This window comes from Nostoc sp., assembly GCF_036917615.1.
Lineage (GTDB): Bacteria > Cyanobacteriota > Cyanobacteriia > Cyanobacteriales > Nostocaceae > Nostoc.
In genome coordinates this window covers 173,015-230,685 of record NZ_JBALCZ010000068.1, presented here as the reverse complement: position 1 = coordinate 230,685, position 57,671 = coordinate 173,015, and the positions used below count along the sequence as shown (strand labels likewise).

Annotated in this window: 53 protein-coding genes and 1 pseudogene (2 of these 54 running past the window's edge); 28 read left to right on the top strand and 26 right to left on the bottom strand. The window is 41.6% G+C overall.

What is annotated here, in order from left to right; genetic code table 11:
* Positions 1-38: pseudogene (locus V7K85_RS24460) on the bottom strand (DUF711 family protein); its annotated part reaches 263 nt to the left of the window's first position; the annotation flags it as partial.
* A gap of 482 nt (positions 39-520) precedes the next feature.
* On the opposite strand from V7K85_RS24460, the gene V7K85_RS24455 reads away from it, so the two are divergent.
* Both V7K85_RS24455 and V7K85_RS24450 read left to right on the top strand, forming a co-directional pair.
* A complete protein-coding gene (locus tag V7K85_RS24455; RefSeq protein WP_334817367.1) occupies positions 521-1,789 on the top strand; it encodes a tetratricopeptide repeat protein in 1,269 nt (422 codons plus the stop codon).
* 39 nt (positions 1,790-1,828) lie between these two features.
* Entirely contained in the window at positions 1,829-1,954 is a 126-nt protein-coding gene (locus V7K85_RS24450; RefSeq protein ID WP_334817365.1) for a hypothetical protein, read from the top strand.
* A 12-nt stretch (positions 1,955-1,966) separates the two neighbouring features.
* Here the strand turns inward: V7K85_RS24450 and V7K85_RS24445 are convergent, their stop codons facing one another.
* From V7K85_RS24445 to hemE, 4 genes are all read right to left on the bottom strand, one after another.
* A complete protein-coding gene (locus V7K85_RS24445; protein WP_334817363.1) occupies positions 1,967-2,317 on the bottom strand; it encodes a 4a-hydroxytetrahydrobiopterin dehydratase in 351 nt (116 codons plus the stop codon).
* A 346-nt stretch (positions 2,318-2,663) separates the two neighbouring features.
* Positions 2,664-4,262, bottom strand: a complete 1,599-nt coding sequence (locus V7K85_RS24440) for a B12-binding domain-containing radical SAM protein (RefSeq protein ID WP_334817362.1) — start codon at positions 4,260-4,262, stop codon at positions 2,664-2,666.
* 219 nt (positions 4,263-4,481) lie between these two features.
* Positions 4,482-5,438, bottom strand: a complete 957-nt coding sequence (locus tag V7K85_RS24435) for an NAD-dependent epimerase/dehydratase family protein (RefSeq protein WP_334817361.1) — start codon at positions 5,436-5,438, stop codon at positions 4,482-4,484.
* A gap of 209 nt (positions 5,439-5,647) precedes the next feature.
* Positions 5,648-6,709, bottom strand: coding sequence for a uroporphyrinogen decarboxylase (gene hemE / locus V7K85_RS24430; RefSeq protein WP_334817359.1), 1,062 nt, complete (start codon positions 6,707-6,709; stop codon positions 5,648-5,650).
* Positions 6,710-6,931: 222 nt separating this feature from the next.
* Between hemE and V7K85_RS24425 the strand changes: the two genes are divergently transcribed.
* Positions 6,932-7,669 carry a hypothetical protein gene (locus V7K85_RS24425; RefSeq protein WP_334817357.1) on the top strand — a complete coding sequence of 246 codons (738 nt, stop codon included), beginning with the start codon at positions 6,932-6,934 and terminating at the stop codon, positions 7,667-7,669.
* Between the two features lie 109 nt (positions 7,670-7,778).
* Here V7K85_RS24425 and V7K85_RS24420 read toward each other — a convergent pair whose 3' ends face one another.
* Complete coding sequence (locus tag V7K85_RS24420) at positions 7,779-9,098, bottom strand: ABC transporter substrate-binding protein (protein ID WP_334817355.1); 1,320 nt, start codon at positions 9,096-9,098, stop codon at positions 7,779-7,781.
* Positions 9,099-9,202: 104 nt separating this feature from the next.
* On the opposite strand from V7K85_RS24420, the gene V7K85_RS24415 reads away from it, so the two are divergent.
* Together V7K85_RS24415 and V7K85_RS24410 are read left to right on the top strand one after the other, a co-directional pair.
* The gene (locus V7K85_RS24415; protein WP_334817353.1) at positions 9,203-9,946 is read left to right on the top strand and encodes a class I SAM-dependent methyltransferase; all 744 of its coding nucleotides are present in this window, start codon (positions 9,203-9,205) and stop codon (positions 9,944-9,946) included.
* A gap of 120 nt (positions 9,947-10,066) precedes the next feature.
* Positions 10,067-11,113: a glycosyltransferase family 4 protein gene (locus tag V7K85_RS24410; protein ID WP_334817351.1), complete on the top strand. Its 1,047-nt coding sequence runs from the start codon at positions 10,067-10,069 to the stop codon at positions 11,111-11,113.
* Between the two features lie 83 nt (positions 11,114-11,196).
* Here the strand turns inward: V7K85_RS24410 and V7K85_RS24405 are convergent, their stop codons facing one another.
* Together V7K85_RS24405 and pgsA are read right to left on the bottom strand one after the other, a co-directional pair.
* On the bottom strand, positions 11,197-12,129 hold the full coding sequence (locus V7K85_RS24405; protein WP_334817349.1) for a S66 peptidase family protein: 933 nt from the start codon (positions 12,127-12,129) through the stop codon (positions 11,197-11,199).
* A 111-nt stretch (positions 12,130-12,240) separates the two neighbouring features.
* Positions 12,241-12,783: a CDP-diacylglycerol--glycerol-3-phosphate 3-phosphatidyltransferase gene (gene pgsA, locus V7K85_RS24400; RefSeq protein ID WP_334817347.1), complete on the bottom strand. Its 543-nt coding sequence runs from the start codon at positions 12,781-12,783 to the stop codon at positions 12,241-12,243.
* Positions 12,784-12,920: 137 nt separating this feature from the next.
* Here pgsA and V7K85_RS24395 point away from each other — a divergent pair, with 137 nt between their 5' ends.
* The 6 genes from V7K85_RS24395 (at position 12,921) to V7K85_RS24370 (ending at position 19,035) form a co-directional block, all read left to right on the top strand.
* Complete coding sequence (locus V7K85_RS24395; RefSeq protein ID WP_334817345.1) at positions 12,921-14,342, top strand: aspartate ammonia-lyase; 1,422 nt, start codon at positions 12,921-12,923, stop codon at positions 14,340-14,342.
* Positions 14,343-14,447: 105 nt separating this feature from the next.
* On the top strand, positions 14,448-15,419 hold the full coding sequence (locus V7K85_RS24390) for a DUF362 domain-containing protein (RefSeq protein ID WP_334817342.1): 972 nt from the start codon (positions 14,448-14,450) through the stop codon (positions 15,417-15,419).
* Positions 15,420-16,506: 1,087 nt separating this feature from the next.
* Complete coding sequence (locus V7K85_RS24385; RefSeq protein ID WP_334817340.1) at positions 16,507-16,692, top strand: hypothetical protein; 186 nt, start codon at positions 16,507-16,509, stop codon at positions 16,690-16,692.
* Between the two features lie 411 nt (positions 16,693-17,103).
* Positions 17,104-17,616 carry an inorganic diphosphatase gene (locus V7K85_RS24380; RefSeq protein WP_334817338.1) on the top strand — a complete coding sequence of 171 codons (513 nt, stop codon included), beginning with the start codon at positions 17,104-17,106 and terminating at the stop codon, positions 17,614-17,616.
* 121 nt (positions 17,617-17,737) lie between these two features.
* Complete coding sequence (panD, locus tag V7K85_RS24375; protein WP_322720563.1) at positions 17,738-18,121, top strand: aspartate 1-decarboxylase; 384 nt, start codon at positions 17,738-17,740, stop codon at positions 18,119-18,121.
* Between the two features lie 11 nt (positions 18,122-18,132).
* Positions 18,133-19,035, top strand: coding sequence for an MBL fold metallo-hydrolase (locus V7K85_RS24370; RefSeq protein WP_334817336.1), 903 nt, complete (start codon positions 18,133-18,135; stop codon positions 19,033-19,035).
* A gap of 487 nt (positions 19,036-19,522) precedes the next feature.
* On the opposite strand, the gene V7K85_RS24365 is transcribed toward V7K85_RS24370, so the two are convergent.
* From V7K85_RS24365 to V7K85_RS24335, 7 genes are all read right to left on the bottom strand, one after another.
* Positions 19,523-20,737 carry an HhoA/HhoB/HtrA family serine endopeptidase gene (locus V7K85_RS24365; protein ID WP_334817334.1) on the bottom strand — a complete coding sequence of 405 codons (1,215 nt, stop codon included), beginning with the start codon at positions 20,735-20,737 and terminating at the stop codon, positions 19,523-19,525.
* Between the two features lie 359 nt (positions 20,738-21,096).
* The gene (locus V7K85_RS24360; protein WP_334817332.1) at positions 21,097-22,419 is read right to left on the bottom strand and encodes a D-alanyl-D-alanine carboxypeptidase; all 1,323 of its coding nucleotides are present in this window, start codon (positions 22,417-22,419) and stop codon (positions 21,097-21,099) included.
* Between the two features lie 360 nt (positions 22,420-22,779).
* A complete protein-coding gene (locus tag V7K85_RS24355; RefSeq protein ID WP_334817330.1) occupies positions 22,780-23,850 on the bottom strand; it encodes an LOG family protein in 1,071 nt (356 codons plus the stop codon).
* 42 nt (positions 23,851-23,892) lie between these two features.
* Positions 23,893-24,108 carry a hypothetical protein gene (locus tag V7K85_RS24350; protein ID WP_334817328.1) on the bottom strand — a complete coding sequence of 72 codons (216 nt, stop codon included), beginning with the start codon at positions 24,106-24,108 and terminating at the stop codon, positions 23,893-23,895.
* A gap of 74 nt (positions 24,109-24,182) precedes the next feature.
* Entirely contained in the window at positions 24,183-25,664 is a 1,482-nt protein-coding gene (locus tag V7K85_RS24345; RefSeq protein WP_334817326.1) for a pentapeptide repeat-containing protein, read from the bottom strand.
* Positions 25,665-25,837: 173 nt separating this feature from the next.
* The gene (locus tag V7K85_RS24340) at positions 25,838-26,089 is read right to left on the bottom strand and encodes a hypothetical protein (RefSeq protein ID WP_334817324.1); all 252 of its coding nucleotides are present in this window, start codon (positions 26,087-26,089) and stop codon (positions 25,838-25,840) included.
* Between the two features lie 176 nt (positions 26,090-26,265).
* Positions 26,266-28,032 (bottom strand): pentapeptide repeat-containing protein, encoded by a 1,767-nt coding sequence (locus V7K85_RS24335; protein WP_334817322.1) that lies wholly within the window; start codon positions 28,030-28,032, stop codon positions 26,266-26,268.
* 151 nt (positions 28,033-28,183) lie between these two features.
* Between V7K85_RS24335 and V7K85_RS24330 the strand changes: the two genes are divergently transcribed.
* From V7K85_RS24330 to V7K85_RS36635, 4 genes are all read left to right on the top strand, one after another.
* A complete protein-coding gene (locus V7K85_RS24330) occupies positions 28,184-28,384 on the top strand; it encodes a hypothetical protein (RefSeq protein WP_334817320.1) in 201 nt (66 codons plus the stop codon).
* Between the two features lie 352 nt (positions 28,385-28,736).
* On the top strand, positions 28,737-31,772 hold the full coding sequence (locus V7K85_RS24325; RefSeq protein WP_334817318.1) for a zinc-dependent metalloprotease: 3,036 nt from the start codon (positions 28,737-28,739) through the stop codon (positions 31,770-31,772).
* 142 nt (positions 31,773-31,914) lie between these two features.
* Positions 31,915-32,325: a XisH family protein gene (locus tag V7K85_RS24320; protein ID WP_334817316.1), complete on the top strand. Its 411-nt coding sequence runs from the start codon at positions 31,915-31,917 to the stop codon at positions 32,323-32,325.
* A 77-nt stretch (positions 32,326-32,402) separates the two neighbouring features.
* Positions 32,403-32,537: an element excision factor XisI family protein gene (locus V7K85_RS36635; protein WP_442940617.1), complete on the top strand. Its 135-nt coding sequence runs from the start codon at positions 32,403-32,405 to the stop codon at positions 32,535-32,537.
* A 110-nt stretch (positions 32,538-32,647) separates the two neighbouring features.
* Here the strand turns inward: V7K85_RS36635 and V7K85_RS24315 are convergent, their stop codons facing one another.
* Positions 32,648-33,259, bottom strand: a complete 612-nt coding sequence (locus V7K85_RS24315) for a PEP-CTERM sorting domain-containing protein (RefSeq protein WP_334817314.1) — start codon at positions 33,257-33,259, stop codon at positions 32,648-32,650.
* A gap of 540 nt (positions 33,260-33,799) precedes the next feature.
* Positions 33,800-34,534, bottom strand: coding sequence for a DUF1995 family protein (locus V7K85_RS24310; RefSeq protein WP_334817312.1), 735 nt, complete (start codon positions 34,532-34,534; stop codon positions 33,800-33,802).
* A gap of 135 nt (positions 34,535-34,669) precedes the next feature.
* On the opposite strand from V7K85_RS24310, the gene V7K85_RS24305 reads away from it, so the two are divergent.
* Positions 34,670-35,008, top strand: a complete 339-nt coding sequence (locus V7K85_RS24305; protein ID WP_334817310.1) for a cold shock domain-containing protein — start codon at positions 34,670-34,672, stop codon at positions 35,006-35,008.
* A gap of 3 nt (positions 35,009-35,011) precedes the next feature.
* Complete coding sequence (locus tag V7K85_RS24300; RefSeq protein WP_334817307.1) at positions 35,012-35,344, top strand: DUF1294 domain-containing protein; 333 nt, start codon at positions 35,012-35,014, stop codon at positions 35,342-35,344.
* Between the two features lie 26 nt (positions 35,345-35,370).
* On the opposite strand, the gene V7K85_RS24295 is transcribed toward V7K85_RS24300, so the two are convergent.
* The 3 genes from V7K85_RS24295 to V7K85_RS24285 form a co-directional block, all read right to left on the bottom strand.
* A complete protein-coding gene (locus tag V7K85_RS24295; RefSeq protein ID WP_334817305.1) occupies positions 35,371-35,505 on the bottom strand; it encodes a hypothetical protein in 135 nt (44 codons plus the stop codon).
* A 526-nt stretch (positions 35,506-36,031) separates the two neighbouring features.
* Complete coding sequence (vapC, locus tag V7K85_RS24290; protein WP_334817302.1) at positions 36,032-36,433, bottom strand: type II toxin-antitoxin system tRNA(fMet)-specific endonuclease VapC; 402 nt, start codon at positions 36,431-36,433, stop codon at positions 36,032-36,034.
* A complete protein-coding gene (locus V7K85_RS24285; RefSeq protein ID WP_334817300.1) occupies positions 36,434-36,661 on the bottom strand; it encodes an antitoxin in 228 nt (75 codons plus the stop codon).
* Between the two features lie 90 nt (positions 36,662-36,751).
* Between V7K85_RS24285 and V7K85_RS24280 the strand changes: the two genes are divergently transcribed.
* A complete protein-coding gene (locus V7K85_RS24280) occupies positions 36,752-36,952 on the top strand; it encodes a hypothetical protein (RefSeq protein ID WP_334817298.1) in 201 nt (66 codons plus the stop codon).
* On the opposite strand, the gene V7K85_RS24275 is transcribed toward V7K85_RS24280, so the two are convergent.
* A complete protein-coding gene (locus V7K85_RS24275) occupies positions 36,949-37,176 on the bottom strand; it encodes a hypothetical protein (RefSeq protein WP_334817296.1) in 228 nt (75 codons plus the stop codon). The genes V7K85_RS24280 and V7K85_RS24275 overlap by 4 nt on opposite strands.
* Positions 37,177-37,372: 196 nt before the next feature.
* Between V7K85_RS24275 and V7K85_RS24270 the strand changes: the two genes are divergently transcribed.
* A complete protein-coding gene (locus V7K85_RS24270; protein WP_334817294.1) occupies positions 37,373-37,636 on the top strand; it encodes a helix-turn-helix domain-containing protein in 264 nt (87 codons plus the stop codon).
* On the top strand, positions 37,633-38,550 hold the full coding sequence (locus V7K85_RS24265; RefSeq protein ID WP_334817292.1) for a hypothetical protein: 918 nt from the start codon (positions 37,633-37,635) through the stop codon (positions 38,548-38,550). The genes V7K85_RS24270 and V7K85_RS24265 overlap by 4 nt, the downstream gene beginning before the upstream one ends.
* Here V7K85_RS24265 and V7K85_RS24260 read toward each other — a convergent pair.
* The gene (locus tag V7K85_RS24260; RefSeq protein WP_334817290.1) at positions 38,516-39,604 is read right to left on the bottom strand and encodes a DNA methyltransferase; all 1,089 of its coding nucleotides are present in this window, start codon (positions 39,602-39,604) and stop codon (positions 38,516-38,518) included. The genes V7K85_RS24265 and V7K85_RS24260 overlap by 35 nt on opposite strands.
* 150 nt (positions 39,605-39,754) lie before the next feature.
* Positions 39,755-40,924: a cysteine desulfurase family protein gene (locus tag V7K85_RS24255; protein WP_334817288.1), complete on the bottom strand. Its 1,170-nt coding sequence runs from the start codon at positions 40,922-40,924 to the stop codon at positions 39,755-39,757.
* A 224-nt stretch (positions 40,925-41,148) separates the two neighbouring features.
* Between V7K85_RS24255 and V7K85_RS24250 the strand changes: the two genes are divergently transcribed.
* Positions 41,149-42,771, top strand: coding sequence for a DUF655 domain-containing protein (locus V7K85_RS24250; protein WP_442940616.1), 1,623 nt, complete (start codon positions 41,149-41,151; stop codon positions 42,769-42,771).
* Positions 42,772-42,857: 86 nt separating this feature from the next.
* On the opposite strand, the gene V7K85_RS24245 is transcribed toward V7K85_RS24250, so the two are convergent.
* The 3 genes from V7K85_RS24245 to V7K85_RS24235 form a co-directional block, all read right to left on the bottom strand.
* On the bottom strand, positions 42,858-43,943 hold the full coding sequence (locus V7K85_RS24245; protein ID WP_334817286.1) for a glycosyltransferase family 4 protein: 1,086 nt from the start codon (positions 43,941-43,943) through the stop codon (positions 42,858-42,860).
* Positions 43,944-44,705: 762 nt separating this feature from the next.
* Positions 44,706-47,396: a TonB-dependent siderophore receptor gene (locus V7K85_RS24240; protein WP_334817285.1), complete on the bottom strand. Its 2,691-nt coding sequence runs from the start codon at positions 47,394-47,396 to the stop codon at positions 44,706-44,708.
* Between the two features lie 273 nt (positions 47,397-47,669).
* The gene (locus V7K85_RS24235) at positions 47,670-48,665 is read right to left on the bottom strand and encodes a helix-turn-helix transcriptional regulator (RefSeq protein ID WP_334817283.1); all 996 of its coding nucleotides are present in this window, start codon (positions 48,663-48,665) and stop codon (positions 47,670-47,672) included.
* A gap of 419 nt (positions 48,666-49,084) precedes the next feature.
* On the opposite strand from V7K85_RS24235, the gene V7K85_RS24230 reads away from it, so the two are divergent.
* The 7 genes from V7K85_RS24230 to V7K85_RS24200 all read left to right on the top strand — a co-directional run.
* A complete protein-coding gene (locus V7K85_RS24230) occupies positions 49,085-49,894 on the top strand; it encodes an ABC transporter permease (protein WP_334817281.1) in 810 nt (269 codons plus the stop codon).
* 1,530 nt (positions 49,895-51,424) lie between these two features.
* Positions 51,425-52,840 carry a DUF7925 domain-containing protein gene (locus tag V7K85_RS24225; protein WP_334817279.1) on the top strand — a complete coding sequence of 472 codons (1,416 nt, stop codon included), beginning with the start codon at positions 51,425-51,427 and terminating at the stop codon, positions 52,838-52,840.
* Positions 52,782-53,222, top strand: coding sequence for a hypothetical protein (locus tag V7K85_RS24220; RefSeq protein ID WP_334817278.1), 441 nt, complete (start codon positions 52,782-52,784; stop codon positions 53,220-53,222). The genes V7K85_RS24225 and V7K85_RS24220 overlap by 59 nt, the downstream gene beginning before the upstream one ends.
* A 67-nt stretch (positions 53,223-53,289) precedes the next feature.
* A complete protein-coding gene (locus V7K85_RS24215) occupies positions 53,290-53,823 on the top strand; it encodes a hypothetical protein (protein ID WP_334817277.1) in 534 nt (177 codons plus the stop codon).
* Positions 53,824-54,504: 681 nt separating this feature from the next.
* On the top strand, positions 54,505-56,343 hold the full coding sequence (locus tag V7K85_RS24210) for a bifunctional serine/threonine-protein kinase/formylglycine-generating enzyme family protein (RefSeq protein WP_334817276.1): 1,839 nt from the start codon (positions 54,505-54,507) through the stop codon (positions 56,341-56,343).
* Between the two features lie 27 nt (positions 56,344-56,370).
* Positions 56,371-56,832: a hypothetical protein gene (locus V7K85_RS24205; RefSeq protein ID WP_334817274.1), complete on the top strand. Its 462-nt coding sequence runs from the start codon at positions 56,371-56,373 to the stop codon at positions 56,830-56,832.
* Positions 56,833-57,508: 676 nt separating this feature from the next.
* Positions 57,509-57,671: the start of a hypothetical protein gene (locus V7K85_RS24200; protein ID WP_334817272.1), read on the top strand. The gene runs 512 nt beyond the window's last position; the window shows 163 of its 675 coding nt (coding positions 1-163); it begins with the start codon at positions 57,509-57,511; its stop codon lies off the right edge, out of view.

Sequence of the window (57,671 nt, the reverse complement as noted above, 5' to 3'; positions counted from 1 at the left end):
CTGGTAGCTAGTCCAATATCTTCATAAACCTGAAGCATATTGGTACAACTTATTATTGATTAGGAGGAATCAAATTTTTAGCCTGGATTTGCAGTAAATTTAACTCCAAAATCTGGACGTGTACAATATTCCATTGGGTGAATTATATTCATAACAACTTAGAGTATGTTTGAAAAGTATTTTGCTGTGATTTTAGGCACTTATTGATCCCCCCTAACCCACGCCAGTCGCTCCACTTGGGGAGACCCCTGTTCCCGCGCTGGCTCCCCTTAAAAAGGGGGGAACCGGAATCAAAGTCCCCCAATTTATCGGGGGATTTAGGAGGATCTAAAACGTTTTGCTACCGACAAAAGGACTTTTCAAACATCCTCTTAGGGCAGTGTGTTCATTTTAATTCACTGAAAATATGAAATGAAGCAAAGCCACGCTGAATACTTAGAATATTAAGAGTGAGTGTATAGGTTAGGCTACGAAGCAAGCCTGCTGGAATTCAACTAACTCAATCAACCAAACAAATGCCATGAATGACGAATTCTACAATAGAGGATTGGAAAAGGCTAGGCGAAAAGACTATGCTGGAGCAATTGAGGAATTTAACCATGCTTTACAACTGACACCTTACTTTCTTGAAGCTTACTTGCAACGGGGTTTGGCACATTATGACTCAGGAGCAATCCATAATGCTGTTTCAGATTATACCGAAGCCCTGAAGCTTAATCCTGAGAGTGTAAAGGGATATTATTGTCGTGGATTAGCAAGGGTGGCACTGAAAAATCTACCGGGGGCGCTGGAGGATGTTGAACGCGCTATTCGTCTGAATCTAAATTATGCTGCTGCTTATAATCTGCGGGGGATGGTGCGGCGCAAACAGGGTTATATTCAAGATGCGATCGCTAACTTTAAAAAAGCTGCACAATTATATTTAGAACAACAGGATAAAGAGAATTGTCGCCTGTGTCTGGAACAAATTAAACAGCTACAACCCAAAGAATTACCTGTTGTACAGCAATCGCGTTCCACCAATGCGCCAATTTTATCCACGAATGATTATTTTACGCAATTATTAGAAAAGGCTGAAAAGGGAGATACGCAAGAGGCACTCGCCGATTTAAATTGGGTATTAAAAGCCGATCCGCAAGATGCCCAAGCTTACTGCTGTCGTGGGGTTGTGCGTTGTAAAATGGGGAATTATCGAGAAGCGATCGCAGATTTTAATCAAGCATTGCGATTAAATTTTCAAGATGCGATTGTCTATCGCAACCGTGGCAAAGCCCGTTCTGTATTGGGAGATCATCAAGGTGCGATCGCGGATCTTAACCAAGCACTCCAGATGCAACCCGAAGATCCCTTAGTCTATATTGCCAGAGGTAATGCCTATCGGACAACGGGTAACTATCTCGGTGCAATTCAAGATTACACCCAAGCGCTGCAAATAAATCCTGATGATGCTCAAGCTTACTACAATCGCGGCATTACCTATACTTGTTTAGAAGAAATGCAAAACGCCGTGGAAGATTATCAACGGGCGGCGAGTATCTTTTGTGAACAAGAAGACTGGGGAAATTATCAACAAGTCTTAAGTAGCCTAGAAAAAATCCATAAATTTAGTCCAGAGTCAAAAAAGCAAAAATATAATTTGCTACGTCAGCGACTTTTACGAATGGTTGGGGGATATTGGGAAATTGCCGAACGATTAATTCAGCAGAAGCAGGATTACTATCCTGGGATGTCAGACGAATGGTATTTGCAAAAAGTAATTGATGATTTAGAACGCGATCGCGGTAGATAAAATATAAATGCCACTACACACGTAAATTCACTCGTACACTTGTCAAGTGCTGATGTCGGCGCTGCCCATCTAGTGGATACGGAACCAAGTGAAACTTTAGAAGAGGCAATTTCAGCACTCAAGGCGAAAATAGTAGAACTGTTGGGAGCTTTTTCGGCAGTTTGAAGCCCCACCGCTCTAGGCAGCAAACCCAGTAGCGATTTCATCGGTCTTAGCTGCCATAATGAAATCATTGCGATGCAGTCCTTGAATCGCGTGTGTCCACCAAGTAACTGTTACCTTGCCCCATTCAGTAAGCAAAGCAGGGTGATGTCCTTGTTTGTCAGCCTCTTCACCCACTCGTTGAGTGAAGGCTAGTGCTGTTTGAAAATCGGGAAACTTGTAGACGCACTGTAAATGTGACTCACCATTCTCCTCAATTATCTTCCAATTGGGTATCTGAGGCTGAAGTTCAGCAATTTCCGTCTCAGTTACTGGCGGCGAATCACCACTACAGGGAACGCAAGTTTTTTGTAGTAAAGCTTCCAAAGTCCAATACTCCTTCACGAGCAACAATTGAAATTTCGCGTGCTGAATCAGTGATGGTTAGAGATAATCCCTAATTCAGTAGTCTGACTCTAATTTCAGCTTACTACTGCTAACTTGAATCGACTAACATTTTGTGTGTAATGTAAATTAAAACCTAAAAAGCTTTATAAGCAATCTAAGGGTTGAGTGACAGGGATAGCCTGTTGGTTAATTGACAAATGCCAATTGACACCTGTCAGCGAATGGTTGTAAAGTAATTTAAACTCATCTATTGCATTCATTTACTTTTAATTAAGAACAGATAATAAGTAATTTATTTACTATTACCTATTACCCGTTACTACGCTTAACTAACTACCGCTTCAGCTTTTTCCTCTACTTTTTCCTTAACTAGCACATATGGCTTTTCTGTACCTTGTGCCAAATATTCAGCTAGCTGACTTTCGATTTGATCGCGCACAATTTGGCGATATTCTAGAAAATGCTCATTGTGGGCGCAGGCAGCAATGTAATGTTCAACAACTCCTGGGTTACGCTTGATGATGCTGAACAAATGATGCCAGAATTTCCAGCGAGTTTCCCGTTTGATTCCTTGTCGCCAAATTACAGTCAGCAGCGCTCTAATAACTATCCACTCAGGCATTTTGGCTGGTGCTTTCCAACTCGGCAAACCCATCATCAAGAAACAGCGATAGGTACGATCCAAGTATTGCACTGGGTCGTATAAAGTACAAAATGCCTCAATATATTCTCGTGCAAGTTCTTCCAGGGGACGGGTGGGGAGGAAGTTCATCAATGTTGTCTGGTTGATGTTGCCATCTTGATTTTCCCGTAGTCGTCCTTCTTTTTTCAGGCGATGCCAAAGCGCGGTGTTTGGTAACGCTTGCAACATGGCAAAGGTTGTAGAGGGAATAGCTGCTTGTTCAGCAAAGCGGACAATGCGATCGCCTGCGCCTGCTTTTTCGCCATCAAAGCCGATAATAAACCCAGCCATTGGGCGCAATCCCGCTTTGGTGATGGTTTGCACTGCCTCAGTTAGGGAACTGCGAGTATTTTGAAACTTTTTGGTCATTTGCAAACTATCCTCATCCGGCGTTTCGATTCCCAAAAACACCGCCGAGAAACCACACTCAACCATCAACTCCAACATTTCTGAGTCTTGTGCTAAGTCAACTGAAGCTTCAGTGTCAAATCGGAAGGGATACTTGTGTTCTGCCATCCAGACTTTTAACTCTTTGAGCAACAATTTCACATTTCGCTTGTTACCAATAAAGTTATCATCCACCATGAACACACCCCGCCGCCAACCCAATTTGTAGAGGTAATCTAACTCTGCCAACAGTTGTGCTGGGGCTTTGGTGCGCGGTTTGCGCCCGTAAAGAACAATAATGTCGCAAAATTCACACTGGAAGGGACACCCACGCGAAAATTGCACCGACATCATGTCATAGGCATCAAATTCTAATAAATCAAAGCGGGGTATTGGTGTGCTTGTCACATCAGGTTTTTCTGTGGCGCGGAAAGTGCCAGATGTGTCTCCCCTTTTTATTGCCTCAATAAACATGGGCAGCGTGATTTCCCCTTCATCCAGAATCAGAAAATCTGCGCCAACATTTTCAACTTCGTGAGGTACAGAGGTGGGGTAGGGGCCGCCGACTGCAACTAGCTTGCCACGTTTTTTTGCTTCCTGGATTTGGTCAAGTAAATCTTGTTTCTGGACAATCATCGCCGAGAGGATTACTACATCTGCCCATGCCCATTCTGCTTCTGTTGCTGGGCGGATGTTGCGATCAACCAGCTTGAATTCCCATTCTTGGGGCAGAATCGCGGCTACTGTTACTAAACCCAAAGGTGGTAATAAAACTTTGCGATCAACTAACTCCAAGATTTTTTCATATGACCAAAAGGTTTTGGGAAATATCGGATACACTAACAAGATTCGCATGTAGTATCAATCCTCACACTTTGATTATTATCTAACTTTAACGAAAATTAAGAGTTATTGACTTTTTATTAAAGTTGTTCTAGTTTATCACTAATATTTTTCTCTGAAATTGGAACAAATTAAGAGAATACAGCCGTCAAAAGTAAGTGTTTTGCTATGATAACTACACTCAGTAATCACAAGGCTTATTTCAATAATTAGTGTAATTTATTGCATAAACTACTTAGCAGCTTCAACACCGCTAATTTTCAAAACATCACTCATGGTTGCACAATAATTTGGCAAGTCAAAACTATGGGGATTAATTGCTTTTTCATAAGTGAAGTGCCGATAGTTCATGCAAAACCTATCCCAAGCGGCCATCTGAATGTGGAACAGAACAATAATTAAATTAGCTAATGCTATAGATATGGGAATGCGAAAGTAAATCTTTTTGCCTAGATAAGCACAAAGTTCTTTCACTGCTTGATTAGCAGTTAACGGTGCTTGACCTAAAACAAGCCGACGTGGTTGATCGCTTTCGGGAGGATGATCAATTAAATATCGCACGACAGTGGCAATGTCTCGTCCGTGGATAAAGTGAAAACTGCCATCGGCTTCCAAAAAGCGAATCAAATTAATATATTTCGTAACTTCTGGAATGCCAGAGGTTGCATGAGAATAAGGTTTATTGGCATCACCGCCTAATACTAAAGTGGGAAATACTGTGGTAATTTTGGGTGCGATCGCTAATTTTGATATCTTATGTAAGCAGTCATATTTGGAACGAATGTAATCTGTCCCAATTTCCCCAGCTTCTTTTAATGGTTGATTGTAGCGATCCAAAACGCTAGCTGTTGAAAAATAAATCACCTGCTGGCAACGTTCTGGATCTAGCAGTTCGAGCAACTCTATAGTCTTGACGACATTAATATCAAATGTCTGATCACCACCCCAAGCTGTGGCTGTGAGTACTGCTGTATCAATTGTGGATAGCAAATCGGCAAACTGGCGAATATTTTGCATATCACCTTGCAAAACGTTGATGCCTGAACGGGCCTTGGTATCAACTTGCAGTTTCCTTGGGTTCCTAACTAGCAGATACAGTTCGTGATCTGTTTCCTTAATTAAGGCTTCTGTTAAATAATGACCTATACAACCACTTGCACCAGTCACTAAAATCCGTTTCTGGCTCATACTAAGATTTTAATAAGTTAGGAGTTAGGAGTTAGGAGTTAAGAATTAAGTTAAAAGTTCCCAATCAGGAGTTATTAATCAAGTTAGGAGTTAAGAATCAAGTTAGGAGTTAGAAGTGAGGAGTTAAGAATAAAAAAATAACTTTGCACCTCGCAACTGATAACTTTATAGTTTATAACTCCTAACTCATAACTCATAACTCCTCACTCTCAAGCCTTAACTCCTGCAAGATTCAGTTCCTTTGCGGTTTCAAAGAAGAAAGCGACATTTTCTTCTGGTGTTTCTGGTAAAACACCATGACCGAGATTGAGAATGTGACCCCAATTGCCAGCTTTGCGAACGGTATCGAGGATGCGATCGCGGATAAACTGTTTAGAGCCGAATAGCACGCCTGGGTCAAGATTTCCTTGAACTTTGACTTGTTTACCCAATCTGGCTCGTGCGTCTGCCATATCCACTGCCCAGTCTACACTGACAATATCAGCGCCAGATTGTCCCATTCTTTCCAACACACCCGCACTACCGCTAACTAGCAAAATCAAAGGTGTATCGGGATGGGTTTGCTTGACTTGCTGGAAAACCCTCTGCTGATAAGGGAGAGCAAAGGTATCATAATCTTGAGGACTCAACTGACCCGCCCAAGAATCGAACATTTGTACAACTTGGGCACCAGAGTCAATTTGATAGCGGGCATAGATGGCGATCGCATCTGCTAATTTAGCTAACAATTGATGCAGTATCATCGGCTCGGAAAATGCCATGTTTTTGATGATCGAGTAGGTTTTAGAACCTTTTCCCTCTACTGCATAAGCTGCTAATGTCCACGGCGCACCCACAAAGCCCAACACCGTTGATTTATCGCCTACTTCAGAGCGCAGCGTCTGCAAAATTGTTTTGATAAATGGTAGAGCTGCTTCTGGCTCTAAGGGACGCAGACGATCAATTTGTTCTTGAGTGCGAAGGGGCGAAGAGATGATTGGCCCTTTACCTTCGGCAATATCCATCTCAATGCCCAAACCAGGTAATGGGGTGACAATATCAGAAAATAAAATTACTCCATCTGGTTGGAAGGCTCTCCACGGTTGCAACGAAACTTCAATTGCTACATCTGGAATTTCCGAGCGATCGCGAAACGAAGGATATTTTTCTCTTAAGTCTCGATATGCTTTCATATATCGTCCCGCTTGTCGCATCATCCATACAGGGGGACGATCTACTACTTCACCACGAGCAGCCCGTAAGAGATGAGGAGTCGTTGAAGAAACACCCATTTATTACTTCATCCTAAAAGTCACTTTTATATGCCACTGTTTAGCTTATCATTCTGGATTACACTTTATTAGCAAGTTGTCAGCAAAAGCACTAGTCGCTTCAAAGCATTGGGGAGTCGGAAGTAAAAATGGGATAGAACAAGAATCAACAAAGAAATTGGAATATAAAAGAATTTCGTTACTCTTGTCTGTTTTCTATACTCCCCACTCCCCTAACTTTATATGCAAACTGACTCTAACAGTCCCGATCGTGTTGCATCTGCTAATAACGAGCCTAACCCAGGAAAGCTTTTGATTCCGCGATCGCAGCGACAGAGGTTTTTTATTCAGTTTACCTTAATGACCCTGATCGGATGGGTTGTGGGTGGCGTTGCCAGTATCGCCTTAGAGAAAATTATTCTCCAAAGTCTTTCACCTAGCGTTCCTATCGAACCACAAACATGGAGCATTTTGGTCAGAAGTCTCAGTAACGTTGTATTTGCCGTGATTTTTGCTGCTGACCAGAGCCTTGTTCTTTACCGATATTTATCAGGTTGGCAGTGGCTATTTGCTACCAGTGTAGGTTGGTTGATTGCCAACGGTGTTTCTACAGCCTGGATTAACAATATTTCAACCATTGCCTCATCATTTCCTGAAGATACTTTGATTTTGGGATTTCTATCTGCGATCGCATATATAATTTCTGGAATTTGGCTAGGGATTTGCCAATGGCTGGTATTGAGGCGATATACAGCTAGCATTTGGTGGTGGAATTTTTTACCCTCAATCTCTTTTTTATTGATTACTATTTTGGTTTGGTTGCTTTTTATTGTGCAAAATTTGATTCCAGAAACCTACCGTATTCCCATATTATATTGGAGTGGACAAGGATTTACAGCAGTGATTCTAGGAGCCATACCAGCAATTGGCTTGTGTACATTGAAAAGAAATTTACATCGCAAAACTGGAGTTTCTCCCTGACTTTTATCGATATATTCCATAGCCTTAATGCTAATAGTTAATTATCTGCTTAAGCCACTGCACCTCAGAGGATATCACGAGTTCCTCAATTCCTAGTACCCAGTCCCATTTATTTATCATCCCAAATAAGTTCTAAACGCTCTTGTGCTATTTTGAGAGCTTTTTCGGGAGACTCACCCAGCAATGTAGCCTCTATAGCTCGACCAAGACTGTCAGAAAGACGGCTATATCCAGCAATAATCGGTCGAGTGCCAGCCAGAGGAATTTGTGACAAAAACACTTTTAACCAAGGTTTTTGGTTGCTGAATTGCTGATAAGCTTCACTTTGAGCAGCTTTCAGGTTAACTGGTAAAAAACCGGTTCCGATACTCCATTCTTTTTGGAATTCTTCACTCAAAACATACTCTAAAAACTTGAGTGCAGCTTGTTCTCTTGTCGGTGTGGTCTTCATCACATACATATTTCCAGTGCTGGTCACGGTAGCAGGCTTCACATTAGCAGGTATGGGGAATACCTTATAATCGACGTTGGACTTAATTATATAAGTCCAAGGGCCTGTGATCTGCATAGCAACACGACCCGCAATAAAAGCGTCTTCTTCATAACCTCGCTCTGGGGAAGAAAGTGTTGCCGAACCATCTGTTAACAAATCGTGCCAAAATTTTAAGGCTGCGATCGCTCCGGGATTCGTCAGATTCGGGTGGTTATTCGTCACAATCTCTCCCCCAGCGCTCAATAAAAAGGGGAACCAACTAAAGACAGTCCATTCTTCCTTTCCTAAAGGCAGTAATATTCCGTACTGTTCAGGTTGATTATCCCCATTCCGATCTATGGTTAATTTTTTGGCGACTTCCCTCAACTCTTCCCATGTCTTGGGAATTTGCGTAATTCCCGCAGCTTGGAAAAGTTTAGGTCGGTAAAAAATGCCTAAATTGCTGGTGTAGAGTGGGATTGACCAAAGATGACCGTCTAATTTTAATTCTTCCCATAGGTTGGGGCTAATTTCCGACTTCAATGGCAATTTGTCCAGCCATTTTTCTAAAGGTCGAATTGCCCCTAGTTCTATAAACTGACCTGTCAATTGAGGATCGAATGATAGAATATCTGGAGGCGCATTGCCCACAACTGCTGTTAATATTTTTGGCAATTGGGGTTGACCTATGAAGATAGATTCCACCTGAACATCAGTATGACTCTGATTAAATTTATCTACTAGTTTGTTAAACACATCCCGATTAATAGGAGGATTGATTGATTGCCATAGACTCAGATGAATTATACCGTCATTCTTCTGAACTTTCCCTTGACAACCAGATAAAAATATTATAAATATACTGAAAAAAATTAATAGAAGTGAAAGTCGCCAAGCCGAATTGATCAACTTGCGAGAAAAATGCTGAATTTGAGATTGCAAAAGGGTAAGGTTCATGCCAATTATTAAATGTGTTGGGTGTCTATCACGTTACTATTCTTAGAGGTTGTTTGAAATTATTCTATTATAGAATACGTTGATTTAATTGTGACACAACTTTTATGATGAACTCTACCACCCCTTCTTTCTTAAATAGCTTTTTAGAAAATTCCTTTCACTTCAAGAATCATCTACAAGATTTTTTACATTTAGAGCCAGAAACCATAGAGACAAAGTTAGCAGCAGCACAAGAAGAAATAAAAAACTTAGGACACAAAGATTTTAATTGGCAAGAAGCAAGTGCTTTCTATAGTGAGAAAATAGGAGAACTTTACTTATTTGAATTGGGGGCTTGGCATCTGTCAAGTCATGAGTATATTGGAGATATGTTGCGGTTGATTGCAGATTATGCCCAAGGTCGAGTGTTAGATTTTGGTGGTGGAATAGGAACTCATGCCCTTGGCGCTGCTCTTTGCCCACAAGTTGACCAAGTAATCTATTATGATATTAATCCGATCAATCGTGATTTTGTTCAGTATCGCTCTGAGAAAATGGGACTGGATAAAAAAATAGTTTTTGCTCTTGAAATGCCTGCAAAAGATAAATTTGATACGATTTTGTGCTTTGATGTTTTAGAACATGTGTTAGATCCTAGCCAGCAGTTATTACAATTTTATCAAGCTTTGAACTCTGAAGGTAAGATGATAGTGAATTGGTATTTCTTTAAAGGTTTTAATCAAGAATACCCTTTTCATTTAGATGATCCTAAAGTAGTAAAAATATTTTTCCATACACTTCAGAGTCACTTCTTAGAGGTTTTTCACCCTTACCTGATTACAACCCGCTGCTACCGTAAGCAGAGTTGAATTTAATTTCATGTCTTTTGGGTGGAGCCACCGCGAAACCCAATAAGTACGTTGTTTAGGTGAAAAAATAATCTTTCTGAAAATACATTAACGACGAAAATGTACCAGAAATTCTTATTTATGTCTACACCAATGGGTGCGTTAGGTTCAGGATTGGGAGGCGGAGTAGAGTTGACCCTATCTAATCTTGCTACAGAGATGCTGCGGCGAGGACATCAATTAGAAATTGTTGCACCACAGGGTTCTGTCAGTAATTCATTACCTATTAGAGAAATCTCCGGAGAACTAATACAGATACCAGCCCAAAATCAGAGTCGTAGTGATCCGATTTTGCTGCATAAAAATTCTGTTTTAGCGAATATGTGGGATTATGCTCGCCAAGTGCAAACAGATTACGATTTGATTGTTAATTTTGCTTATGATTGGCTGCCATTGTATTTAACACCATTTTTTAACCGTCCGATCGCCCATCTAATCAGTATGGGTTCTTTGACAGATGCAATGGATCAGATTATTGAACAAGTAGCAATCAATTTTCCGGGTACTATTGGTGTTCACAGTCAAACACAGGCAGCAACTTTTACATTTGCAGAACGGTGTATATGTCTGCTAAATGGTTTGGATTTATCTATTTATCAATTTTGTCCCGAACCAACTCAGAGCTTGGCGTGGGTAGGTAGGATAGCTCCTGAGAAAGGACTAGAAGATGCGGTAGTAGCAGCAGAAATAATCGGAATTACACTGAAAATATTCGGGTTAAAACAGGATGTATCTTACTGGGAGAAGATTTGTCAACAATACCCTGATGCTCCCATAGAATATGTAGGATTTTTACCAACGGTTGAGTTACAAAAAGAGTTAGGTCAATGTCGAGCACTTTTAGTAACTCCTCGTTGGATAGAAGCATTTGGAAATGTAGCAATAGAGGCGCTTGCTTGTGGAGTACCTTTAATTGCCTATCGTCGCGGTGGTTTAACAGAAATTGTCCAAGAGGGCAAAACTGGTTTTTTGGTGGAACCGGATAGTGTCCAAGGTTTAGTAGAAGCGATTAAGCATTTGGATGAAATTGACCGCCAAGCTTGTCGCCAAAAAGCAGAAACTGAGTACTCTTTAGAGGCGATGGGCGATCGCACAGAAGAATGGTTTCAAAAAATCCTGGAAAAATGAATAGTAATAATGTCCTTTAACTTGGATATTATTTGATTTTATGTACCAGCAAAACTTTTTGTGATAAAAATATTTGCGGGAAACTATGGTGCAATCGCTAATATCCCCGCATCCCCATCTAAAATTGCTTCTACACCCACTGGCAATGCTGCATTGGGACTATCATGACCAAAAGGTAGATTAGAGACAATCGGAATATTTAAATCGCCCAAGCGATCGCGCAATACTTCTTCTACACTAAAGCTAGGCACAGTTGGCGGCGCTTCACAGCGAGTAAAACCGCCCAAAGCAATACCACAAACTTTAGACAAAGCACCGCTCAAACGCCACTGTGTCAGCATCCTGTCGATGCTATAGGGTGCTTCGGTAACATCCTCCAACGCCAGAATTACACCATCCAGATGCGGCAGGATTGGTGTACCTAAAAGGTGAGTAGCCACCGTTAAATTACCAGGTAGCAAAGTACCACTAACCACACCACCACCCCAACCACAACCTTTGAGAGGAGCGATCGCCCGACCTTCTACCCAATCGAATAATCGCTCAATTGACCAATCTGGCTCATCTGCCAAAGTCGTCAGCACGGGAGCATGAACGCCGGAAAAGCCTGCTGTATAAAGGCTCCACAATAAGGCTGTGATATCAGAAAAGCCAACTAACCACTTGGGATTTTGGATTTTGGATTTTGGATTTTGGATTGGGGGTGATTTGCTAAGTTGCCAATTCCAATCTTCTAAAATGCGGGTGCTGCCAAAACCGCCTCTAGCACAGAGAATACCGCGACAATCAGGATCTTGCCATGCTGCTGCTAATTGTTGACGGCGGGTTTCATCTTTTCCAGCAAGATAACCCCATCTGTCATCTATCTGGGGACTGATTTCTACTAGATAACCACGCGATCGCCAAATTTCTACACTCCGTTCAAATGCCTCAAATTCTCGCAAAGCACCACTAGGGCCAATTACTCGTAGTAAGTCTCCAGATTTTAGGGGCGGTGGTAAGATTTTGGATGGCATGAAAAAAGTTAGGAGTTAGGAGTTAGGAGTTAAGAATAAAGACTATAACTCATAACTTTTATAAAATTTTGTTGAATAATTTTTCAAAGCGATCGCCACAGTGGTTTGATTTTAGGTTCGCTTTGTATCTAACTGTGTATTTTCCTGAGTTGGATTTTGCGGCAAAAGATAAATACCTCCAGATATTAAAGTCAAGGCGACAGAAATCCAAAAAGCAATCAGACAGGGAATTCGCCACACTTCAGGTAGGGGTGCAATCAGAAGTGCGATCGCGACTATTTGACTAACAGTTTTGAGTTTACCCCAAATATTTGCCCCGGTAATCGTTGTTTGATTTACCCGCCAACCAGCGATCGCTAATTCTCGCGCTAAAATCAAAAACACTCCCCAAGCCGGCACTTTTCCTAGTTCAATAAAAACCAGCAACGGCGCAAGTACCAGAAGTTTATCCACTAAGGGATCAAGAAATTTACCCAATTCACTAATTTGATTAAGTTTCCGCGCCAAATAGCCGTCTAACCAATCAGTCAATGCAGCAATCAGAAAAATCGCCAAACATATCCACTTAGCTTGAGGTGTGGGATTATATAAACCGTAAAGCAGAAATGGTATCCCCAATAGGCGAGAGAAGGTAATCCAGTTGGGTATAGTCATAGGGAATTCAAAATTCAAAATTAACAAGTGTAAAGCAACAAGCAGCCAAGCAAATATGCAAAATCTATGCAGATTAGTGTATCTGAGTGTGCCTGCGTGGGAAAATCTGTTTTCTGTAGCTCTCTTAAAACAATACTATGACTGAACACACAGACTCCCAATTCCGCATCGAACGCGATTCGATGGGCGATCGCCAAATTGATAGTAGCGTTTATTACGGCATTCAAACGCTGCGGGCAATCGAAAACTTCCCAATTAGCGGCATCAAGCCTCTACCTACTTACGTAGATGCAGGATTAATAATTAAAAAAGCTACAGCAATTGTGAATGGTGAACTGAATTGCATTCCCCAAGATATTAGTCAGGCGATTGTGCAAGCAACTGATGAAATCTTAGCTGGAAAGTTCCGCGATCAATTTGTTGTGGATGTTTATCAGGCGGGTGCTGGAACATCCCACCACATGAATCTCAACGAAGTTCTAGCAAATCGCGCCTTAGAAATTCTTGGTGAAGAAAAGGGCAATTACAAACGTGTTAGTCCCAATGACCACGTTAATTATGGGCAGTCTACCAATGATGTGATTCCCACGGCAATTCGCATTGGTGGTTTATTGGCATTATCCAAGACATTACACCCAGCAATAGATGGGGCGATCGCGTCTTTAGAAAACAAAGCTGTAGAATTTCAAGATATCGTCAAATCTGGCAGAACTCACTTACAAGACGCTGTACCTGTGCGCTTGGGTGAAAATTTTCGGGCTTGGGCGCAAATCCTCACAGAACATCAAAACCGGATTTACACCGCCTCTGGTGATTTGATGGTGCTGGGTTTGGGAGGTAGTGCAGCCGGAACGGGGTTAAATACTCATCCTCTGTATCGCGCCCGTGTGGTAGAAGTTCTCTCAGAATTGATTGATACTCCCCTAGAAGCTGCGCCCCATCTCATGGCAGCCATGCAAAGTATGGCACCATTTGTAAATGTTTCCGGTGCTTTACGCAACTTAGCGCAGGATTTAGTCAAAATATCTCACGATTTGCGGCTGATGGATTCGGGGCCAAAAACTGGCTTGAAAGAAATTCAACTGCCTCCAGTGCAACCCGGTTCCTCAATTATGCCAGGGAAATATAACCCAGTGATGGCAGAGATGACATCAATGGTGTGTTTTCAGGTGATGGGTTACGACAGTGCGATCGCTTTAGCCGCCCAAGCCGGACAATTAGAATTAAATGTGATGATGCCGCTGATTGCCTATAACTTGATTCACAGTATCGAAATTCTGGGTAATACCATCGCTGCACTCACCGAACGCTGCATCCAAGGAATTACAGCCAACCAGGAACGTTGTTTAGCATACGCCGAAGGCAGTTTAGCTTTAGTAACCGCACTCAATACCCACATCGGTTATTTAAATGCCGCAGCTGTCGCCAAAGAATCTTTAGAAACTGGTAAATCCCTGCGGCAGATTGTCCTAGAACGAGGATTGATGAGTGAAACAGACTTAGCCACAGTCTTAAATCTAGAACAAATGAGTGTTATCTTATCGCTCAGGACAGAATAATAGGTTACAGGGTGTTGGGCATTGGGCATTGGGCAATAACTAATAGTTTTCTTCCCCTGCCTACCCTGCTCCCTACTCTCCACTCCCTCTATCCCCTATCTATCCATGCAGACTCAAAAACCATCTGTTAGTCTCATTCGGGCTACATCTTACCAACCAGAGTCCTTACGAGAATCCTTAGTCATTCTCCTGGAACCTTTTGGAGGAATGGCAGCGTTTGTGAAAAAAGGCGATCGCGTTTTACTCAAACCGAATCTACTTACAGGGACGCGTCCAGGTAAAGAGTGTATCACCCGTGCCGAACTAGTTTACGAAGTTGCCCAGATGGTAATTGAGGTTGGTGGTAAGCCATTTTTGGGCGATAGTCCTGCTTTTGGCAGTGCCAAGGGCGTAGCAGTGGCAAATGGCTATCTGCCTATTTTAGAAGAACTCAATCTTCCGATCATCGATTTTCACGGTCAGCGTTACCAAACCGTTAGTGACAATTTTAACCATCTGCGGCTGTCTAAAGAAGCAATGGAAGCAGACGTAGTGATTAACCTACCGAAAGTGAAATCACATATGCAGTTGACATTAACACTGGGCGTAAAAAACTTGTTTGGTTGCGTTCCCGGCAAAATGAAAGCTTGGTGGCACATGGAAGCTGGAAAAGACGCGAATAGATTTGGTGAAATGTTAGTAGAAACTGCCAGGGCAATTAACCCTAACTTAACCATATTAGATGGGATCATCGGTCATGAAGGTAATGGCCCTAGTAATGGTGAACCTCGCCAACTGGGCATTTTAGCAGCTGCATCAGATATATTTGCTCTAGATCGGGCAATGGTAGAAATCCTCAATGTCCCTCCTGAACAAGTGCCCACAGTTGCAGCTTCCCAAAGGCTAGGAGTTTGTCCAGAACTTGCTGCCATAGAGTTTCCGCATTTAAATCCTGACTTATTAAAAATAGAAGATTGGCGGCTACCAGACAAGTTAATGCCCATTGATTTTGGTATGCCCCGCGTAATTAAGTCTACGTTTAAGCATCTTTACACCCGATTTATCAAGGAACCAATGAGTGTTTATGGAAGGAACTAGTACCGCAAGGCGGAAGTCAAATGCCAAAAGTTACTCATTCAAAAGTATTATGGAATCGGATTTTTAGAGTTTTTAAATGGTTACTCTATTTACGCCGTGACGTACTAGGGACTGGGCACTGGGAATAAGGGGGATAAGCAAATGCCCAATCCCGAATTTACAAGTGCAAACTTCGTTACAGCAATTTTATTTATTAGCAGAGTAATCTATAATGACCCTCCGATTGCTTAACCAGACCGCCCTATTATAGTTAGTGGCGGTTTTTTTAGCTGATTAATTTGTTATACAATTTCTCAAATTAGATTTTGATTTATCCAAAAAGTTATCTAGTTTTAAGAGCTGGAAATTGGGATTGGGTATTTCGTTCAGATATAAGCCAAGTCTGGCGATAACCCGCTAGATGTCTACACCACTTTCTAAAACATTTTTCACTTTACCTGTATATAGATTGACAAAATTGCTGTGCTATTACATAGCTCTGAAAATTTGAATTCGGAAATATTTGTTTAGTGATACCACTGAATTCATGCTGCATAACATAGTTGATGTATCTGTATTTATTCGGTAGTTAGAGTGGTTGCAAGAATCATTCCTACCAGTTTATTCTTTGTATCAAATATTTTTCTGTATAACTACTGTAGAACAATCGAAAACACTGAATATATATCAGTGCTTTTGCAGTTTTGTGTCCTATATTACAAATTAGCAATTTAAGTAAAATGACCTTATCAAAGGCGTTGCAGGATGTTATAATCATGAAGTATAGGAAAAATACATTTTGCTAATTAATCTTTAATCAGCGAAAAAAAGTAATTTATGATGCTGTTAAAGTTGGCTTTGCGTATGCGATCCGTTACATCATACAGGGAAACATCTGAAAATATTAATCACCAAATAAAACATGATTTGTTTGCTTGTAACTTTGTATTAAGAATTCCATGTATAAAAAGGCTATTATGACAGTTGTAAAACTGGTTTAGCTTGTAGAATGCTACACATTTTACAGATTTAAGAATAGCTAAAATAGCATCAAGACTCTCGCTCAGAGAGTAGACATACACAGTGTTACGAAGAACTTCAATTTTGTATGAATTCAAATAGCCAGTCTGCCAATGCCGACATATATTCCCAACGTTTGGCAGACATTGTGGGAACTGCGATCGCTCTGTTAACTCTCACCCTACCCGTATTTGTCATCGCCCACTATTCTTCAACTAATGTTCAAAATAACCAGCAACCCCTGGTTCAAAACCTCAAAGCAAGTAAAGATTGATAAAGTTTTCCAGTAGCATTTCCCCAGCAGGAGAGCTACAAAAAAAGAGAAAACTGATTTTGAGACAATCTCTGTAGATTTGGATGTAGTTCATCAGTAATAGGCTGAATCTGTATTATCTGACTCCAGATTTCAGTTGTATTGACACAATAGGCGCAGAAATCCCGCCAACAGCAATCAAGGGCGGAGGATATTCATAATACCCTCTTGGAATAAGCGTTGCGAAGTTTCCTTGCAACGCTTATTCCATTTTTTGGCTAGAGCAGAGGATTTTCTTTACTTCAGCATACTTAATGCCCAATACGCTGGAATGAATACCTTGGGAAGAGATCCATATTGCCCTAAAATTCTACACGGGGAGCGAAGCTGACTGAGTGCCCCCATGATTCACTGTTATCAGAGGAGTTTTTTGTGGACTTATCTCGTATTCCTGCTCAACCGAAACCTGGTCTAATCAACGTTCTGATTGAAATTACTGGCGGAAGTAAAAATAAATACGAATACGACAAGGAACTAGAAGCTTTTGCTCTAGACCGAGTACTTTATTCCTCGGTACAATATCCATATGACTACGGCTTTGTACCCAATACTTTGGCTGAAGATGGCGATCCCCTAGATGGTATGGTCATAATTGACGAGCCAACCTTTCCAGGCTGTATTATTGCTGCACGACCGATTGGCTTCTTGGAGATGATTGACGGTGGCGATCGCGATGAGAAAATCCTTTGTGTTCCTGACAAAGATCCGCGCTACGCTCAAGTAAGATCCCTGGTAGATATAGAGCCACACCGCTTAGATGAAATTGCCGAATTTTTCCGTAGTTATAAAAATTTGGAAAAAAAGGTGACTGAAATTCTCGGTTGGCAAAGTGTGGGAAAGGTTGCAGCTTTAGTAGAAAAATCCGTCAAAGCTTATAGAGGATAATAGAAGAGTTACGAGTTATGAGTTAAGAGTTATGAATTTTTATTCCTAACTCCTAACTCCTAACTTTTAATAACTTCCGCTTGTTACGGATTGTAAAAACTGCCACCAACCCCAAACTTAAATGCAGCGCACTCTCCTTTTGGCAAAAATTCATAACTGCACCCTCACGGGGGCGAATATCAACTACGTGGGTAGTATCAGCATTGATGAAATCCTTTTGGAAAAAGCTGGTATCTTACCTTATGAGCAGGTGCAAGTAGTTAATAATGCCAACGGTCAGCGCTTTATTACTTATGCGATCCCGGCTCCAGCCCATTCAGGAGTAATTGAGCTAAATGGGGGTGCGGCACGTCTAGGCATTATTGGCGATCGCTTGATTATAATGACTTACGGGCAGTTCACTCCTGAAGAGTTAAAAAGTTACTCTCCTACGGTAGTCATTGTGGACGAAAAAAACAGGCTGTTGGAAGTCCGGCGCTACGATGACCTGCTCAGTAAGGTCTAATTTCAAGGAAAATGTCAAATTTTGAGTTGTCGGGTTCCCAGAGTTACATATCTGAAAAGTCAGCTACCCTGCCAAATAGCCCAACAGGTGAATTTATAGTGCAATTCTGGGGTGTACGGGGTTTGATTTCCACCCCAAGTAGCAACACCAATCGTTATGGTGGTAATACCGCTTGTGTAGAAATGCATGTAGCTGGAAAACGCTTGATTTTTGATGGCGGTACTGGCTTACGCATACTAGGTAAAACTTGGCAAGAAGTACAACAGCCACTAGAAGCCCATTTATTTTTTACTAACTGCCAATCAAATCGCATTCAAGGGTTTCCCTTTTTTGCTCCAGCATTTATTGGGGAAAATTGTTTTCACATTTACGGCACAGCTGCCTCAAATGGAGCCTCAATCAAACAATGTCTGTGTGACCAGATGCTCCAGCCACACTTTCCTTATCCTTTACAGGTAATGCAGTCGGAATTGCAGTTTTACAATCTGACTCCAGACAGTGACGTAAAGCTAGATGATGTCACCATAACAACCGCATTAATTAATCACACTCAGCGGTCAGTTGGCTACCGAGTTACTTGGCAAGAGTATAGTGTTGCCTACGTCACGGATTTGCACCAAAATGCTGATCAAGTGGAGCGAGAGCGGATTTTACAGTTCATTAAAGGCGTTGACTTGCTGATTGCCAATGCCACTTACACTCCCCCTACCTCTCACAACCATGATTCTGCTGATTTGCTCTGGCAAGCTGCGGTGAATGCAGCTCTGAATGCTGGCGTTCAACGGCTAGCCATTTCTCATCATCACCCAGATGACCATGATGATTTTCTCGACCAGGTTCAAGTCGATATTAAATCTGCTTTTCCTCAAGCAATACTAGCCCATGAAGGTCTAGTATTAGCTGTTGGTAAGTGATTTAGACTCGTTGGTATGAGCGCATTGACTTAAGCCTATGTAATGTGTTTGTTACCGCAGAGTAGAGCATACACTTTATGATTGATTAAGATAAAAATTGCGCTCAACTTATAAAAGTGGCCTTTTAGATAATAATTTGACCATAAACAAACGCTGAAGTCAGAAAATCCAACACCAAAGACAATTTTAGGAGAGTGGCCAGTTCACGAGTGCAGAGTAGCCAACTATTTTTATAAAGTAGAAGCTAGGTAATACAACTCATTAGGCTACTGCTGCTAATAAACGAGGCTCCGCCTCGTGGTGGGCATTCCCAGCCAGAGGCTGGGAATGAGATGAAAGGTTATTCTAGACTCACTTTGAGCTTACCAGCTATTTTCAGGTAAATAGACCACACGGTAGGGGCACAGCATTGCTGTGCCCTTACGACAGATGTGGTTCAAATACATGAAAACTGCTGTAAGTTGACACCAGTAAAAGATATCCGGCTCTAGGAAGCATTTTGCAACTCGGCTGTGCGTACTGAAAGCTGCTCTGTCTGATTACCTCGTTGCACTTTCAGCTGTAATACTTGACCAAGACGACTGTCTTCCACAAGGTTCTGCAATTGTTCAGCACTGGTAATAGCTTTACCATCAACTTGCAGAATTACATCCCCACGCCGGATACCCGCAGATGCAGCTGGAGAATTGGGAACAACTCGCATCACCAAAACACCATTAACTTCTGGTATCTGAATAGGAGAGTTGGGATCAGTGTTATTTTGCTTGGCAAGTTCGGGTGTCAAAGTCAGCATTTGCACACCTAGATAGGGGTGAGCAACTTTGCCATCACGTTGCAGTTGGAGGGCGATCGCTTTGGCTTTATCGATGGGAATCGCAAACCCAATACCCATCGCATCAGGACGAATGGCTGTGTTAATACCAATCACTTCACCTTGACCATTTAATAGTGGCCCGCCAGAGTTACCAGGGTTAATGGCGGCGTCTGTTTGAATGAAGTCCAAGCGTTTATCACTAATGCCGACTTGAGCGCTGGAACGTTTGAGGGTACTGACAATTCCCAAGGTAACGGTATTATCAAATCCCAAAGGATTACCAACTGCGATCGCCCAGTCTCCAACCTGTACATTACTGGAAGAACCCAAGGGCGCCACTGGTAAATCGTTACCAGCGTTAATCTTGACTACTGCCAAATCTGTGACTTCATCAATGCCTTGAACTTTCCCTTCAAAGCTGCGGCCATCTTTGAGCCTGACTGTCACTTTATCAGCCTTATCCACCACATGAGCATTAGTTAGAACTAACCCGCTCTTGTCAAGAATGAAACCTGAGCCTAAACCGCGTAACTGCTCAGAAGGCATCTGTTGTGGGAAACCGTCACCAAAAAACCGCCGAAAAAAGGGGTCATCAAAAGATGGATCAAGGCGACGAGTAATTGTGCGCTCAGTATCAATCCGGACAACTGCTGTGCCCACACGATTTACTGCTGCTGTGACAAAGCTAGTGTTTCCTATAGCAGCAGTGGCTGGTGATTGCCGTTGGGCAATTATTTTTGAAGTATCTTCAGCAGTCACTGGGGGTGCTGGTTCGGCTTGGGAGGGCAACACTTGCAGGGTGCTAACGGTTAGCACAACTCCTAGCGCGATCGCTAACACATGAGAACTGAGTTGACATAAAGACCGGAATAATTTGGGAAATCGCATAATCACAACCTAATTTATTAAGCCTAATTGTTGCTTAGTCGTGACAAATCTATTTACAGTTATTTTTACAAAATTGACGTTGGCTTTTTGCTTCAGGCTTCGCTTGCTCTTCCCAATACTGAGGTTAGGGCATTTTGCGAGTTACCTGTAATCAACTTAATGGAAAATTTAACCCAAAAGCTATTATGGACATTAACCCTTTACAAGTTCGGTTTTTACCCATCAATAAAACTTTTGGATTGTTAATAATACTAGACCTTTCAAGGTAGTGACACCCATAAAAAGGAGATAGGGGATAGTGGATATCCATGCTCATTTTGAGTTCAAAACCTTGTCAGATGATGACTCTGGACGATGAACTAACTTTTGAATAAAATTTCATTTCGATTGGTTGCGCCTAGCTGGGGTAAAGAGTTTATGGCTGAGTGGGGAGTAATGGCAGCAGGAACGGCCAAAGGTAATTGCAATTGTTTTACAACACTTTGCAATAGTTGGTCTTGTCCAGTCCGGAAACCCCAGACATTTGTCCCCCGGTTGATAATAGCAAACCAAACCAAACCGCGATCGCGTGTGGGCATCACTCCCGCTAAAGCGCTGACATCGCGGAGAGTGCCAGTTTTGATCACAGTCGCCAGGGGAATGTGTCTGGCGTGTAGTGTGCCTCGATGATCAAACCCAGACATGGGGAATAAGTCAGCTAGATTCAGTTGATGGGTAGATGCCTCAACTTGAATAGCCATCAACATCGCACAGATAGCCCTGGGGGAAATGCGATTTTCAGGGCCCAGTCCAGAACCATTAATTAACTGAATTTCCACTTGTGGCACCCTAGCAAGGTTGGCGGCAGTGGATTGTACTACAGTTGCTCCTCCCACGGAGTCTGCTAGCATCTGTGCCATATCGTTGTTGCTGTAAACGTTCATTTCCTTGAGCAGTTGCTTCAAGGGCAATGAGCGATGACGCAGTAATAAAGTTTGTTGAGGGTTTGGTTGCGCCTCAACTTTCACCGCACCTGCAATCACGACTTGAGGCTTGGGCGTTCCCTTGGGCATAATTGAGTACGTGTAAATAGCGGGGCGGGCCCAAGTCGCACGATTTAGTGTTTGCTTGAGCATCAGACCCGCCAGCATCGGCTGACGTTGGAAATTCATTGCAAAACTGCCAGTAATGATCAAATTTCCCTTTACCTGCTTGATGCCCATTTTATTGAGAGTATTACCAAGAGCGATCGCTTCTTCCCAAACAAACATCGGATCGCCACGGCCTGTAATCACCAAATCGCCCTGCACAACTCCATTTACCACTGGCCCAGTGACACTTACTAAAGTATCAAATTGGTAATCTGGCCCCCAAGTTTTCAAAGCAACTAGTGAAGTGGCAATTTTGGTTAAAGAGGCAGCTGGCAGAGGTGTCGTACCTTGGTGATTTGCCATCAGCATCGGCCCTGACTGCATCCAAATTCCCTGACTCTGAGCCAGATTTTGCGCCACCACTTTTGATGTTATGAGCTTTTTCAGATATTCCTGCACCGTAGTCGCCCCAGCTGGATTGGGATCAGGCGCAAGAACCAAGCCAGGGCTACTTTGCCAAGTCAACGCATCTAAAGCATCTAGAGGCTTGATTTGTACCCCAGCCATTTCCAGCCAGAGCGACACCAAACCTGAACCCAATAATTCCAGCATGTTTTATTCCCCTGTTAGGATCTGATACGTGTTTCCTGTGCTAATATACAAGCTTTTTTACGATAATCAGGTATTGAGTCATAATAACTGGTGTTTTTCTCATCTGTAAGTAGGGTGAATCATCTTGTTTTCGTGGTTCCTTTGACAATGCCAAAATGCCCATTGCTGATGAATATAGCCGCATGAGATTTTTGATAAAAATACTTATACAGACTTTTTGATATATGGAGATATTACGCCGTTAGCTTGATTCAGGTACTGGCGATGTCTACGACGCGCTGTCAAGCAATTTTGGATTTTAGATTTTAGATTGAAAAAGGGGAAAGGATTCAAAATTCTCCCCCTTTCCTTTCTTAATACTTACTTTCTTTCTGGATGCGCTGCATCCTCTGGTGAAGGAGTACCCATCTGGTTAATTGTGGCAATCATCTGATACAAGCGCCCCAAGTCGCGTTGATTGAAGTACAAAATGAGCCGGGGTAGTCCAACAGTTTCATCTTGTGCTTCTTGAGGTAATGCCTGACTTTTTTCAATCCGTCCTTGAATAATAATCTGGCTAAAATCAGCATTGAGTTGCTCTACCTGAGCGTCTGATATATCTGTCTTCAGGCGAATGACTAATTTATCGCCGACATATCGACAGGAGTGATAAACCTGGTAAAAACGAGTAATGACATCACAAGCCACATCCAAATTGTCTGTCACTGTGTAAAGGCTGGAGTCTTCAGGACTGACAAGACCATTTTGCACTAGTTGCTTATCAATGTATTCGCTCCAAGACCGCCAGTAATCACCACCAGGGCGATCAATTAAAACTAGAGGGACTGGGCCAAATTTACCAGTCTGGGTTAATGTCATGCATTCAAAAGCTTCATCTTGAGTGCCAAAACCTCCCGGAAATAAAGCTACTGCATCACTTTCTTTGAGGAGAAACAGCTTGCGGGTAAAGAAATATTTGAAGTTAATTAGCTTGGGATCACCTTCTATAAACGGGTTTGCTTGCTGTTCAAAGGGTAACTGAATGTTTAATCCAAAGGAATTTTCTCGCCCAGCACCTTCGTGACCCGCCTGCATGATCCCGCCACCACCGCCGGTCATCACCATGAATCCTAATTGAGAAACAGCGCGAGCAAACTCAAGGGCCATTTGGTACTCTGGTGTATCTGGCGCTAGACGAGCAGAACCGAAGACGGTGATTTTGCGAACGTGTCGGTAATTATAAAAGAGCTGGAAACCGCGCTCCATATCTGCTAGAGCCGCCGACAATATTTTCCAATCGAGACGCTCAATTTCGGTATCAGCTAGACGAACAATAGTAGCAAGTGCTTGCTGAATAAATTGCCGATTTTTTAATGTCGGTAAGCGAGTAATCAATTCAGTGATATCCGCCTGTAAAGACTCTGATGTGTCAAACGACGCAGATGAGGTCATGAGAACTGCCGCAACAATGGCATTATATTTTACGTGAACTACTCACACTCTAGCAAGCGGGACATACCCCTGTGATGTAGAGTTAGCATACTCAGAACTGGCTTTGAGGTAGTATTGCTCATTACTCAAGCCCAGATACCCATCTTTTGAGATTGGAAGTCGGAAGTTGGTGTTCAAACCTACCAATTTTAAGGCTTTTAGCTCTAATTTCTTGTGGGGTGGGCGTCTCGCCCGCCCGTAATAACCAAAGGCGCTCATGTTGCCCACCCCATCAGATTGGATAATTTATTTGTTGGAAATCCTAAATCATTCTCCCCTGCTCCCACCTCTTCTTAACTCAGCCACAACTGTTTCTTTAAGGCTTTTGGCACATTTATTGCTGTATTAAGCCCTTCCACATTCTCCCAGTTTGTATTTTCATCCCAGAGGATATCTCCCGAATCCTTCTGGCTGAGGTTTGCGTGGCTGAGGTTTGCGCCCCAGAGGTCTGCACCTCTGAGGTTTGCGCCTTTGAGATTTGCGTCGCTGAGATTTGCGCGGCTGAGATTTGCGCCTCTGAGGTCTGCGCCGCTGAGATTTAGGTAGCTAAGGTCTAAGAAGATAAGGTCTGCGCCGCTGAGATTTGCGCGGCTGAGGTTTGCTTCACTAAGGTCTGCACCTCTGAAGTTTGTACCACTGAGGTTTGCTTCGCTAAGAACTGCGAAGAAAAGGTTTGCACCACTGAGGTTTGCGTCGCTGAGGAATTGTCCAACCACACGATTAAAAGTTCCAAGCTGAAAGCAGTCACTGTAATTGATGACACGAGTTAATTGGTATTTGTCAAAATTCTCTGCACCAGTTTGACCAGACGGATAGAAGACAATTTCTTGTTTGAGATCATTTCGCCCTATAGCATAACGGTGCAACTCCAAAAGCAAAATCATCACGTTCAACCCAGTATAAATATCCAGATGACGCTGACCTAGCCCTTGAATTCCATACTGTTGCAACTGTCGTAGCTTTTTCTGAGGCAAAGTCTCTTCCGCAGAGTCAATAAATTTTCCCTTACACCAGTTATCGTAAAACTTTTCTAAGCGTTTAAATAATTGCTCCCAATGGAAATCTTGTTTTTCAGTCAGTAACCCCACCAAATATTCCACAATTTCTAGTGTGAGTCTCCCAAAACCCAACAAATCATAAATTTGCCAATTCATTTCGGCTTCGGAAATAACTAGTTGTCTTCCGTTTTGTCCTTCTTCGTATTGTGTCCAATCTTTCAGGTATGCTTTCAGGTGTTCAGCAAAGAGAAATTCACCAAAGGAAGGTTGAATTATATTATTGATGACATCGCCTGATTGTATCCAGGCTTTAATTATGTAGCGGTGAGTATTCCAAGCTACTTGTTGCGTCAAAATATCGGGATCAGTGTCTGGAATGCTTACGGCTTTCAACCGTTCCAATAATACTACATTAAATGCTTTCGCTAATTCTGATTCGTGGAAACAGGCGACAGTATTGCTGGCACTTTGATAATCTAATTCAATATCATTGAGTTTTTGTAGTTGTTCGGTTAGTGCTTTATTAATATTGGGGTCATCATCCGAGTTAATAGATGGGTATAAGGATAAAATTTCTTTGACACTTTCCAAATAAGCAGCTTGACTAACTATAAATACACAGTCTTCTAGAGAAGGATCTTGGTTAGTTATGTCGCGGGAAAACTTCAGCAAGGCTATTCCAAGCGGCACGAATGGCAAACCTGCACCCACTACCTGCGCTAAGGGTGAACACAACACATCTAGCAGTGAAGATGAATTTTGTAACAGAGGTTTCAAGAGTTCTACGCTGGCACCTTGTTCTTAAAGGGTTTTTGCGGCTTCTAAAACTGCCTTACCAGTCTCAACTGTGGTGTTCAGACTCTCTCCTATTGAGAAGGATTGCCGAAACTTCTGCCAGGTTTGCGATAAACGCTTGTTCATTCGCTGGGACTCGTATAATTACTGCTTATTTAGAGTCTAGTGTAAAATTTGGGGTTGATGGGTGTAGGAAGAATGACGTAGACGCGCAGTGGCTTGCCGCAGGCTACCGCAGAAGCGCAGAGGACACGGAGGAAGAGAAGAGGCGATCGCACCGTGCTAATAATTAGACATTTGCTGTTTCTGAGTTCATCATTCAAGCTGAAATATCCATAGATGGTGTTCAGAACTTGGAAGTTGGTGTTCAGAACTCGGAAGGTCGTGTTCAAAGTCTGACTTTTCACGTTATGTGGAAAACCTCTCTTCTTCATCTCTCTCCTAAAAGGAGAGAGATGAAGAATTTTCCCCTTAGAGCGTCGGGAAGGGGGTTAGGGGGTTAGGTTTTTGGTGGACTTTTCCACATAACGTGAAAAGTCAGTTTCAAAGCTTGGGTTTTACCTTTCCCCTCATCCCCCTGATCTCAATTCAATCCCAGTTCTTCCTTCAACGCCTCCGGCACATTAACTGCTGTCTCTAATCCCCGCACATCTTCCCACTGCTGCTTTTTGCCCCAGGTCATTTTTTCCATATTGGCGTCGCTGAGGTCTGCACCACCCAGAATGGCATAGCTGAGGTTGCTGTGGCTAAGATCCGCACCATTGAGGATAGCACCACTGAGGTTACTGCCACTGAGGTTAGCACTGTTAAGGTTGGCATAGCTGAGGTCTGTGCCGAACAGGATAGCGTCGGTGAGGTCGGCACCACTGAGGTCAGCGTCGTTGAGAATCACCCCACTGAGGTCGGCTTCGTTGAGAATCACCCGACTCAGGTCTACACCGCTGAGGTCAGCGCCTAAGAACATTGCACCGTTAAGTCTGGCATTGTTAAGTTTGGCACCGTTAAGTTTGGCGTAGCTGAGGTCTGCGGCGATCAGGATGGCATCACTGAGGTTGGTACTGAAAAGAATTGTGTCACTGAGGTTAGTACCATTGAGGATGGCGTGACTCAAATCAGCGCCACTGAGGTCGGCGCGGCAAAGGTCGGCATGGCTAAGGCTGACGCTGCTGAGGTTGGCTTCACTTAGATTTGCACCGAAAAGGATGGCGTTGCTGAGGTCAGCATGGCTAAGGTTGGTGCTGCTGAGGTCAGCGCGACTGAGGTCGGCGCGGCTAAGGTCGGCGCGGCTGAGGTTGGTACTGCTAAGGTCGGCGCGGTTGAGGTCGGCACGGCTAAGGTTGGCACAGCAAAGGTTAGCACCAGTGAGGTTAGTGCTGCTGAGGTCGGCACCACTGAGGTTAGCACCGCTGAAGTTGGCACCGCTGAGATTGGCATCGCCGAGGTTAGCACCGCTAAGGTTGGCACTGCTGAAGTTTACGCCAGTTAAGTTGGCATCACCTAGATAAGCACGGCTGAGGTCAGCACCGCTAAAGTCTGCCCCAGTCAGGTTGGCATCGCCCAAGTAAGCACTCCGAAAGTTGCCGCCTTTGAGGAATTGCCCAACTATACTGCTAAAGTTGCCAATTTCCAGGGCATCGCTATAGTTGATGATCCGTAGTAGTTGGGATGTGAAAAAATTGTCTGTGTCCGGTTGAGCAGATGGATAGAAGGTGATTTTTTGTTTGAGTTCATCTCGCTCTTGGGCGTAGCGGTGTAACTCTAGCAGTAAAATCAGTACGTTCAGCCCTGTATATATGTCTACCTGTCTTAGCCCAAGAGCAATATTTTGTGCCGCTAGCTTTAACCTTGTTTTCTGAGGTAGGTTCTCATCTGGTGTCCCATCGATAAATTCTCCCTGACACCAGCGACGATAAAAATCTTCTAGCCGCCAGAAAAGCAGTTCTGGGCGAATTTTTTGACCAGTCACAACCAATTCTATTAGGTAGTTGACTATTTCTGGTTTCAGCGCCCCATTGCCCAGTAAATCATAAATCTCTTCATGCATCTGGCGAGCGCACACTCTAAAACAAAAGCCGGAGGGTAGTGTGCCCGATGTCTGCTCGTCTATCTTAGAAGTCAAACCGCTCTTTGGTATTGCCCATTTTTCTAAGCTTTTTTGCAGTCTTTGAGACCATAAATCTTCCTGCAAATTATTTTGAGCAAATTTAACACTTTTGTCTGCTTTAATACTTTTTCTTAAAGGTAAAACTGCTTCGGTTTCTGGCGATGTGGTCTTTGGCATCTCTTGCAACCTTGTACCCTTCACATAATTTCTCAGCAACTGCCAGACTTGAGATAAATATGTTGACATTTCTGTGTCCGTTGTTACATTTAGATTACTGTTTTGATAATGCTCAACTAAAAATTTTTCTGTGCTAGTTTGCTTCTCATTGCCAAAAATCAATAGTATCAATAAATACTACACGAAAAATATCATGCGTTGGCGATGTCTGTCTTGAAAAGTGACGCTACGCACAGTCGTTGGCGCAGCCTCTCGTAGAGAAGAGGCTGCGCTAACAGATGCCTGCGGTATTCTCTGCGCCAACGGCGTCAGCCGCTGTGCTCCGACGCCAGTTGCTTTAAGTCGGGAAACCCGCCCAACGCACTGGCTCGACTTTTCGCTACGATGGGCTACACTGACGGCGTTCCTGGAGGGCGGCTGATCGCTAACCCGTAGTCACCTCAAGCTTTTTCTGCTGATGCAAATAAAGTGTCATCAGAAAAATTCTTTCAAAAATCAAGTAATTTCCATGCTTTGGCTAATTTGTTATCCTTTTTTCCCCAGATATTTACTAGTCTGATGTAAAAATAATACTTACTATTTGTGAAGGACACAATTGTTAGAAAAAATCCTCCAGTACAACAGTGTAACAAAGCTGAAAAATCGCAACTAAAATTGAAGTCTAAAGTTTGCTGCTTGATATAAAGTAGCTTAGAGAATTGGCAAAAAGCAGGCTACATAGCTTTGCAAAAGTTAAAAATTAACTACAGGATAGTTATCGGGGAATGGATGCGATGAACAGATTCACCTTTTATATGATTTTGTTACATGGTTTGTTTTTAGGAATAGCAACGGCTAGCGCCAAGTCACCATTTGTTAACATTGATCCAGATTTGTCAGCCAACCATAAAGTTGTGCAGGTTGTAGAAGCCGTGGTTACAGCCAGAAGTGGAGAGAAATCCAATAGTCAGTTAACGACAGAAACTTCTTCAACTAAAATCTCAGCCTTATCGCTAAAGAATATCAATATTCTCCCAAAACAGAGGCTACCATCAGGGCAAGTTTGGGTGGTTAATCAAAATAAACACGCACAACCTCAACCGTTTATTTGGGTAGTAAAAGACCTTAAAAAAGCAGGACAGCAACCATTTTTACAAGTTGCAAAACCCCCAGAGAAACCGAATTCAAAGCCTAATTCTAGTGCTAAACCAGCAGCAAAGGAAGATTTAGAGCCGTTTGACAACGTAATCAAAGACACCCAAAAGTCAGGGGGACTGTTCACCCTTTATCGCAATAAAGAAAAGAATAAAATTTATCTAGAAATTAAGCCAGAGCAACTCAATAAAAATTACCTAGCTACGGCAACGCTGGAATCAGGCATTGGCGAACGGGGTATTTATAGCGGTATGCCTTTACAAGATTTTTTGTTTTATTTCCAGCGGGTGGATGATAAATTAAACTTTGTGATTCGCAATGTCAATTTTCGCACTCGTGAGGGAGATCCTCAAGTGCGATCGCTGGCGCGATCGTTTAGTGACTCTGTTCTCTATACCATTTCCATTAAAAGCATTCATCCAAAAAGCAAAACTATTCTCATCGACTTGGGCGATTTGTTACTGACAGACTTAGCTGGATTATCTGTAAGTTTAGGAGTTCCAGAAACCACTGATCAGTCCTATTTTGGTACTGCTAAAGCTTTTCCCCAAAACTTAGAAATTGAATCAGTTTTGAATTTTTCTGGTGGCGCTGGCCACGAGAGTGAAATATCAAGCTTTGCGTCGCTACCTGACAACCGTGGCTTTACCCTGCGCGTCCACTACAGTCTCTCCCAACTACCTGATAAAGATTATCGCCCGCGCCTTGCTGACGATCGCGTCGGCTATTTTATCACCGCCTACCAAGATTTATCCAAAGACGACGATCGCGACGATTCTTTTGTCCGCTACATCAATCGCTGGCATTTGGAAAAACAAGACCCGAAAGCAGTAATTTCTCCCCCCAAAAAACCGATTGTCTTCTGGATTGATAACGCTGTGCCTGTGGAGTACCGCGATGCGATGAAAGAAGGCGTCCTGATGTGGAACAAAGCCTTTCTGAAAGCGGGATTCAAAGATGCAATTGAAGTCCGTCAAATGCCAGATGATGCTACATGGGACCCAGCAGATATTCGTTACAACACGATTCGCTGGATTAACACAGTCGATGGTTATTTTGCAATGGGGCCATCCCGCGTTAACCCATTGACTGGGGAAATTTTGGATGCACACATTCTCGTAGATGCCAGCTTTATACGGGCACTCAAGAATGATTATCGCAAAATCGTCCAACCCAGCCAAACACAAAATTTGACTACTTTATCAGCTTTGATGCAAAATCGCCTACTTTGCGCCAATGGTTTAGATGCCAAAAACAATGGTGTCCCTCAGCAGATACAAGAACAAAAAGGATTCTTGAGTCATTTATCGAAAATGGCAGGCGAGTACGATTTATGCTATGGGATGGAAGCTGCTAACCAGTTTGCCTTTGGTTCACTGGCGATGTCACTACTGCCTGATAACATGGCCACTCCAGACCAGATCAAAGAATATATTAATCAATATTTACGTTTAATCATCGCTCACGAAGTTGGACATACTCTTGGTTTACGCCATAACTTCCGTGGTAGTACACTGCTACCACCACAGGAGATGAATAATCCGGAAATTACCAAAACTAAAGGTCTGACAACTTCCGTAATGGACTACATTCCCCCAAATATTGCTCCTCAAGGTACAAAGCAGGGAGATTATTTTCCCAGCATGGTGGGGCCTTATGATGAATGGGCGATTCAGTACGGCTACATGCCAATTCAAACATCAACTCCCATAGCGGAAAAGCCAATTTTGGAGGAAATTGCTGCACAATCCTACAAGCCAGAGTTGAGTTATTCCACAGATGAAGATGTGTATGACCTTGACCCCACAGCCGATGCTTGGGATGACAGCAGCGATGTGCTGCTTTATTCTCAGTGGCAGTTGGATAATTCGCGGTTGATGTGGAAACGTCTCGATCAGCGTTACCCAATGGCTGGTGATAGTTACACCGATGTCAGCGAACGTTTTAGCACAGTATTGGGTAACTATTTTCAGCAAATATATTACACCACAAAATACATCGGGGGACAGTCTTTTTATCGCATTCACCCTAGCGAGATACCCTCCGACAACGCCTCCGGAGTCCACCAACACCGATTACCATTTGAACCAGTACCAGTTGAAGAACAACGGCAAGCTTTAGAAACACTACAAAAGTATGTATTTGCAGAAGATGCCCTGAGTTTTTCACCAGAACTACTGAATAAATTAGCACCTTCCCGTTGGCGACATTGGGGTAGTTCTCCGCAAGTTGGTCGTTTGGATTTTCCAATTCATGACTTGGTGCTATTCATGCAGGGTTCTGTGTTGCGGGATTTACTCTCAGGCGATCGCCTCTCTCGCCTCAAGGATATCGAACTCAAAACGAAGCCCGAAAATGCACTGACTCTACCGGAACTATTTGACAGTTTGCAATCAGGTATCTGGACAGAAGTAATCAAACCAAAAGGTAAACCAATGAAGATTTCTAGTTTACGGCGAGGCTTGCAGCGGCAATATCTGGACATTTTGACAGGTATGGTGTTGCGAAAAGAATATGTTCCAGAAGACGCTCGTACTCTAGCGTGGTATAAACTCAAACAGCTTGATGAGAAACTCAAGAGGGTTAATTCAGATGATGAATACACCAAAGCGCACTTACTAGAAACACGCGATCGCATTGAGAAAGTCTTAAACGCCCCGTTACAAGGGAATTAAAAAAGTTAGGAGTGAACAGTGAGGAGTGAGGAGTTAATAGTAAAATTCCTAACTCCTAACTCCTAACTCCTAACTCCTCTTCTTCTTTGATGATTTTGGCAAAATATATTTATAATGCCCATACAGACTGAGAAAACAGTTTATGTCAGCTAGAGATAAATTTCACAACATTGTGAAATCGGCATTACAAAAGGACGGGTGGCGAATTACTCATGACCCTTTGCTAATTCCCATAGAAAATATTACCGATATCTACATTGGCTTGGGAGCAGAGAGAATTATTGCAGCAGAAAGAGAGGGACAAATAATAGCGGTTGAAGTTAAAAGTTTCATCACCACTTCAACTATTTCTGAGTTTCATACTGCGGTGGGACAGTTTATTAATTATCGATATGTGTTAGAAGAGATAGATTCTGAGCGAGTTTTATATTTAGCAGTGCCCTTAAACACTTATAACGATTTTTTAAATAAACCATTTATTAAAACTGTTATCCAGCGCAGTCAAATCAATCTGATAGTTTATGATGTGGAAACGGAGGAAATTGTCCGATAGCAGATTTAGATAAATATCAAAAGTGGATTCTTCAATTATTTACAGAATATGCTCAACGTGCCTCCTCTAATAATTAAATTGAAGCTCAAACAATTTTTGACGGACAACAAGACCATTACCAACTGATATATATTGATTGGCAAAATAGACGTAGGGTTTTTGTCCCTGTGATGCATTTTGATCCTCCGGTGGTTGGGAGTCCAGAGAGGTAATCTCCTTTAGCACAGTAACATTCAATTTAACTTGTTGAGAAGAAACTTGGGTGTGAAACCCTTGCTATTTCGATGCTTCCCAACTTAGCGGGAATCAAGAGCCTCATCAGTTATATCTTTTTGGAAACAGTTCTGTTGCTGAGTGCTACACCCAACATGCCAGCTACCAGGGTTCCCAAAATAGTTGTCGGTTCAGGAACCGCAGATGCTTTAATTCGATTCGGACTCGAGTCGAGTAATTGAGTATTGCCTACTGTAATATTTCGGTAAAGATAATAGGTTGCTCCCGGAGAGATAAGAATACCGTCGGGAGTCTCAACATTGCTGATAAAAACATCACCTTTACCACTACCAGTGCCTAGATCAAAAGCCCCAAATAAATTGCCTGTAGTCGTGTCAAAGTTAAAATTGAAAAACTGATTGCTTGATACACCATTAACAACCTCGTTTTTAGTTCCAATCAACTCCTGTGATGGATTGAAAAAAGAAACATTGAGTGACTGTAAGGCTTTTGTAGATCCCGCACCACTTTCGGAAATTATGGCTGGAGTGGTGGTTTCATCATAGCTGAACGAGCCAGAAGCCGAATAACCAGCATCACCCTTCCAATTAAATGTTAAATCAGCAGCTTGAGCCAGATTAGTAGAAGCAATGATAGAAGTTGTAGAGAGTGCCAAACTAGTTGCTACGTGCCCTGCGGCTAGGGCGAAAAAGCTTTTCATTGATTAAATAGCTCCAATTAACAAATTAGTGCAAGTGAGTGTACTCGTGTGACACGGCAGTAACAGCCGAATTTATGATAAAGAAATAAAAAAATTACCGATTGGACTAATAGATTATACCTATAAACCTAAATTTTTCACATATTAATTAAGAGCAATTAACCCAAGTTGCTAGTTACTCTGCGCCTACGCTTCGCGCAGGCGTGTCGGACCGCTTTCCATAATAAAATTCTCTCCAAATAGAAAAAACGGAGGGGAATATGCTAAATTCCTCCTCTCTTCTTTCTTGATCACAAAACTTTCTTTTCTACCCGGTCACTAACCTTAAGAGTATTAATAGCATTAAGGTTAGTGACCATTCATCCGGTTTAGTTCTTATGTACTAATTTATCGACATTTTCTTCATGTATGACACCACTAGGTGCGGAATGTGGGTTATATGGAAATGTTACGTATTTTACTTGAAATAGGGTATATCAATAAAAAACTCAAAATGAGGCAGCAGATGATCAAGTTTCCTCCTGCTACCTCTGCTTTCTCCTAACTACTCAACGCCTTTAAGAACCGTTGCAAACTCTTAAACACACTGGGCTTTCTCGCAGGTGCCGCGTCTGTTGTTGTTTGCGGTTGTCCCTTCAAGAGGATGAGATCCAACTCATCACCCGATGGTTTTGTAGGTAATTCGGCAATTCTTTGATATTCGCCGCCGATTTCCAGCCAAACTTCCCACTGTCCTGGGTAGCAGCGACATAGGGCGCTTTGATCGTCTACGGGGCGGAGGTAATAGGCGGATTCAATGGTATTGGTGAAACGCTCGCGAGTTTTCCTTGCTGCATAACCAATGCCCACAACCCCAGAATCTTCTAAGCGGGGATTTAACAAGACTAAAGGGCGATCGCATATTACTTCACATAACTTTTCCAACTGCGGCACTTCTATGGAAGTGGGGGCAATGAATAAGAAAATTTCATCCTCTGGCTGAATTTTTGTCTGCAAGGAAGCAGCCCTACCCGTCCCGATATCCAAAATTTGAAATGGTGCATCAGCCCAATTGCGGCGGGCGAGGGCCGCAGCACCGGCGTCAGCAAAGAAAATCTTCAAACGAGAATCATATTCTGTAAACACGGGCAGAAATTGTTCTGCCACCGGCATAAACTTAAGTTCTGGGAACAGGAACTCAACTTGTAAGCGAGTACAACCATCTGCAAGGGCAGCTTGGACAGCTACACGAGATTGGGCGATCGCATCTTCAAGAGTATTTGGAAGTTCACTCATAGTTTATATGTCACTCTAGCATTACTTCCATTGTTTCAGTATTAGCCATGATTTTGGCGTTGCTAAATTTTAATATGAATCATTTGCTCTTGATATGGGAACCTTAAAAATGAAGTATTGATATCAAGGTCTTTGATGAAACCTGTTTTGCGTAAAGGTAAATTAACAACATGGAAGAATGACAAGGGTTTTGGCTTCATCCGCTCCAGTGATGGCACTCAAGACGTTTTTCTTCATATCACTGCACTCAAAGAAACAAATCATCGTCCACAAGTTGGTGATGTGATTTGTTATCAGCTAACGGTTGGTAAAGACGGCAGAATTCATGCTTGCAACGCCTTTATTGAGGGAATTGTATCCAAACCTCTGCCGAGAAACTCATCTTCTCCAATTGAGAAAGGAACATTCAAGCCTAAGGCAAAATCTTCTTTAATTTTCGAGGTATTGCTCTTATCTTTATTACCAAGTTTATGAGGAATGCATTTTGCATTGACGACTTTCAATCCAATTCCTCTGATTCTCTATCCTGTGATGAGTTTTCTTACCTTTCTACTGTATGCGGATGATAAATCTCGGGCAAAGCAGGGGCGTTGGAGAGTACCAGAAAAGACATTACATTTGTGTGAATTCATGGGTGGATGGTTGGGGGGATTCATCGCCCAACGAAGATTACGCCACAAAAGTAGGAAGGTTTCATACCAAGTTGTATTTTGGGTAATAGTAGCTGTTCACATCATATTTTGGTTGGATTGGCTTTTCTTTGGGAAAAGACTGGTGGGTTTATTTCTGGGCATTGTTTCTAGAGGGTAGCAGAGATCCCTTGCAAAACAAACTGCTTAGTCGAGATTCCCTGACTGCTTGCCCATTTTTATATCTGCTGTTGAAGTTGAGCAGAAAAGTTCATAGGAGTAAACACAAAGGTGCTTCACATCCCAATTGAAGAAGTGCGATCGCATGGGAGATACACTCAAAATTTTACCTGTTGGTAAAAGACTCGTTTAAGGCTTTCGGCGACAGTGACATAGAGTGCCGATCAGATAAAACCGAGATATTTTGATACGCGATACCCAAGCCAAATCCCCACAAGGCCACCAATGACGCCTAAGAATATCGAGGTGAACGATAGCAAACTTCCACCCCACAATGCAGGGATGTAGCTGCCAATCGTAGAGCCAAGAAACATCCCAATTCCAATGATGGTTTTACTCATTCAAGAAAAGCCTTAATCAAAAGTAATGAAAATAAGTCATGCTTGAACTCCTTTATGACTCAAAATATTACCTTTTGGGAAAAAACTCGTTTAACACTTTCGGCAGCGTTACTGATTAGATGTATGAATCTTGTTGTAAAGACGCAAAATCATTGTGGTAAAAGTGTAAACTCCACCGACACTTGCCTTTCCGATTAGGAGACGCTGCACGTAGCTTGGCTTTTGAGTAGGGTTATAACCGGGGAAACCCCAGCAACGCAAGGTCATGACACACAGCCTATTCACAACTACTCAACCCAGTTTTCTAATAAAAGCGTAGGAATACGAGAAAACTCTCGCACATTATTGGTGACGAGGGTAACTCCTAAACTCAGCGCATGAGAAGCAATGAGCATATCCATTGCACCAATAATAAGTCCTCTACTTTCGAGATCACTTCTGATGCTGCCGTAAATTGTCGCAGATGCTTGATTTAATTCGACAATTTCTAGAGGTAGCATAAATTGCAGCAGGGCTGTGCGATTTTTCTGTTGCTGTTGACTTTTAGTAACTCCATATTCTAGTTCGGCAACGGTGATGGAGGAAATACCGACATCAGAAATATTAAGGGTTTGGAATTTATCCAGTACTTTTTGGGGTTTTTGCTTGATGAGGTAAATGCAGATATTGGTATCAAGCAGGTATTGCATTTAAAAGTTCTCTCTGGTGTCAAAGAGTGGTTGATCTCTAGAATTCATGAAGTCATCGGAGAAATTGTCTAGACTATCGATGAGAGATTGCCAGGGGTTATCTTTGGCAATGAGGACAATGGCGTTACCAATTTTTTTGATATAGACTTCAGTACCAGTGAGTTGAAAGTCTTCGGGCAAAATAACGATTTGGTGAGTGCCATCAGTGGTGAGTTTGGCAGTGTTCATGGTGTTATTGTCCTAAAATTAGCTAATATTTCTAGTCTGGTTAGCATGAAATTTGATAAATGCAACTCTGAAATTTGCTTGAGTAGCTCATTGTCAAACCGAATCTATGGAAATCCTAGCAGTCCTGCCGAGGAATATGATGGTGACGAAAGGATCAATATGGTAAAGGCGATCGCTTATGGCCAGTTATTTCTTGCAAAAAGCGATCAGAAACTGCATAAATATCGCACTTACTCAGGAACTTGCACGAAACTGGCGATCGCACTTCTTCGTTATAATCAAAATCACTAAAGATACTTCTCCACCCGACGTTGTTCTAGCATGGACTCCACCTCTTCATCAGTCGGCGCTAGCTGGTCGGTCTTCAATAAACCTTTCATCTGCTTGATAATACGTGATCGTTCAGGTGGTTGGGTTGGAACATCTTGCAAGGATTCGATGATCGCACGGACAAGTTCAAGGCGATCGCTCACTGGCAGTTGACGGGCTTGCTCTTTAAGCTCTTGCAGGGACATAAAAAACACTCCGACAAATGCTGTATTTAAATTTTAGTATGAGCGATTAACGTTTAACTAAAGATAAATCCGGTGTCAGCCTTTGCAAAACTTGGTTTAATACCATTACAGCTAGGATATAAGTATCCTATTTTGGGATTATCCGAAAACAGGTTTATTGTATTCAACGTATACATAGTGCTAAAGCTAAGGCACAATGAAATTTGTTTTCAGCCAAGACTATGAAATATTCCGTCGTTGTATGATTGCGGCTCGTAAGCAGGCAAAACTAACTCAACAGACGCTTGCTAAATCATTGAAAAAGCCACAATCTTTCGTAGCCAAATATGAAAACGGTGAACGTCGGTTAGATGTAATTGAGTTTCTGTTAGTTACTCGTGTAATCGGTGTAGATCCTTGCGATATTCTCAGAAAAGTTGAACAAGGAATATCTGAAGCATCTTGTGAAGAGGAAGTATGAATACACAGGATATAATCAGACTTGCATCTCAGTACCTAGATAATTTATCGGGTCATATTTTTGACGTTTTAGATATATCTAAGCCTGTAACTGTAGACGCAGCAGTAAACTTGGCTAAAATTATCTCAAAGCTTTCACCCTTACTGGGAAATTTAATCGAATTTAACACAGTTGAATTTTTGAACAAACAAAATGAATTTTCTGAGTTTGGAAAGTGGCAGAGGCAAGATCCAGGCTTTCCAGATACTATTTTTGTAGGAAGAGTTCAACCAACACCAGGATTAGAGATTAAAGCATGGTTTCCATTAGCAACGGAAATAACAGCACGTTTTAAAGACAGCCAAAATCACTTTCAGTATGATCAGACCTATGTTGCTATGCTGGCATGGTTACCTGAAAAAATTATCTATGGCAAGCCTCGTATTCTTGATGTATGTGTTATCTCTGGTTTGTCGGTAGCTTTAGCTAGAGATACTCATTATCATAATCCGCCAGATTATCTTGTTTTGGAGCCAGAAGATACCACTCAAAGAACAGCAAATTTACAGCAGACAAACACTAGCGGTTATAAATTTCAAGGATCTATCGAAGAGTTTTTAGAAGCTCAAAAAATAGTTTATTCATGGGGTATTGAAGCAAAAATATATAAACCAACTAGAGAATATCAGCATCTTTTGCGTGAACTATTGATCCGGTACAAATACAGATTGGATACTAATTTTGCAAAGATGGACAGAATCGTGCATCCAGGTATTGAAAAATTTAAGCAGCGTGTCTATAACATTGAAGTTTCTAGTATTACAGTTGGTCAATGGAATAGGCTTCTATCAAGCTGTCGAGAAGACAGGATCAAGAAATATTTGCAAGATTATCTAGAGATTAGAGAAGAGAGTATTGATGAACTTCTTGATTAAATCTCTGCACTCCATAATAAAAATAATCTGGATCAATTTCACAAGAGTAAGCTTTTCGTCTCAGTTTACGCGCTGCTAGAGATGCACTGAACAGTCCACCGAAAGGTTCCCATATAACATCGTTTTTATCACTTGACGCTTCAACAATAACGCTTATCAAGTCGAGGGGCTTCTGATTAAGGTGTAATGCTTTTCCAGAAGGAGTCTTAACTCTCTCATCACCCCGGAGAGCTTGGCGATCCCAAACATTTGTAAAACCATGAGGACACTTAAATTTGGAGCGCATCTTACTCCATTCTTGCCCTGTTAAAGATTGGTTGCCATCCAAAGAAAAATAAGGTCTTCCTTCTAGACTACCATGCTCATTTGCATAGTTCACTAACCTCTCAAACATCTCTGGAGGAGGGAAATACCATAAGTGTCCTTGATCGAAATACTTCCTAGTTGCAGCATCAACTACACCACAAGCATCGTTTGCCTGTCGTAGTCGTAATCCAGAACGTTTCCACTCTTTTAATAACCATTTTTTTAACGTAAGTTCGTTGATTTTAACTTCTCTTACATATTGAACACACACTTCTGTAACTACAGGGAATCTACGAATTTTTTCTGTATTAACATTCCCTGCTATATGACCTTTTCCTTTGTTCCAAATATTACAATTTACATAGCGCCAACCGTGCTTTTCTAAAACTGGATGCACAACAGCCCAGCCAATTTCTGAATTCCAAAACCAGAGTGTTGTGCATGGTATAGCTGCTTTTGACCATGCTTCAATATGAGGTTCATACCAATTAGGTAAATCAATATGATCTGAAGTGTCTCCTTCAAAACCAAGAACACCGTAAGCTCCATCTGAAACGATGACTGTAGGCTGCTCCCAATTGTTGTAATGTTCGAGACTATCACCCAGATATAAAGCAACGCTTTCATCATTCCACGCAGAAAAATTTAAGTTTGTGTTGAGGTTGACTACTTTTCCACGACCAACTGTACTGGTAGCCTTGCGTTTTAAAGTTTTGGGGTAACTCGGTTCTGGGTTAGATAGACTCATTTATTGGTTTACGTAGCTCTGAAACTTGAGTACCTCTTAAATTTATCCTGTTTTGGGATATTTAGATAGTGATAAACACTAAAATTAACCAAAAACAGGCTAATACGCAATATTTTCTATCCCGCAGGTACGTAATTTATGAGATTTAATTTAACGTTTAACTAAAGATAAATCCAGTGTCAGCCTTTGCAAAACTTGCTTCAATACCATCGCCGTCCAATCTATATCAGCTTTAATGGTATCACGCCCCAATGTAATGCGAATTCCACCCAAAGCAGCTTTTTCAGAATAGCCCATTGCTAAAAGTATTGGGCTAGGGCTAAGTTTACCACTGTTACAGGCAGCACCAGCACTGATACCGATGCCAGCAAGGTTTAGCTGCCGTACCAAGGTTTTACCGCTGAGTTTTTCCCCATCGGCGTTTTCTAGGCACATACTGACATGGTGAGGTAAACGATCGCAGCCATCCCCTGTAGGAATTAAACCAGGAATCTCAGCTAATTGGGCAAAGGCGCGATCGCGTAACTCGATCAACCGTGGTGTTTCTGTAGCCAATTCTTGCGCTGCTAATTCTGCTGCTACACCAAACCCCGCAATTATCGGTACTGCTTGCGTACCAGAACGTAGTCCCATTTCTTGCCCACCACCACCCAGTAGAGGCATCAAATCCACACCAGGACGCACGTACAACGCCCCTGCACCTTGGGGGCCATATATTTTATGACTGGAAAGACTAAGTAAGTCTACTGGGAGTTGTTGCACATTTATGGGTAAACGTCCCGCAGCTTGCACCGCATCTGTATGGAACAAAGCCCCATGCGATCGCACAATTTTACCCAGTTTCTCAATTGGTTGCACTGTCCCAACTTCACTTTGACCATAAATCACTGAAACTAAGACTGTGTTATGTCGCAACGCCGCCTTTAAATCTAAGGGATTGACTCTGCCTTTAATATCTACAGACAAGCGCGTAACTTCCCAACCCCATATCTCTAAGAACCGTACTGTCTCAGAAATTGCGGAATGTTCGACGCTGGAGATAATAATATGTTGAGGAACAGCATACAACCGAGCTACACCCATAATTGCTAGATTATTTGCCTCAGTGCCGCCAGAGGTAAAGATTATGGATGCCGGATCGGCGGCGTTAATTAAACCAGTAACTTGGACTCTGGCTTGTTCCACAACCGTTGCAGCCCGTTGTCCCCACTCATGTAAGCTGGAAGGATTGCCCCACTGTTGGGTGAGGACTGTTTGCATAACTGCGATCGCTTCTTTTCGAGTCGGAGTAGTGGCACTGTAATCTAGATAAATTTGCATACAACTGAATAATGGTGAGAACACACGTTAGTAGTAGGCTGCTGATCTTGTCAGCATATACAGTTTTAGTGGACAAATTATAAAAAAATCTCTGTAATGCCTCTAGCAGGGGATTTTTCCCTTTAATTGGAAAGCTATTTCTCTACTTAATTCAAAACACAAAATTTTGGGAATGATAAATATGTCCACTCTCAATCCACTTTTAACAGATTACAGTCCAACTTATCTCTAGACAAAGATATTTTTTATATATCTTTTTACTGATATTTCCCCTCGCTGGTTGTCAACGAGTCGAGTCCTACAATCAACGTCCAGCACCTTTACCACAAGACCCCTTAGTTCAAGTTTACTTTAACCATTCTGAGTCTTCAGAATACAAGGAAGCTTACCGTCAGCAAACTCGCCTTGGGGATGATTTAGAAAAACAGATTATCGATGCTATTACGAACGCTAAATCTACAGTAGATGTGGCGGTGCAAGAATTACGTTTACCCAAAGTTGCCCAAGCATTGGTTGATAGACAAAAAGCTGGGGTAAAAGTCAGGATAATTTTAGAAAATATCTATAGCCGACCTTGGAGTAGCTTTACATCTGCTGAAATAGGTAAGTTAGATAAAAGAGAACAGGAACGCTATCACGAATTTCGCCAATTTATCGATATTAACCAAGATAATCAACTCAGTCCCACAGAAATAAATCAAAGAGATGCTTTGGTGATTTTGCAGAATGCTAAAATTCCCTGGATAGATGATAAAGCGGATGGTTCAGCGGGTAGCAGTTTGATGCATCACAAATTTGTGATTGTGGACAATCGTCTTGTAATTATCACTTCGGCGAATTTTACCTTAAGTGATACTTCTGGTGATTTTACAAATTCCAGCAGTTTAGGAAATGCCAATAATTTATTGCAGATTGACAGCCCAGAATTAGCATCTTTATTTACACAAGAGTTTAACATCATGTGGGGTGATGGGCCGGGAGGTCAGCCAGATAGTCGATTTGGTTTGCAAAAGCCGATGCGTTTACCAAAACAAATAACTTTAGGTAACACCCAAATTACTGTGCAATTTTCGCCTACTTCTCCAACTCAACCTTGGAGTAACAGTAGTAATGGTTTAATTGCTAAAACTTTAGATTCAGCAACCAAATCTATTGATATGGCGTTATTTGTCTTTTCCGAACAGCGTCTTGCGAATATTTTAGAAAAACGCCATCAACAAAGTGTGCAAATTCGCGCTTTAATTGAACCACAATTTGCCTATCGTCCTTATAGTGAAGCATTGGATATGATGGGGGTTGCTCTCAGTAACAAATGTAAATATGAACTTGATAACCATCCTTGGTCAAATCCAATTACTACTGTAGGTGTACCTGTGTTACCCAAAGGCGATTTATTGCATCACAAATTTGGTGTTATTGATAGTCAAACAGTAATTACGGGTTCTCATAATTGGTCAGATGCTGCCAATAAGGGTAATGATGAGACGCTTGTAGTGATTGAAAGTCCCATAGTTGCTGCTCATTATGTGCGAGAATTTGCTCGTCTTTATACCAAAGTTAAACCAGGTTTACCACCAAGAATTCAAGAAAAAATCAAATTAGAACAAACACGCTGTCCCCAGATAAAAACTTCTTTATCAACTGAGGTACAAGCAATTAAAAAAGTAAATATCAACACCGCAAGTCTAGCAGAATTAGCAACTCTCCCTGGTGTGGGTAAGAAGTTAGCACAGCGGATAATTCTTAGCCGTCAACAGCAAAAGTTTATATCTTTACAAGATTTAGAACGAGTTCCAGGAGTTAGTGCTAGAACTGTAGAAAAATGGCGCGAACGCCTGATTTGGTAGTAGGGGCATACAGCTAGCTGTGCGCCCCTACGATGGTTTTTATTCTACTTAGGTTAAAAACATCTAAGATTACACAAATGCGGTATTTAAACGCGATCGCTAGCTAAATCAGTCAAACTACGGGAATGCCCATTCTGAGAAAATCGTTCTGCTATTATTTGTTGATAAACCGCCTCATAGCCATCAGTCATGTGCTTAACGCTGAAAAGATTTTCGACATGCTGGCGACAGGCATAGCGGTCTAACTCTGTTACTTGGTCAATAGCACTGATGCACTCTTGAATATTATTGCAGAGGAAACCCGTCTTGCCGTGGGAAATTACCTCCTCAGTAGACCCCAATTTTATCGCAATCACTGGCGTACCCGAAGCCATTGACTCAACCATCACCAATCCAAAGGGTTCTCGCCAAGTAATCGGGAACAGAGTTGCGACTGCACCTCCCATCAGAGCATTTTTTTGAGTATGGTTAGCTTCACCCAGATACTCAATTTGGTTCCCGTCAATGTGTGGTTTGATTTCCTTCTCAAAGTATTCCACATCAACGACATCCACCTTACCTGCCATTTTCAAATGCCAACCAGCTTTTTTGGCAATTTCTATTGCTAAGTGCGCTCCCTTTTCTGGAGACATTCGACCCAAAAACGCCAGGTAGGGCGGATCTTCTGGTTGGGAGTGAAACTTATAACTGCTGACATCAATCCCGTTGTAGACCGTTGCTATAGAGTTCAACCCTAACCTTGGTTCTCGTTGTGCATCGGAAATATTCACGTAGGGTTGTTTTTTAGCAAAACTAAATATCTTTTCGTTGTCAGGGGTAAAAATACCGTGCAACGTGTGAACCGTAGGGGTTGTGACGAGATTCGCGTAAGTCAGTGCCCCATGCCCCGCATGGGAGTGAATAATATCAAACTCTTCTGCGCGTTCATACACCGAAGCTAGATTTAGCAATTCGTAAATGCCGTAATCTTTGATTGTAGTATCGAGTCTGAGGGCGCGGGGATGAACTGACGTTAGTTTTGCCAGACTAATAGAATCTCCCGATGCAAATAAACTTACTTCGTGTCCGCGTCGGACTAATTCATCGGTCAATAACCCCACTACTAACTCTACACCACCATAAGCTGGAGGTGGAACTCTCTCCCACAGTGGAGCTATTTGAGCAATTCGCATCACAAACCTCCTAACAAATAAAACTTGAATTAGAAGTTTCTTCTTTCTGTAGTTCTAGTGCTTGTAATTGATTCACTTTGCATCAGAAAGTAACTTCAGATACTAAACTTTTTAACAATTACCTTTAAATAGTATGCTTTTACTTCTAGATTTTTCATCTATCCTAGTACGGAAATTACCCACTCCTAAAGAGGTAAACACGTTCTAATTTATTAATTTTTGGTGATTTGGTGCAATTTAAAATATAGATTTTTTAAGGAATAGAAATTTTATCTAATAGTCAAAATCTAAGTTAAATGATGATAATAGGCAAAAAAGCTCTATTATCACCTGTTAATTATCTGATTTTCAAATGTTAATTCAAGAATAAAGTGTCTAGCCACTCTTTGGGCAGCTTTCCGTACCTCAAGGATCACCTGTAGCCGCCCAAAGGGTAGATTTTCGTAAGATAGGGAAGTTTGCCTCCCTTTAATATTGTGCCCGGTTAAAGACTTATCATTAAGACCGCAGGGGAGCAGGGAGCTTTCTAGCAGGGGAAAAGAGAGTTTCCTGGTTTTTGCACAGATGTGGTAATCATAACTAATTAGCCGGACATGATATAACTAGTTGCTCAGAGCAACTTGTCTTGTTAATTGAGATGCTAGCTGGATTTACGCGCCTGCTGTACTAGTTCTGGGGCTTTAGGGACTGACAAAGAATAAATTAAGAAGTTAAAACTGTGTTGGGGTAAGTTATTCAGCCGATTGCCCACAAGAGAGCGAGTTAAAACTCCCAACTGATAGAACCGATGATTGTAAAGGGCGCACCTGTTTTAATCCTTGCTCTTGTTCCATTGCTGTCAACGAAATATTCCGTGTCAAATAGATTACGGATATTGATAGCAGCCTTTAAAGCATCTCTACGGTAGTAAATCGCTGCATCGGTACGCAAGTAATCGGGGACTTCAAATGAGTTATCTAAATCTACCGCCCGCGCACCTACATAAAACAGCCCCAGACCTAATCCCAAACCCTTGAAATCGCCATTTTGGAGTTCATAGGTTGTCCAAAGGCTAGCTTGATTCTTTGGCACATCCTCTAATCTATTGCCAACAGTAGAAGGGTCAGAGTTATCCTCAGTGACTTCTGCATTAGTATAAGCATAGGAAGCGATCGCCTTCCACCCTGGTAAAATCTCACCTGTGATATCCAACTCAATCCCCTGACTTCTTTGCTCTCCTATCTGAATTAAGTAATTAGGGTCATCGTTATTGGGATCGTCTGTTGTAATATTCGTCTTGGTGATTTGATAAACTGCCAACGTTGTCGAAAGTCTGTTTTCTAGAAAGTCAGCTTTAATGCCCGCTTCATATTGGGTTCCCTTGGTTGGCTCAAACTGGCTACCATCACCGTTCAATCCTGAGTTAGGGTTAAAAGATTGACTGTAACTGGCGTAGAGAGAAACAGATTTGCTGGGCTGATACACCAACCCGATTCGGGGGCTGAACGCATTATCACTCTGTTCTGGTTGGTCTGTACCACTTTTTTGTGAAATCCAATCAAAACGCCCGCCAATCAGTAACTTCAGGTTATCTTGAAAGCTAATCTGATCCTGAAGGTAGAACCCATAAGATTGAATAGTCCCAAAGTCACTATAATTATAAAGAGTAGTAAGTGGCTTTGGAATATTGTAGTTTGGGTTGAAGACATCTAGAGCAGGCACAGAGAGACCAGTAGGATTATAAATTTGCACATTGCGGTTGCCATCAAAGCCGAATACTAGTTGGTGTAGAATCGAGCCTGTATTAAATTTACCAATCAAGTCGATCTGTCCAAAATAGTTGTCTACCACGTAGTTACGTCTTGCGGCAAATTGCTCTAAGAAACGAGCATCCACTAGATTCGTTCCTACCGTATACTCTTCAATAGCGTTAAAAGCAGTTATAGAAAAATTATTACGGAGCTGCCAGTTATCGCTAAACTTGTGGTTTAGCGTATAGCCATATTTTTGAGTTGTATAATGTTGACCATCGAGAGGATAACTTAAGTAACGACTTCGAGGCAGCTTGATAGTATTATCGCTGAAAACAGTATTGAAACTCTCAGGAATCCCATTGAATTTAGTAGATTCATAAAATAGATTTAGGTCTGTCCTATCTCCCAATCTCCAAGTGATTGAGGGTGCGATCGTAGTCAAATGTGAGGTAACAAAATCTTGAAACCCGTTTGAACTTTCATAGCTGGCGTTTAAGCGATAGAGCAGGGTTTTATCGTCATTCAATGGTCCAGAAAAATCAATACTGGACTCATATAAGTCACGGTTTCCTGCCTGAAATTCAAGATTATAATAGGGTTCACTGAGGGGTTGTTTAGTGATAACGTTGATGATTCCACCGGGTTCTACTGCTCCAAACAAAACTGAGGCAGGCCCTTTCAAAACTTCCACTCGCTCAATCGTTGCAATTGGTGTCAGACTGCCAGCATCTCGATAGCCATTTCGGAAATTTCCTCTTTGTTCAAATCCTCTAATAATATAGCTTCCTGCGGGTGAATTAAAATTAGTATCTGCACTGACAACACCACTGACCGTTTCCACTGCCTCGGTCACAGTTTTCACGTTGCGATCTTCTAGCACCTGTCGCGGTATGACCTGAATTGATTGGGGAATATCGCGCAAAGGTGTGTCTGTCCTTGTTGCAGTCGTCGCATCCTGCACGCGATACCCATCCTGCTCTCCCGTCACTACCAACTCAATCGGCTCATCCGGCTGTGCTGCTGGCTTTTCGGTTTCACTCCTTGGCTTCTGTGATGTTTGGGGTTGCTGCGATGGAGAAGTCGCAGTTGTAGCAGTTGTTATCCCAAAAACCAGCCCTGTATTATCATCAAATAACTCAACCGTAGGCATAGCTGCAACACCTACCACCGTGACTCGAACAGTGTTTGCATCAATATTCGTAACTGTTATTGCAGTAATTCCCGCAAGCGGTTTTTCCGAACGAAATGTGAAAGCCTCGCCCGACGGTAAACGCAACTGCCCACCAGATACATCTGCAATAAAATTATTACCCGTACTACGATTTGTGACTTGCAGTTGAGTACCTTGAGTAGTCTGTAAAATTATCTCCATACCTTTATCAGTGGGATTAGCTTTAACGGACGTTATTGGTACTATTTCTGAAGTTGGTGTTATTTGTGGTGTGGGCGACTGCACTAGTAACAGTTGGGCATTGGTAATGGGGGGTTCAACTTCGCTTAGTTGTCGAATTATAGGAGAATTGCTTCGGCGTAGCCAGCCTTTGGCATCGCCCCTGCCAACTTTCCAAAGGCGAGTCAGGTTGCTGGAAGTACGGGAATCGACATTATTTTCTGATTTCACCTGTGCCGATGCAGGCATACCTACTAAAGCACTCAAACATCCCGACAGACTCAATGCCAGCCATAACTGAAAACCGCTATATAACCACGAATTTTTCATCACAACTCCTCAAACACTAACTTGCTAAACCTAACTTTCTTGACACTATTTGCAATGAGCATCTCAAAAAGCAGAGATTGATCATTCAACTCCTTGAATAACTAAAAATTTAATTCCCTGTTACAGGGAATCAAACCACTCAGCTTTTATTGAATATGCACACAAGCCCAGAATTTTAAACAAAATCTGGTTTATTGCAAATTATTTTTATTCTTTAATGAGACTGAGTATAAAGAAAAGTTGGCTGTTGAGTCTATGGCAAAAACGGCATCGTCAGTCCGAAACGGACTTTTTACTGGATAAACATTCACTCGGTAGGATACCGAATCTACGTTTAAAAGCAGATGCAAAGCGTCCTTGCTCAGAATAACCGACTTGGTGGGCAACCTCACGAACGGTGATGTTTCCCTGACGTAATAACTGTTCTGCCGACTCCATGCGCTTATCTGTCAGGTAGCAAAATACTGTTGTGCCAAAGAGTTCCTGAAATCCACGTCTCAGAGTGCGATCGCTAATTCCTACCTGTTGAGCTAATTCCACTAATAAGGGTGGATTTTCTAAATGAGAGTGCAAAATTTCTCTAGCATGATGGATTCTGGCAATCGTTTGTGACTTTAATCTCGGTGATGGTTGCAATCCCTCCTGATGTGCCAAGATTGGGGTTAGTTGCAATGTCATCAATTCCAAAACTTTAGCTTGCAAATACATCCGCTTAATTACACCGTGGTAAGGACAATTAATGATTTGCTGTACCACTCCTTGTATTGTTGGTGTAATTTCCGGGTAAACTAAAGTTTGCCAATCATCACCTTTTGCTAACAGACGCAACTGGGGCAAAATTTCTCCATCTGCTGTAGGGAAAAAGGTTTTTAACACATTAGAGGACATATGGATATCCACACCCACACGTCGTGTTTGAGGAATTTTGATGGACATCTGGCGTTGGATACCACCACCAGAGATACAAGTGTATCCTTCTCCTATCTTCCCTCCATATTCATCTATTGTGCTGCCTGAAAGCAAAACGCCAAATTGCAAGGGGTGTTCGGATTGGGTACATCTTATGAGCACATCATTATGATATTGATAGTCCATAATCGCCAGCGAAATTTCAGGATGTACTTCAATACTGCGAGAACCACCTTTGCCTAATTGCTTAGGCATTTCATAAGTAAATTCAAATGGTTCTGAGGTAGCATCACATACAACACTCTGGGCAACCTCATCCCATAGTTCCTCTTCTTCCTGCGCTGTCATGGTAATGGTCATAGCTGGCGATTGATGTATAATTAATGCTAGTAATTAGCAATAATCTTATAATAACTAGGGCAAGATGCCATGAGAAGTTAGATATTTACCATTTGAGCAATTCAAGAGTTCAAAAAGCCGCCAAGAGCGATCGCTTGTCTTACAGCAATAGTTTCAGATAAATAGACCACGCCCTACGGGCACAGCATTGCTGTGCCCCTAGAACAGATGCGGTTCAAATAAATGAAAACTGCTGTAAATAGAGGAATCCTCACAGATTATATTATTTGTGATTGCGAACGAAATGAAGCGATGTCTACGACGGGCTACGCCTACGCACACAAAAATAGATTTTTTATTATTCAAAATATTGACTTATTACACAAAATATGATATTTTATATTGCTATCAATAAAAATCAATAAAAATCAAATATAAACATGAATATCTCTCCATCTCTCAAAAAACCGCGTGTCTCATGGCAGGCGGTTTTCTCAGTGATTATATTTGTGTTCATGTACCTGCCCATACTGGTACTTGGCTTTTATAGCTTCAATCAGTCGCCCTACAGTGCAACTTGGCAAGGATTCACTCTCGATTGGTATCGCAAGTTATTCAGTGACGATCGCATCTTATCAGCTTTCCAAAACAGTATGGTAGTTGCTGGTTGTGCAGTGGGGATTTCAGCAGTGCTGGGAACCTTGATGGCGGTTGGGTTGGCGCGTTACCAATTTCCTGGTAAAAAATTGTATCGTGGTATTGCTTACCTACCATTGATTATTCCCGATATTGCGATCGCAGTGGCTACCTTAGTATGCCTAGCGGCGTTTGCAATACCTTTAAGTTTGTGGACGATAGTTGCAGCCCATGTGGTGTTTTGTCTGGCTTACGTCGGACTTGTAGTTGCTTCACGACTGACTAATTTAGATCCTCACTTAGAAGAAGCAGCACTAGATTTAGGCGCTACACCAACGCAAGCTTTCATCAAAGTATTGCTACCTCAATTAATGCCTGGTATTGTAGCTGGTTGTCTCTTGGCCTTTGTCCTTAGCTTAGATGACTTTCTCATTGCCAGTTTTACTGCTGGTAGCGGTTCTAACACCCTACCAATGGAAATTTTTAGCCGTATTAGAACAGGAGTCAAGCCTGATATTAACGCTTTGAGTGTGATGTTGATTTCAGTATCTGCGATCGTTGCTCTGATAGCTGAATTAATTCGCGCTTCTGGAGAGAATAAAAGTTTAAAATAACAGTCAAATCAATCTTTACGATCTTCGCCTACTTTAGCTTCAACGATCTCGCTTGTCCAATGGCATTAAATGGCATCGCAGTTTCTAAGGCTTTAAGTACCGTACCTGATTTAATCACAGGTGAGAACAGTAAGAATTCTTTAAGTTGCATTCAATCTCATTACACTTGGGTGATAACCCTCAGTCTGTCTGGTTTTTGTCTTAACCTAACTCTATTGATTATACCAATTTTATGTGAGCCTGCATAGAACAGTCCCTTGATCTAGCAAAGATTTCAGGCGGATCATTCTGTGCATCTTCATACAGAATTGGTATTAAGGGTCAAGGGTCAAGAATTTAATATTTATAACAATTACTTAAAAGTTTAGTATATTAAAAGTTCAATAAATTCACGGTGTTACTTATTGTGTCTATAACTACAATAAAGTATCTAAAGTTGAGTGCCAAATCAGCCCAGCAGCGTTGGTTTTTTATCACGGTAAGTGCATCTAAATTAGTCTTGACAAAAATCTTGGCTAATGCATCAACGAAATAATTAGGGTTTACAGTTTGATTGATTTTTCAAGGGTGAAAGCGATGCCTGCGGCGGGCTACGCCTACGCTTAACCTATTGTCAACAAATAAGCGTTAATGCGATTGACTTGGGCTTTATTGACACAAGATAGTTTTTATTGAGAATAGGCGTTGACTCTGGGTTTTTTATAAAAGTCCAGATGAAGTTACTTTCAATCAAGGTTATCAGTAATAGGGTTTTGAAAGTACAAGTCTAATGTTTAATTTTTTTCATCCACTTGATTTTGTAATTTGTCGATTAATTATATGTAATAGATAAACAGACCATAAGATATTATGGTATTTCTGTTGTGATTTTTACATAAAAATACAAAACAAATTCATCCATTTGTGGTTTGATTTTGCAGGGGTTTTGCATCATTCCTACCCTTAAAATACTACAGTTCGGTGTAAACAAGCTACCCTTCTGAAATGTCTAAAACTCTTGATTGATAGCAAATACGACTTACGTTAGTAAGTTTGCGAACGTCATTAAATAATTACACGTTCCCGCAGCGCGATGCCCTGAGCTTGCCGTCAAGCCTGCGGCATAGCTTGTCTGCGACACGCTGCGCGAACGCTTAAGGCACAGCCTCTTGTAGAGAAGGGTCTCGTTGAGAAGCGGAATTAAGAACATCTACAACTCATGTCTTGCACCATTATCAATATTTATAGAGTGAGCAGCACTTACAACTTAAAAATTGCGGCTTGAGCGAACACAAAGAAGTCTGACTTTTCACGGTATGTGGATTCATGTCATTTTGAGGGTTTCCCAAGCCCTGATTTTTCCGTAAGCTATTTTCATTAACTCAGGGCTATTGAGAATTAAGCTGTGGAAAAAACCACGCTTTTTCTGGGCTTGAGGACTTCCGGTGAAAAGTCAGAAAGAAATGTCTGCTCTACAAAAAGTGTTTTAAATTAACTGGTGCCAGATGTTAGACAACAAAAACTAAATGACTGAAAAGCAGTTGAGAAATCATGAAACCATCACGCAACTTTTTTGCTTATAAATTGCATCAGTACCGTTTTTTATTAGCAGCAGCAATTTCTTTAGGAGGACTATTTACACTAATAATGCCTTCTCTAGCAGATGGTACAACTGCTGGTACTGTTATCGACAACACCGCAACAGCTGAATATAATTACGTGAATAATTTGGGAGTAAATGTACTTAATAAAGCTACTTCCAATACTGTAACGATTAGTGTAGCAGAGATAGCAGGAATTGGGCTGACTTCTCAAGGCATGACAGATACAACAGGTGGTAGTGTTGTTTCTAATGATTTGCTGTACTACGATTTTTTGATTACTAATGTGGGGAATGATCCCACCCGTTTCTTTATTCCAGGTAAAGCTACTATTACAGGACCAGCAACAGCTGGCGCAATTACCGCAGATTTAGATGGCAACGGCACATTTGAAACTACTATTCCCAACGCTGATCTTACCACTGGTTCGATTCCTGTTGGTGGATTTGTCAAAGTGCGTGTTCCTGTCACAGTTAATTTTTTGGCAACGCCGGGTTCTAATATTTCAGTATTACTAGGTGATACAGGCCCTAACGATAACAGTAATACTACTCAAAACCAACCTGATAGTCCTGATGGCTCAAACGCTACGGAAGTCCGCACCGTTGATAATTCAGATGCAACAGCAGGAGAAACGGCAGGGATACCTCTGAATGGAGAACGAGAAGCTAGCGCTATGCAAACAACTATTATCGCTGCGACACCACAGGCTTTTGCTAAAGTCTTAAAAGTTCGTTATGCATATTCAGATTCCAGTACACCCAACAACCTGGGTGATGATAAGTTGACTTACGATTTGAGTCTAAAAATTGATTCCACAAGTCCGGCAGGTAGTACAGGATTAACTGCCGCAAATTTGGTAGGTACGAATATTAATGTAGATGCGCTGATTGGTGCCAAAATTTTGGTATCTGATGCCATTCCCGTAAATACTCACTTAGCGAGTGTAGCTACCTCTCCTACAGGTTGGAGTGTTGTTTACACTGTGACGCCTACAGTATTGACCGCAAACAATGCCCTTTGGACTAGTATTGTACCCCTTGATTTAACATTGGTAACTCGTGTTGGATTTGTTAAATCTGGCACTCTCACTGCCGGGACAACAGTAAATGGATTATCCTTCCAAGTAGTGACAAATGGAGTTCTGACTTCCACAGCCACGATTTCTAATATTGCTCAGAGCTTTGGTCAAACTCAAGGTGATGCACTCAATCAGCTAGTTTATGATGAGTCAGGCGACCAAAACCCTAGCAACTTTAATGATGATGGTACTGTTGGTTCAAATATTCCTAATAGTGGGGTAGCAAATGTTGCTAGTCAAGGGGCAGATAGCAGTAATAACAACACAGGTCAAGGGTCATCGTGAAGTTAACACCTTCACGATGACTGCCCAAACTTCGATTTTGAATGGGCCGCATTTGCACCCTGACGCTGTGGGAGCCACTGATAATAATAATGATTTTTCAAACCAATCAGCGATCGTTCCACTCTATCTGCCCCCAGGATCTACCATCGATCCTGGTGCTGTCAGCTTTTTCAATACTATACTAAACCCCGATCCAACGTTGTTGAGTAATGTCTTATTAGTACCAGTTACCCCAACCAATACTAGTGACCTACCATCAGGTACAACCGTAACGTTTATCTCTGGAGCCAGTGTTGCCACTTACACATACAATGGCACTGTCTTCACCTTGACTTCTGGCTTAGGAATTGTCCTACCAACCCTGAATCAATCTTCCAGTTGATTACACCGTAACTGTAGATTTACCTGGAGGAACACCTCTATCAACAGATACGGGTAAAGCTTTTCCTGTGACAATTCGAGCTTTTGTGGATAGCAATAATGATGGAGCGTTTAACTCTGGAGAATCTTACAATAAGACGATTGACCAAATTTACACAGGTTTATTGAAACTTGTGAAAGAATCTCGAATTATACAAGGAAGTGGATCTGCTGTTGCTACGAATGATAGTACTTTTAGCACAACACCGAAAAAGCCTGGTGTAGGCAACATTATTGAGTATCGGATTACTTACACCAATATTTCATCAGTTCCCATCGGCTCAAATAACGCTACTATGAGTGCAACTGGAATTATTATTACTGAAAATGGTAATTCCCCTAATAATCATTGGACGAAAGATAATGATGGCAATGGAACGGTGGATACCAGTCATGTGTTTAATACTGCAATTGATTCTGCCGGAATTGTAACTTATCTAAATTTGGCAGCAGCAGTAACGGATGCGATTGGCGTTAATATCACCATCTATCTAGACACAATTGCTGGACCACTTCAACCTGGACAGTCTGGAACATTTAGTTTTCAACGTAAGGTCAACTAAGTTATCTGATATCTAGAGTTAGGAGTTAAGAGTTATTATTTTCTTCCTTGTCTCTCCCACTCCTCCACGGTTCGGTTAAAGGGAAAAGGGAAAAGGGTAATTTTAAACCTTTACCTTTTTCCCAATTGACAGCATAAGTCAAGAGTGCTTATCCGAAATGTATTGAGAGTCAAACTGGCAAGAAAAATTATGGGTTCTCTTCAAATAAAAGACATCTTTAGAAATTAATTATGCTTTGCCTAAAACCCTTTTAGAGACGTTGGATTGCAACATCTGTATACTCTTTTTTGAATATGTCTAAAGGATTTTATACCCCTACTTATACAGGTAGCTAAAGTTTCACTGGGATTTAAATACCCCGATGTAACTCTCTTAAACTTTGAGTTTTTAATTCTTTAATTGGTTCTTTGTGAACTTTTTTGGATGGTGAACAACAGCTATATTAAAATGTCGGGTGCGTTCCCGCAAGCCGAAAGCACTAATATCAGTTTAATTCGGGGTTTCAATTCCCTATGTAACTCTCTTGAGTTTTTAATTTTGAATTGTTAATCATCCATATACCTCGTGTGAAAGATAATTTTAAGCACATGAATAAACTTCCGTGTTCGCTTCTCTACATAACTGTTTTCAATTAGATAATATTGGGGCTAACTTTGGAGAAGATGCTATTTCCCTCTGATTATGCAAATCTGCCAAAATCCCAATTGCTCAAATCCATTCAACTCTGATAGCAATAGATTTTGCGTGAGTTGCGGACAAAGCAACTTTGGCAAACTTCTCAGAAACCGTTACCGCGTATTGAGACTCTTAGGTGAAGGTGGGTTCAGCAGAACCTATGCTACAGAAGATGTAGACAGACTAAATGCGCCTTGCGTCATCAAGCAATTTTTCCCACAATTTCATGGAACAGGACAACGCACTAAAGCAGCAGAATTTTTCAAAGAAGAGGCTTTCCGGTTGTATGAACTGGGAGAAAATCATACCCAAATTCCCAGATTACTAGCTTATTTTGAACAAGGTACTAGCTTGTATCTCGTGCAAGAATTCATTCAAGGAAAAACTCTCTTACAAGAAGTTCAGCAACAAATCTATGGTGAAGAACAAATTTGGGAACTTTTAGCTGATTTATTGCCAGTTCTGGAATTCATTCATACTCATAATGTCATTCATCGGGATATCAAACCAGAAAATATTATTCGCCGTGCAAGTGATGAAAAACCCGTATTAATTGACTTTGGCGGTGCTAAACAGGTAACACAAACCAGTATAGGAAGACAAGCTACAGTAATTTATACTCTTGGTTATGCCCCAACTGAACAAATGGCTGGATTTGCTTGTCACGCCAGTGATTTGTATGCTTTAGGTGTAACTTGCGTGCGTCTTTTAACTCAATGTTTGCCTTTACAGGATGCTTCTGGACAGATTAATGACCCTATTTATGATGCGATGAATGCTAAGTGGTTGTGGCGCGAACGGTTACAGAAAAAAGGTATTACTATCAGCGACGATTTAGGTAAAATTTTAGATAAATTACTAAAACATCTAGCGAGTGAAAGGTATCAAACAGCAGTAGAAGTTCTCAACGATTTGAAATTTACAACAGCGAACATTGAACCTGTTGCCCTAAAAATTGTTTCGATGTCCCAACCCATATTACCGCCGCTACCACAAAAAGTAATAGTACCATTACTCTCCTTAGAAACCTTTGAGTTTGATGTAGTGACAGTAGACACAGGTGGTAGAGAAGTAAACCGCATGAGCTGCAATGCAAACTTCTTTGCCGAAGAATTAGGTAAGTCTGTCACATTAGAAATGGTATCGATTCCCGATGGTACTTACATGATGGGTTCACCAGAGTTTGAAGGAGATGCTGACGAACGTCCTCAACATCAAGTTACTATTGAACCATTTTTTATGGGGAAATTTCCTGTAACTCAAGCACAGTGGAGAGTAGTAGCAGCTTTACCCAAAGTCAAACAAGCTTTAAATCCCCATCCATCGAAATTCAAAGGTCTAGATAGACCAGTGGAAAATGTATCTTGGTATGAGGCTGTAGAATTCTGTCTCAGGCTCTCAGAAAAAACTGGACGCGACTATCGTTTACCGAGTGAAGCTGAATGGGAATATGCTTGTCGGGCTGGAACTATAACGTCCTTCCATTTTGGCGAAACAATTACCTCTGAGTTAGTCAGCTACACTGTGGAACCAAAAAGCAAATTCCGTAAAGAAACAACCAACGTCGGTAGTTTTGAAGTAGCCAACGCCTTTGGATTGTACGATATGCACGGGCTAGTTTGGGAATGGTGTGCTGATTCGTGGCACAACAATTACAACGATGCACCCTTAGATGGAACAGCTTGGGAAGTTTGCGGTGATATTAATCGCCGGGTGCTACGCGGTGGTTCTTGGAGTTTTAGTGCAGAACTTTGTCGCAGCGCCAGTCGTAGCTGGAATGAGTCAGACGGTGGACTGAGGATTTGTGGCTTTAGAGTAGTATTTTCTGTAGAGGAGATTATTTAACAATTTCATTCAAAGTCTGTAGAAATTATGAACGACAGAATTGAGAAAGGTGACATAGTACTTATAAATAAAAATGGAAAATACTACAAGCAAGTGGGTGAAGTCAGTGAGGTTGATTACAATGTTTTCTTGGTAAAAATAGTATTAGTAAAGTTAGGTAATCAAGAAGCAAACTTTGAAGAAAAAGATTTACAATTACAAGCTAAAAAACCGAGCCTGAAAGAAGTCATTGCATCAATAGACAAAATTCTAGAACAAGTGAATCAGATTCCCCACTTGCCGACTAAAGAGCAAGTAGAGTTACCCAACCGTCTGAAATATCTTAAATTAGATATTCCTAAACTAGATAAGCAGTTGATTCAACAAAACTTCGATAGTATAGATAAAATACTCGCAGTAACAAGAGAAGCAGACTCATCAGCAAGCTTTTGGCAGGAAATAGATCCTAATTTGGAGAAAATAAGCTGGTGGATTAGAACAAGTCTGTGAATCAACAAGTAACTCGGCGAGAAGAGAATAAATCAATTTATAGCAATCCGATTTGATTTTTAAAAAAATCTAAGTATTCTCTCGTTCCCAGACTCTGGCTCTTAATGCCTATTGGGGGGCTGCTGCCTCCTGAATTGCGGCAGAGCCGCAATGAGCAGCATTTCCAGCCAGAGGCTGTAAACGAGAATTTTATCTCGTGTTTTGGCTTAAATTGACATGCATGAGCATTGCTGTGCCTCTACCAACGTATTTGTATCATTATTAAAGTGAAACGGTATAAGACAGTGTTTCACCTCTTAACCTAACCTTATGAATATTAAAGGTAAAACTTATATTTGATCACATCATACATAATTGTTATGTTTAAGGCTAAATAATTGGAATTGGACATAATTAAACGTAACTATATTTTTATCATTTTTTATGCTTAATGCCTTATGCCTCATACTTTATACTCCATCCTGAACAGTGAAATTTATTTTTACCCACTTAATTAATTTTGTATTTGTAACTGTAAAAATTACATTTTTGTATTAACTTGACGCTTACTTAATATAAAGCTTAGAATAATAAATTTTGATATTTTGAAGTAGTTGGTTCGCGCAAATGCCTAAGTTGTTAGATTAATAAATAGCGTTGATTGAGATAGAATCAACTACGAAGATAAGGAGTATCTATGCGTTTTTGTCAGTTTGCAGGCATTCTTTGTTGTACTACAGCAGCTTTTATATCAATTACACCCATACAGGTAGAAGCTGCAACTTTTAAAGTGATATCTGGAGTCACCAGCATTGATCGTGACCACGAGGAGATTCTTAAAAGTATTGGGCTAATCTTGA

What these genes read in the sequence shown, in the direction of transcription:
- V7K85_RS24455 (WP_334817367.1), top strand. Translation starts at nt 521, where the DNA reads ATGAATGACGAATTCTACAATAGAGGATTGGAAAAGGCTAGGCGAAAA.
- V7K85_RS24440 (WP_334817362.1), bottom strand. Translation starts at nt 4,262, where the DNA reads ATGCGAATCTTGTTAGTGTATCCGATATTTCCCAAAACCTTTTGGTCA.
- V7K85_RS24435 (WP_334817361.1), bottom strand. Translation starts at nt 5,438, where the DNA reads ATGAGCCAGAAACGGATTTTAGTGACTGGTGCAAGTGGTTGTATAGGT.
- hemE (WP_334817359.1), bottom strand. Translation starts at nt 6,709, where the DNA reads ATGGGTGTTTCTTCAACGACTCCTCATCTCTTACGGGCTGCTCGTGGT.
- V7K85_RS24425 (WP_334817357.1), top strand. Translation starts at nt 6,932, where the DNA reads ATGCAAACTGACTCTAACAGTCCCGATCGTGTTGCATCTGCTAATAAC.
- V7K85_RS24420 (WP_334817355.1), bottom strand. Translation starts at nt 9,098, where the DNA reads ATGAACCTTACCCTTTTGCAATCTCAAATTCAGCATTTTTCTCGCAAG.
- V7K85_RS24415 (WP_334817353.1), top strand. Translation starts at nt 9,203, where the DNA reads ATGATGAACTCTACCACCCCTTCTTTCTTAAATAGCTTTTTAGAAAAT.
- V7K85_RS24410 (WP_334817351.1), top strand. Translation starts at nt 10,067, where the DNA reads ATGTCTACACCAATGGGTGCGTTAGGTTCAGGATTGGGAGGCGGAGTA.
- V7K85_RS24405 (WP_334817349.1), bottom strand. Translation starts at nt 12,129, where the DNA reads ATGCCATCCAAAATCTTACCACCGCCCCTAAAATCTGGAGACTTACTA.
- pgsA (WP_334817347.1), bottom strand. Translation starts at nt 12,783, where the DNA reads ATGACTATACCCAACTGGATTACCTTCTCTCGCCTATTGGGGATACCA.
- V7K85_RS24395 (WP_334817345.1), top strand. Translation starts at nt 12,921, where the DNA reads ATGACTGAACACACAGACTCCCAATTCCGCATCGAACGCGATTCGATG.
- V7K85_RS24390 (WP_334817342.1), top strand. Translation starts at nt 14,448, where the DNA reads ATGCAGACTCAAAAACCATCTGTTAGTCTCATTCGGGCTACATCTTAC.
- V7K85_RS24385 (WP_334817340.1), top strand. Translation starts at nt 16,507, where the DNA reads ATGAATTCAAATAGCCAGTCTGCCAATGCCGACATATATTCCCAACGT.
- panD (WP_322720563.1), top strand. Translation starts at nt 17,738, where the DNA reads ATGCAGCGCACTCTCCTTTTGGCAAAAATTCATAACTGCACCCTCACG.
- V7K85_RS24370 (WP_334817336.1), top strand. Translation starts at nt 18,133, where the DNA reads ATGTCAAATTTTGAGTTGTCGGGTTCCCAGAGTTACATATCTGAAAAG.
- V7K85_RS24365 (WP_334817334.1), bottom strand. Translation starts at nt 20,737, where the DNA reads ATGCGATTTCCCAAATTATTCCGGTCTTTATGTCAACTCAGTTCTCAT.
- V7K85_RS24360 (WP_334817332.1), bottom strand. Translation starts at nt 22,419, where the DNA reads ATGCTGGAATTATTGGGTTCAGGTTTGGTGTCGCTCTGGCTGGAAATG.
- V7K85_RS24355 (WP_334817330.1), bottom strand. Translation starts at nt 23,850, where the DNA reads ATGACCTCATCTGCGTCGTTTGACACATCAGAGTCTTTACAGGCGGAT.
- V7K85_RS24350 (WP_334817328.1), bottom strand. Translation starts at nt 24,108, where the DNA reads ATGAGCGCCTTTGGTTATTACGGGCGGGCGAGACGCCCACCCCACAAG.
- V7K85_RS24335 (WP_334817322.1), bottom strand. Translation starts at nt 28,032, where the DNA reads ATGTCAACATATTTATCTCAAGTCTGGCAGTTGCTGAGAAATTATGTG.
- V7K85_RS24325 (WP_334817318.1), top strand. Translation starts at nt 28,737, where the DNA reads ATGAACAGATTCACCTTTTATATGATTTTGTTACATGGTTTGTTTTTA.
- V7K85_RS24320 (WP_334817316.1), top strand. Translation starts at nt 31,915, where the DNA reads ATGTCAGCTAGAGATAAATTTCACAACATTGTGAAATCGGCATTACAA.
- V7K85_RS24315 (WP_334817314.1), bottom strand. Translation starts at nt 33,259, where the DNA reads ATGAAAAGCTTTTTCGCCCTAGCCGCAGGGCACGTAGCAACTAGTTTG.
- V7K85_RS24310 (WP_334817312.1), bottom strand. Translation starts at nt 34,534, where the DNA reads ATGAGTGAACTTCCAAATACTCTTGAAGATGCGATCGCCCAATCTCGT.
- V7K85_RS24305 (WP_334817310.1), top strand. Translation starts at nt 34,670, where the DNA reads ATGAAACCTGTTTTGCGTAAAGGTAAATTAACAACATGGAAGAATGAC.
- V7K85_RS24300 (WP_334817307.1), top strand. Translation starts at nt 35,012, where the DNA reads ATGCATTTTGCATTGACGACTTTCAATCCAATTCCTCTGATTCTCTAT.
- vapC (WP_334817302.1), bottom strand. Translation starts at nt 36,433, where the DNA reads ATGCAATACCTGCTTGATACCAATATCTGCATTTACCTCATCAAGCAA.
- V7K85_RS24285 (WP_334817300.1), bottom strand. Translation starts at nt 36,661, where the DNA reads ATGAACACTGCCAAACTCACCACTGATGGCACTCACCAAATCGTTATT.
- V7K85_RS24275 (WP_334817296.1), bottom strand. Translation starts at nt 37,176, where the DNA reads ATGTCCCTGCAAGAGCTTAAAGAGCAAGCCCGTCAACTGCCAGTGAGC.
- V7K85_RS24270 (WP_334817294.1), top strand. Translation starts at nt 37,373, where the DNA reads ATGAAATTTGTTTTCAGCCAAGACTATGAAATATTCCGTCGTTGTATG.
- V7K85_RS24265 (WP_334817292.1), top strand. Translation starts at nt 37,633, where the DNA reads ATGAATACACAGGATATAATCAGACTTGCATCTCAGTACCTAGATAAT.
- V7K85_RS24260 (WP_334817290.1), bottom strand. Translation starts at nt 39,604, where the DNA reads ATGAGTCTATCTAACCCAGAACCGAGTTACCCCAAAACTTTAAAACGC.
- V7K85_RS24255 (WP_334817288.1), bottom strand. Translation starts at nt 40,924, where the DNA reads ATGCAAATTTATCTAGATTACAGTGCCACTACTCCGACTCGAAAAGAA.
- V7K85_RS24245 (WP_334817286.1), bottom strand. Translation starts at nt 43,943, where the DNA reads ATGCGAATTGCTCAAATAGCTCCACTGTGGGAGAGAGTTCCACCTCCA.
- V7K85_RS24240 (WP_334817285.1), bottom strand. Translation starts at nt 47,396, where the DNA reads ATGAAAAATTCGTGGTTATATAGCGGTTTTCAGTTATGGCTGGCATTG.
- V7K85_RS24235 (WP_334817283.1), bottom strand. Translation starts at nt 48,665, where the DNA reads ATGACCATTACCATGACAGCGCAGGAAGAAGAGGAACTATGGGATGAG.
- V7K85_RS24230 (WP_334817281.1), top strand. Translation starts at nt 49,085, where the DNA reads ATGAATATCTCTCCATCTCTCAAAAAACCGCGTGTCTCATGGCAGGCG.
- V7K85_RS24225 (WP_334817279.1), top strand. Translation starts at nt 51,425, where the DNA reads ATGAAACCATCACGCAACTTTTTTGCTTATAAATTGCATCAGTACCGT.
- V7K85_RS24220 (WP_334817278.1), top strand. Translation starts at nt 52,782, where the DNA reads ATGTTGCTAGTCAAGGGGCAGATAGCAGTAATAACAACACAGGTCAAG.
- V7K85_RS24210 (WP_334817276.1), top strand. Translation starts at nt 54,505, where the DNA reads ATGCAAATCTGCCAAAATCCCAATTGCTCAAATCCATTCAACTCTGAT.
- V7K85_RS24205 (WP_334817274.1), top strand. Translation starts at nt 56,371, where the DNA reads ATGAACGACAGAATTGAGAAAGGTGACATAGTACTTATAAATAAAAAT.